Annotated in this window: 42 protein-coding genes and 2 tRNA genes; 29 read left to right on the top strand and 15 right to left on the bottom strand. The window is 32.2% G+C overall.

Going from position 1 to position 49323, the window contains the following annotated elements; translation table 11 throughout:
- From mrdA to mreC, 3 genes are all read right to left on the bottom strand, one after another.
- On the bottom strand, positions 1-1810 hold a 1810-nt coding region (gene mrdA, locus HAW63_03465; GenBank protein MBE8163026.1), incomplete at its 3' end, for a penicillin-binding protein 2.
- A gap of 2 nt (positions 1811-1812) precedes the next feature.
- A complete protein-coding gene (locus tag HAW63_03460) occupies positions 1813-2349 on the bottom strand; it encodes a hypothetical protein (protein ID MBE8163025.1) in 537 nt (178 codons plus the stop codon).
- A 1-nt stretch (position 2350) separates the two neighbouring features.
- Entirely contained in the window at positions 2351-3172 is an 822-nt protein-coding gene (gene mreC, locus HAW63_03455; GenBank protein ID MBE8163024.1) for a rod shape-determining protein MreC, read from the bottom strand.
- A gap of 114 nt (positions 3173-3286) precedes the next feature.
- On the opposite strand from mreC, the gene HAW63_03450 reads away from it, so the two are divergent.
- The 3 genes from HAW63_03450 (at position 3287) to dacB (ending at position 5802) form a co-directional block, all read left to right on the top strand.
- The gene (locus tag HAW63_03450; GenBank protein MBE8163023.1) at positions 3287-4294 is read left to right on the top strand and encodes a hypothetical protein; all 1008 of its coding nucleotides are present in this window, start codon (positions 3287-3289) and stop codon (positions 4292-4294) included.
- 3 nt (positions 4295-4297) lie between these two features.
- A tRNA-Leu gene (locus HAW63_03445) sits at positions 4298-4384 on the top strand.
- Positions 4336-5802 carry a D-alanyl-D-alanine carboxypeptidase/D-alanyl-D-alanine-endopeptidase gene (gene dacB / locus HAW63_03440; GenBank protein ID MBE8163022.1) on the top strand — a complete coding sequence of 489 codons (1467 nt, stop codon included), beginning with the start codon at positions 4336-4338 and terminating at the stop codon, positions 5800-5802. Before HAW63_03445 ends, dacB begins: the two co-directional genes overlap by 49 nt.
- Before the next feature lie 9 nt (positions 5803-5811).
- Here the strand turns inward: dacB and pyrE are convergent, their stop codons facing one another.
- Entirely contained in the window at positions 5812-6336 is a 525-nt protein-coding gene (gene pyrE / locus HAW63_03435; protein MBE8163021.1) for an orotate phosphoribosyltransferase, read from the bottom strand.
- A 3-nt stretch (positions 6337-6339) separates the two neighbouring features.
- The gene (locus tag HAW63_03430; GenBank protein ID MBE8163020.1) at positions 6340-8037 is read right to left on the bottom strand and encodes a polysaccharide deacetylase family protein; all 1698 of its coding nucleotides are present in this window, start codon (positions 8035-8037) and stop codon (positions 6340-6342) included.
- A 136-nt stretch (positions 8038-8173) separates the two neighbouring features.
- On the opposite strand from HAW63_03430, the gene HAW63_03425 reads away from it, so the two are divergent.
- The 5 genes from HAW63_03425 (at position 8174) to HAW63_03405 (ending at position 13234) form a co-directional block, all read left to right on the top strand.
- Positions 8174-8755: a TlpA family protein disulfide reductase gene (locus tag HAW63_03425; protein ID MBE8163019.1), complete on the top strand. Its 582-nt coding sequence runs from the start codon at positions 8174-8176 to the stop codon at positions 8753-8755.
- 45 nt (positions 8756-8800) lie between these two features.
- Positions 8801-9841 carry a phenylalanine--tRNA ligase subunit alpha gene (pheS, locus tag HAW63_03420; protein MBE8163018.1) on the top strand — a complete coding sequence of 347 codons (1041 nt, stop codon included), beginning with the start codon at positions 8801-8803 and terminating at the stop codon, positions 9839-9841.
- Between the two features lie 33 nt (positions 9842-9874).
- Positions 9875-12301, top strand: coding sequence for a phenylalanine--tRNA ligase subunit beta (locus tag HAW63_03415; protein ID MBE8163017.1), 2427 nt, complete (start codon positions 9875-9877; stop codon positions 12299-12301).
- A gap of 112 nt (positions 12302-12413) precedes the next feature.
- Complete coding sequence (locus HAW63_03410) at positions 12414-12716, top strand: integration host factor subunit alpha (GenBank protein ID MBE8163016.1); 303 nt, start codon at positions 12414-12416, stop codon at positions 12714-12716.
- Between the two features lie 26 nt (positions 12717-12742).
- Complete coding sequence (locus HAW63_03405) at positions 12743-13234, top strand: MerR family transcriptional regulator (GenBank protein MBE8163015.1); 492 nt, start codon at positions 12743-12745, stop codon at positions 13232-13234.
- Positions 13235-13289: 55 nt separating this feature from the next.
- Here the strand turns inward: HAW63_03405 and ahpF are convergent, their stop codons facing one another.
- Positions 13290-14834 (bottom strand): alkyl hydroperoxide reductase subunit F, encoded by a 1545-nt coding sequence (gene ahpF, locus HAW63_03400; GenBank protein MBE8163014.1) that lies wholly within the window; start codon positions 14832-14834, stop codon positions 13290-13292.
- A gap of 296 nt (positions 14835-15130) precedes the next feature.
- Between ahpF and HAW63_03395 the strand changes: the two genes are divergently transcribed.
- Positions 15131-16303, top strand: a complete 1173-nt coding sequence (locus tag HAW63_03395) for a leucine-rich repeat domain-containing protein (protein MBE8163013.1) — start codon at positions 15131-15133, stop codon at positions 16301-16303.
- A 112-nt stretch (positions 16304-16415) separates the two neighbouring features.
- On the opposite strand, the gene HAW63_03390 is transcribed toward HAW63_03395, so the two are convergent.
- Positions 16416-16491 (bottom strand) — tRNA-His (locus HAW63_03390).
- A 158-nt stretch (positions 16492-16649) separates the two neighbouring features.
- Here HAW63_03390 and HAW63_03385 point away from each other — a divergent pair.
- The 12 genes from HAW63_03385 (at position 16650) to HAW63_03330 (ending at position 28652) form a co-directional block, all read left to right on the top strand.
- Positions 16650-17273 (top strand): hypothetical protein, encoded by a 624-nt coding sequence (locus HAW63_03385; GenBank protein MBE8163012.1) that lies wholly within the window; start codon positions 16650-16652, stop codon positions 17271-17273.
- Between the two features lie 144 nt (positions 17274-17417).
- Positions 17418-18116 carry a MotA/TolQ/ExbB proton channel family protein gene (locus HAW63_03380; GenBank protein MBE8163011.1) on the top strand — a complete coding sequence of 233 codons (699 nt, stop codon included), beginning with the start codon at positions 17418-17420 and terminating at the stop codon, positions 18114-18116.
- Positions 18117-18164: 48 nt separating this feature from the next.
- Positions 18165-18629 (top strand): hypothetical protein, encoded by a 465-nt coding sequence (locus HAW63_03375; GenBank protein ID MBE8163010.1) that lies wholly within the window; start codon positions 18165-18167, stop codon positions 18627-18629.
- Positions 18630-18654: 25 nt separating this feature from the next.
- The gene (locus HAW63_03370; protein MBE8163009.1) at positions 18655-19140 is read left to right on the top strand and encodes a hypothetical protein; all 486 of its coding nucleotides are present in this window, start codon (positions 18655-18657) and stop codon (positions 19138-19140) included.
- 5 nt (positions 19141-19145) lie between these two features.
- A complete protein-coding gene (locus HAW63_03365) occupies positions 19146-22154 on the top strand; it encodes a tetratricopeptide repeat protein (GenBank protein ID MBE8163008.1) in 3009 nt (1002 codons plus the stop codon).
- A gap of 1 nt (position 22155) precedes the next feature.
- Entirely contained in the window at positions 22156-22419 is a 264-nt protein-coding gene (locus HAW63_03360) for a hypothetical protein (GenBank protein MBE8163007.1), read from the top strand.
- A 17-nt stretch (positions 22420-22436) separates the two neighbouring features.
- On the top strand, positions 22437-23540 hold the full coding sequence (locus HAW63_03355) for an AgmX/PglI C-terminal domain-containing protein (GenBank protein ID MBE8163006.1): 1104 nt from the start codon (positions 22437-22439) through the stop codon (positions 23538-23540).
- A gap of 17 nt (positions 23541-23557) precedes the next feature.
- On the top strand, positions 23558-24493 hold the full coding sequence (locus HAW63_03350) for a hypothetical protein (protein MBE8163005.1): 936 nt from the start codon (positions 23558-23560) through the stop codon (positions 24491-24493).
- The gene (locus HAW63_03345; protein MBE8163004.1) at positions 24493-25230 is read left to right on the top strand and encodes a hypothetical protein; all 738 of its coding nucleotides are present in this window, start codon (positions 24493-24495) and stop codon (positions 25228-25230) included. The genes HAW63_03350 and HAW63_03345 overlap by 1 nt, the downstream gene beginning before the upstream one ends.
- A gap of 12 nt (positions 25231-25242) precedes the next feature.
- Complete coding sequence (locus HAW63_03340) at positions 25243-26865, top strand: hypothetical protein (GenBank protein ID MBE8163003.1); 1623 nt, start codon at positions 25243-25245, stop codon at positions 26863-26865.
- Positions 26866-26878: 13 nt separating this feature from the next.
- Positions 26879-27835: a hypothetical protein gene (locus tag HAW63_03335; GenBank protein ID MBE8163002.1), complete on the top strand. Its 957-nt coding sequence runs from the start codon at positions 26879-26881 to the stop codon at positions 27833-27835.
- Positions 27825-28652, top strand: a complete 828-nt coding sequence (locus HAW63_03330; protein MBE8163001.1) for an N-formylglutamate amidohydrolase — start codon at positions 27825-27827, stop codon at positions 28650-28652. Before HAW63_03335 ends, HAW63_03330 begins: the two co-directional genes overlap by 11 nt.
- A 5-nt stretch (positions 28653-28657) precedes the next feature.
- Here HAW63_03330 and sppA read toward each other — a convergent pair whose 3' ends face one another.
- The 3 genes from sppA to lnt all read right to left on the bottom strand — a co-directional run bounded on the left by sppA (position 28658) and on the right by lnt (position 34297).
- A complete protein-coding gene (gene sppA / locus HAW63_03325; GenBank protein ID MBE8163000.1) occupies positions 28658-30544 on the bottom strand; it encodes a signal peptide peptidase SppA in 1887 nt (628 codons plus the stop codon).
- Between the two features lie 111 nt (positions 30545-30655).
- Positions 30656-32665, bottom strand: a complete 2010-nt coding sequence (locus HAW63_03320; protein ID MBE8162999.1) for a hypothetical protein — start codon at positions 32663-32665, stop codon at positions 30656-30658.
- 54 nt (positions 32666-32719) lie between these two features.
- Entirely contained in the window at positions 32720-34297 is a 1578-nt protein-coding gene (gene lnt / locus HAW63_03315; GenBank protein MBE8162998.1) for an apolipoprotein N-acyltransferase, read from the bottom strand.
- Positions 34298-34326: 29 nt separating this feature from the next.
- Between lnt and HAW63_03310 the strand changes: the two genes are divergently transcribed.
- From HAW63_03310 to HAW63_03300, 3 genes are all read left to right on the top strand, one after another.
- Positions 34327-34683 (top strand): CrcB family protein, encoded by a 357-nt coding sequence (locus tag HAW63_03310; GenBank protein MBE8162997.1) that lies wholly within the window; start codon positions 34327-34329, stop codon positions 34681-34683.
- Between the two features lie 111 nt (positions 34684-34794).
- Positions 34795-35232: a hypothetical protein gene (locus HAW63_03305; GenBank protein MBE8162996.1), complete on the top strand. Its 438-nt coding sequence runs from the start codon at positions 34795-34797 to the stop codon at positions 35230-35232.
- Between the two features lie 5 nt (positions 35233-35237).
- Positions 35238-36716 (top strand): leucyl aminopeptidase family protein, encoded by a 1479-nt coding sequence (locus tag HAW63_03300; GenBank protein ID MBE8162995.1) that lies wholly within the window; start codon positions 35238-35240, stop codon positions 36714-36716.
- Between the two features lie 9 nt (positions 36717-36725).
- Here HAW63_03300 and HAW63_03295 read toward each other — a convergent pair whose 3' ends face one another.
- Positions 36726-38099: a hypothetical protein gene (locus tag HAW63_03295; protein MBE8162994.1), complete on the bottom strand. Its 1374-nt coding sequence runs from the start codon at positions 38097-38099 to the stop codon at positions 36726-36728.
- Between the two features lie 19 nt (positions 38100-38118).
- Positions 38119-39810, bottom strand: coding sequence for an AMP-binding protein (locus HAW63_03290; GenBank protein MBE8162993.1), 1692 nt, complete (start codon positions 39808-39810; stop codon positions 38119-38121).
- Between the two features lie 59 nt (positions 39811-39869).
- On the opposite strand from HAW63_03290, the gene HAW63_03285 reads away from it, so the two are divergent.
- A complete protein-coding gene (locus HAW63_03285; protein ID MBE8162992.1) occupies positions 39870-40685 on the top strand; it encodes a hypothetical protein in 816 nt (271 codons plus the stop codon).
- Here the strand turns inward: HAW63_03285 and htpX are convergent.
- A complete protein-coding gene (htpX, locus tag HAW63_03280) occupies positions 40664-41554 on the bottom strand; it encodes a protease HtpX (GenBank protein MBE8162991.1) in 891 nt (296 codons plus the stop codon). The two genes, HAW63_03285 and htpX, sit on opposite strands and share 22 nt — an antisense overlap.
- A gap of 121 nt (positions 41555-41675) precedes the next feature.
- Between htpX and HAW63_03275 the strand changes: the two genes are divergently transcribed.
- The 3 genes from HAW63_03275 to dnaK all read left to right on the top strand — a co-directional run bounded on the left by HAW63_03275 (position 41676) and on the right by dnaK (position 45558).
- Positions 41676-42353, top strand: coding sequence for a hypothetical protein (locus HAW63_03275; GenBank protein MBE8162990.1), 678 nt, complete (start codon positions 41676-41678; stop codon positions 42351-42353).
- A gap of 96 nt (positions 42354-42449) precedes the next feature.
- Complete coding sequence (gene dnaJ / locus HAW63_03270) at positions 42450-43544, top strand: molecular chaperone DnaJ (GenBank protein MBE8162989.1); 1095 nt, start codon at positions 42450-42452, stop codon at positions 43542-43544.
- Between the two features lie 88 nt (positions 43545-43632).
- Positions 43633-45558 carry a molecular chaperone DnaK gene (gene dnaK, locus HAW63_03265; protein MBE8162988.1) on the top strand — a complete coding sequence of 642 codons (1926 nt, stop codon included), beginning with the start codon at positions 43633-43635 and terminating at the stop codon, positions 45556-45558.
- A gap of 1 nt (position 45559) precedes the next feature.
- Here dnaK and HAW63_03260 read toward each other — a convergent pair whose 3' ends face one another.
- Both HAW63_03260 and HAW63_03255 read right to left on the bottom strand, forming a co-directional pair.
- Positions 45560-46864: a S8 family serine peptidase gene (locus HAW63_03260; GenBank protein MBE8162987.1), complete on the bottom strand. Its 1305-nt coding sequence runs from the start codon at positions 46862-46864 to the stop codon at positions 45560-45562.
- Positions 46865-46920: 56 nt separating this feature from the next.
- Positions 46921-48051 carry a bifunctional methionine sulfoxide reductase B/A protein gene (locus tag HAW63_03255; protein ID MBE8162986.1) on the bottom strand — a complete coding sequence of 377 codons (1131 nt, stop codon included), beginning with the start codon at positions 48049-48051 and terminating at the stop codon, positions 46921-46923.
- 95 nt (positions 48052-48146) lie between these two features.
- Here HAW63_03255 and HAW63_03250 point away from each other — a divergent pair.
- Positions 48147-49323 (top strand): DUF2779 domain-containing protein (locus HAW63_03250; GenBank protein MBE8162985.1); only part of this gene is annotated, 1177 nt, incomplete at its 3' end.

The following is a 49323-nucleotide window of genomic DNA, read 5'->3' as shown; positions in this document are numbered from 1 at the left end:
CTTGCATTACATCTCGAGCTAGGGGAGCGCTTCCTGTTGACCCATGGCAGGAGTGTTCTGTTAATACAGCCACAGTAATTACAGGGTTTTCTGCGGGGGCAAAACCTATGAACCAGCCATGATGCCTTTGGTTTAAAGGCAGCTTTGGACAATTGGTATAAATATTTTTTTTAGAAAAAGAACGAAGTTGAACAGTTCCTGTTTTTCCAGAAAATTTATACTTTTTTAATTTCCACCAATGTGCCGTTCCTCTTTTGTTGTTAGTCACTTGAAATAAACCTTGCTTAATTATTTTAAAATTTTCTTTTTTAAAACCTTCTTCTATAAGATTTTTTTTTGTTGTGGGTGAAAATTGTTTAATTACTTTTCCTTGATTATTGATAATACTTTTTACTAAAAATGGTTTTACTACAAGCCCTTCGGTTGCAATAGTATTATAACTAATTAGCATTTGTAAGGGAGTGGTTAAAGTGTAGCCTTGCCCAATAGCATGCACTAAATCTTCTCCTTTTTGCCAAGGTTCATTAATTTTTTTAATTTTCCATTTTGGATCAGGAATTAGTCCTGTTTTTTCATAAGGAAGAGCAATATTGGTTTTTGCTCCTAAGCCTAATTTTCTGGCATAATAGGCAATATTATCTATTCCTAAATCAATACCCAGTTTGTAAAAAAATATATTATTAGAAGTTTCTAGGGCAGTTGCAAGATTAATTTTTCCTTGATTAATTTTAGAGTGATTATGAAAAAGGCGATTGCCAAACTTTAAGGTAGAGGGAGCATCTAATAAGGTGTCTTTGGTGATAATTCCTTTTTCTAATGCGGCCAAGGCAACAATGGGTTTAAATGTAGACCCAGGAGAGTAGTGGTTTTGCACGACTTTATTAATTAAAGGTTTTCCTGGATTTTCAGACAATGCTTTCCATAAATCATTTTTAATTTTTTTAGAAAATAGATTATTGTCATAAGAAGGGGAGCTAACCCAAGCAATAATTTCTCCATTAGTTTTCATAGCAATTAAAGCTCCAGACCTTGGCCCAATGGCGTCTTTTCTGTTAAAGCTTTTAAAAGCAACCTCTTGTACATCTTTATCTAAGGTTAATACGATATTATCGCCAGGTATAACCGTCTCTTTTTTAAGATCAAAAGAACTAAATTTCGATCGCACTTGCCTACCTTTAGAATCCACCTCTACCATATTATATCCTTTTTTTCCAAAAAGTATGGTATTCCAAATTTTTTCTAAACCACTTTGGCCAACTTGATCATTAGATAAATGTTTTTTATTAGAACTTTTTCGTACTAATCCAAATAATTGCGAAGCACTGTCTTGTATTAGTGAGTGTCTATAAGGGTGCTGGTTTAATATAATATTAGGATAGCTAAGTGCTAATTTTTGAATATTATAAATTTCTGTTAAATTCAGATGATCTTTTATGGGTATGTTTTGATATCTAGATTGATTTTTTTTATAAGAGATAATTGCTTTTTTAATTTTTTGTACAGGAATGTTTATAATTGCACTAAGTGCTTTTAAACTTTCTTTATTATTATTTTTATTAAAAGAGCTAAGCTCGACTTGATAAGCCGATAAATTTTTAACCAGTATTTTTCGATTTCTATCTAGTAGCAAGCCTCTTGTTGGAGCAATACTTTGAACTTTAATATAATTAGAGTCAGAAAAAAATTTAAAGTCAGAGCCTTTTATAATTTGTAAATAAAAAAGCCTTGCAGTTAAAAGTAGTAAACCTATTTTTAAATAAAGAGAAAAATTTTTATATTTATAAATCCAATCCTTTATATTAGCAGTCATTTTTATACCCAACCTATATGTTTACTAGAGGGGGTGGAGGGGTTAGAAATTTTTGAAAATATTTTTTTTTTGCGAAAGAAATAAAAAAACAACAAGCTAATAACAGCAGTAAGTAAACTGCTATAGATATTAAACACCGTAAAGCTTTTTTGAATGCTAGCGCTAAAGCTTTTTCCCGTGTAAGTAGAGTAAAGCATTTGTATGGCAATAAAGCTTAACAAAGAAAATACAAAAAATGTTTTTATACTAGAGGTAAAAAGAGTTTCTTTAATATAAAAAATAATATATCCACAACTGCACAGGCTAAAAAAAAGAGGAAAGCCTTTAAAAAGAGTATAAGAGGATAATAAAAGGCTAGCAAACAAAGACACAATAGTTACCGTGGTTTTGTTAGTATAAAGTGCTGCGTATACTATAAAACTAATCCATATTTGAGGGGAGGGGGCAAAGGGAAAAAGATAAAACCATAAAGTCACTTGCAAGCTAAGGCATGCGTATAAAACAAGGCCAATAGAAAGGTAGGCTTTTAAGTAATACATATTAAGGTTTTTTTACAATAAATACTTCTTCTAAAGTATTAAAAGAGACAGCGGGTTTTATAAGTACTTGGAGTTGTTTATTTAACGGGGCTTTTGTAATTTTAAAAATTCTTCCAATAGGCAAGCCTTCAGGAAAGTTTTTTTGCAAGCCCGAACTAATAAATAAATCTCCTTCTTGAATTTCTTTAGAAGATAATAGGTTTTCTTGAGGGTCAATAAATGTATAAAAACCGTTTTTATATCCTGTAATTAAAGTGCGCACTCTAGATCTTTGATTAATACTATCTATAGATATTTGATTAGACAGTAATAAAATAATTTGTGAGGTGTGTTTGTAAACATTTCTTACCATTCCCACAACCCCTTCGGGGCTTAAGGCTCCTTGCAGTTTTTCTACGCCGTCTGCCGACCCTTTGCTGACAGTAATGGATAAAAAGTGATCAAAAATATCAACACTAATTACTTTGGCCACTATTAATTTAGATTCTTTTATAATTTTTAAATTTAACAAAGCTTTTAAGCGTTGATTTTCTTTTTGTAGCTCTAATTTATTTTGTAATCGAATAACTAATTTTTGATTTTCTATAATTAGTTTTTTATTATTTTCTTTGATAGATAATAGCAAAGTGTATTTTTTAATGGCCTCATATATTCCTATTGGGGCTTGGTATAAGATACTAGGCAAAATAGCAGAAGCGTTGCTAAAATGATATGTCGTGTTGTTTAGTAGGGATTGAAAGTGTTTTTGGTAATTATACAGGCTAAGCCCTACGATTAAGACTAAGCTAAATAGGGTGATTTTACTTTTAACAATAGAAGGCATAGATTTCTTTAAATATATATGAGTTTTACTTTGAAAGTTCTTGCATTATAAAGCGCTTATTGTTTAAAATACCAAAGGTTAGTAAAAATTCAAGTAATCCTTGAGGGTGCCTTTATGAAAAAAATTATTTTTATGCTTATTTCTGGTATTATTGTTTTAGCCTTTGCCTTTTTTGGCTTAACGCCTTCCTTTTTTGGAGGAGATCGTGGGCGAGGAGTGGCTTTGTCGGTTAATAATGAAGTGATCAGTACGCTTAGTTTTGATAAGATGGTTCGTTCAGCTAGTAGAAGACAGTCAGCGCCTAGAGGCAAAACGGCTAAGGAACGGAGATTATTAGAGGCACGCCTAAAACAACAGCTATTAAATGAGTTGTTACAGCTAAATGTGATTTATGTCTCTTTAGCAAATTCGAGGTTTTATATTGCTTCTGAGGCCATTATTGACCAAGTGGTTTCTACACCGGCTTTTTCAGAGAATGGTCAGTTTAGGCGTACGCGTTATGAGTCTTTGCTAAAGTCGATTGGGCAAACTCCAGACAGCTTTGAGTCACAAATAGAAAAATCCATTGTTTATCAAGACTTTGTTGGATGGATAGAGCAAGCTACTCAAATGGTAGACCTAGAGGAAAAATTAAAAAATTCTGTATTAAATGCCGAAGTTCACTTAGATTTTTTTGAACTAAAAAAGCCTAGTAAAAACAAAAAAGCTTTAAAAAAAGCTTTTGATAAAAAAATTAAAAAAATAAAACAATTATTAACTACAACCAAGGTTGCTAGTATTAATAGCTGGAAAAAAAAGAATAAACTAAAGCCTGTGAAATCTGCCAAGGTTTCTTTGCAAAGCTCTTATTTACCTATATTGGGGCAAAATAAAATGGTTTATACAAATATTTTAAAAACAAAACCGGGACAATTTGTAAATACACTAGCTTTTCACAAAGGAGCGTATTATTTAATTTATGTAAAAGCGGTAAAAAAAGCCAAAGCAAAAAACAAAGCTTCTTTTGGTATTATAAGTCAGTGGTTTGCTCGTCAAAGGCAACAGGTGGCTATGCAATCTTGGTTTCAAAACTATAGTAAAAATTTAAACATTTATACTAATAAAAATTTAATAAAATTATAATGTGCGGATATGGCGGAATTGGTAGACGTAGTGGATTCAAAATCCACCGGTGGCAACACCATGGGAGTTCAAGTCTCCCTATCCGTACCACTTTAATTTTATTTTTTTTATTCAGCACTATTATAGCTCGCGCAGAATTTATTAATTTACCAAATCCTGGTTTTTATTGGAGTAAAAACAGTTTAAATCAAAAAATTAAAAAATTTATAAAGAAAAATAAAATTAATCCTGCTCAGTTATCTTTTTCTATCAAGGCACACAACCCCATTAAAGGCTTTAAGTTAAGTCATAACGGAAATACTTATTTTGTTCCAGCCTCTTTAAATAAAATAGTTATTGCTTTGGCTGCAGTGGAGGAGTGGGGAATTAAAAAAAAATTTACCAGTTCTTTGTTGGTAAAAAAGCAAAGTAAAATTAAAAACAAGCAACTAAACGGAAGTCTTTATTTTAATGGGGGAGGAGACCCTGTTTTTGTTTCTGAATCCATGTGGAATTTAGTTAGAGTTTTTTCTCACTCTAATATTTCTGTAATTAAGGGCGACCTTGTTATCTTTAAAAAATCATTTAAATCGAAAATTCAAAATGCCAATAAACCTCCTAAGGGAGATAGAGCTTATGAGGCATTAATTGCACCAAGTTCTTTTAATTGGAATAGTGTTACTGTTAAGGTAAGGGCATCGACCATTGGAAAAAAAGCGAACATTATTATTGACCCCTATAAGTCTCCATTTTTAGAAATCCGAAATAATGTGCAAAGTGTAGCTGGTAGCAAAGCTAATATTCAAATTAAAAGACTTGTTGAAAAGAAAAAAAATATACTAATTATTAAGGGGAAAATTGGTATTAAGGCTAAAGCTTTTGTAGCTTATAAAAGCATAATTAACCCCGAGCGTTGGTTGGGTAGTTATTTGCGTGTTTTTTTAAAAAAGCGAGGAATTGTTGTTAAAGGCAAGGTTAAAATTAAAAATTTTAATACCATAGACTTATGGGAGTATAAAAAACTAGCAGAAATAAAAAGTAAGCCTCTTCCTTTAATAATTGCAGATATGTTAAAGTTTTCTAATAATTATATTGCAGATATGTTAAGTTCACAATTTTATAATTATAATCTTAGAATAAAAGATATTTTTCAAAAAATAGGAAAGCCTAAACAAAGTGCTTATTTTTTTAACCCTTCGGGTTTATCTAGAAAAAATCAATTAAAGGCTAATACTATTTTAAGCTTATTAAAATATATAAAAAATCACACTTACGCCCCCGAGCTATTAAGTGCTTTTTCTATAGCGGGCATAGATGGAACTTTAAAAAGCTATAATTTTAGCCAGTCTAATCAAGTTATTAGAGGAAAAACGGGTTTGTTAAATTCTGTTGTTACTTTTGCGGGTTTTGTTCAAGCGGGAAAAAAAGAACAATTATTAGTAGTTTGGATGTTTAATGGCAAAGCTAAAGATACTTTAAAAGCATTAAATTGGAGAAGAAAGTTTCTTCAATTATTAGTTACTAAATAATTTTAAAAATTATGCCAAAGCATCAAAATCTTTTTTTTCAAAAAGATTTTTTATCTGCAAGTTTTTATCGATAAATTTTTGTATACTAAAGGGGCTTCGATTAATTACACAAACAACAGTGTTGACTGTTGCGCCTGCGTTTCGCAGATCGTCTAAACTGAGTAAAACCTGGCCTCCTGTGGTGATGATATCTTCAATAATGCAAACATTTTTACCTTTTACCTCTATGCCTTCTACGACTTTGTTAGTGCCATATTTTTTACTGTGTTTGCGCACAAATACGCAAGGTAAATTTAACTCTATGGCAAGGGCGGTGGCAATAGGGATGGCGCCCATTTCTAATCCTGCTAAAATTTTTGTTTCTGGGGGAATTAAATGTTTTAATTCCTTAGCTATAGCTTGTAAAAGCGTTGGATTAGATTCAAAACGATACTTGTCAAAATATTCTGAAGAGTATTGCCCTGAGCGAAGCAAAAACTTTCCGGTTAAGTGAGAAGTTTTATAAATATTTTTTTTTAAATCTTCTTTAGTCATTTTTTATTTAAGGGGATTGTTGTTATGAAATCGCTGTTTCAGGCTAGGTGTGTTGATCCATAATTTTTTATTATTTATTTTTTGGCTAGCAATGCTGCGTTTAAATGCATTAAATTTAGTTAATAGATATTCAGGTAACAGGTTAGGTTTATGGTTTCGGTTTTCTCTTTTGTAATATTTGCTTAACTGTAGTCCAAACCAATAAAACCTATTATCTTTTCTTGCAAAGGTGCAATTAATTCGCTCTCTTCTAGATCGATTATATATTTTATCAATAGCTATTTTGAAAGAAATTTTATCATCAAAAATTTTTCTAGATAAAGGGGGAAGTTCTTTGTCTTTTATAAGAAAGGCTTTGTTCCAAACATAACAAGCATTTAGGTAAGAATATTTAATAATATTTCTAACTATAGAAAATTGTATTTCTTTAAGAGCCGTTTCTTCCGATTTTTGTAAAAATATATTATCTTCTTGTAAATTATTAAATTTAACATCTATGATGGGCATACCTAAACTAGACACTTTATCTACAAAAGAATTCATAGCTCCATACTTTTCATTTAAAGCAAAACGCGGTAAATTATATAAATCAGAAGAGCTAGATTTTAAAAAAGAAGGTTTTATATTAGCAGATTTTGGAATAAACGATGCAGGAGAGGAGTGTTGTCCAAAAGCCGCATCTACTTTAAAGTCATTAAAAAAATCTGCAGAATGTTTTTGAAGGGTTTTGTTTACAAAAGTTTTAATGCTGTTGTATTTATCACTCATGATTTCAATATCTTCTACAGAAAAAGTGGAAAGCATTGTTCTTAAAGCCACTGTGCTTTCGCCATAAGGGTAAGAAAATGTACGAGGGCTTACTCCCAATTCTTCTTTGATTCTAGTCATACATTTAAGGACAGTTAAAAAATTTTTCTCTATAGAGTGCTCAATCATGTGGGCATGGTCGGCAGTGTGGCAGCCAATAGTGGTGCCTTTGTATTCGGTAATTGTTCGTAACTCATTCCATGTTAAAATTCCTAATTTTTTTTCGGCAACAGGCTTATGATTATTTGTATCGATAATGTCGGTATTAATAAAAAAAGTAAAAGGAAGGTTTCTTTTTTTTAAATGGGGAAAGCCATAAGTATAAAAAGAACGGTAGGGGTCATCTACAGTAATAACAACAGAATTGGAGTTAAAATTTTCTTTATTCACAAGGTGAGAAATAGCTTTTTCCATAGGAATAACAGAAAATGCAAAATTAGGTTTTTTATACAATTTTGTATCTTGTTTTATTACGCAGCTTTTCCAAGCAGTACCTGGTTTTTTATTTTGTTTTTGCTTTTTGGCTAAATAGGCCGTGCGCTTTTTTTCTCGGTAATGAATATTTTTTACTTTTTCTTCTTGTGTATTTTTTTCATTACTATATTTAGATTCTATACTATTGCAGTAAGTGTCTCGCTTAAAAGTATTAACGCTAAGGTTTTTTCCATCCATATAGTTTAAATGATTTAAAAATTGAAATTCTTGTATATTAGTCCACACTCGTCCTGTGGATTTTTTGCGAATATGTTCTTCTCCCACTCTGTGATATTGTAAAAAAACTACACTATGGGGAGCAATGCTTTTTGCCTGACTTTGGGAGGGTATTAAAAACATATTTATAAGGCTAGTGCTTAGTACATAAGTTAGTACATTAAAAACAAGAATGCTTTTCATGGGTTTATCCTTTTTTCGTTATTTGGGCTTTGTTACTGAGTATTTTGATTACTTTTATTGTGGGTGAAAGACTTTGGTTTGTAAGCTGTAGTAGTAATTTATTGACCTTTTCTTGATTAAAGTAGAGGTTCTTTTTATGTTTAAAATTATAGTATTATTTTTATTTGTGCTTATTGGAATATTGGGTTTAGACTCCGCAGGAGTACTAGCTTTAAAATGGGTAGTTCCTAACTCCAGTAAGGTAAGACCTTTATCTAGAGATAAGCTTTATAAACAGCAGTTATTTTCTAATTTAAACACTTTGCGTTTTACTTCTTTAAAAGGAAAGTCTTTTAAAGTAACCGATTTTAAAGGCAAAGTGATTATAATTAACTTTTGGGCTTCTTGGTGCGATCCTTGTAAAGAAGAGTTTCCTGCCATCTTAAAATTAGTGAATAGATTTAAAGGAAAAGTGGTGCTCATAGCCATTTCTAATGATTTTAATAAGGCTAGGGCCATTTCTTTTTTAAAAGGCTTTCAAAAAAACTACCCCAAAAGCTTTCCTTTTGTTTATGGCGTTTGGGATAAGAACTCTAAAATCACACAGGGAATATTTAAAATCATTAAATTGCCAGAAACTTTAATTTTAGATAAAAATTTAAAAATAGTAACAAAGATTATAGGTAGTAAAAAATGGCTAAATGGAAAAGCGCAGAATTTAATAAAAAGCGCATTATAAAATTATGTAGTTGATTCTAAAGCTATGGAGAGTTACTCTTAGAGTATGAAATTTTCTGATTTATCACAACAAATAGAAGCTATTCATGAAGAATCTTTAAAGGCCTTTAAGGGCGCTTCTTCTAGTAAAGATTTATATGATTTAAAGGTAGAGGTTTTAGGAAAAAAAGGAAAGCTATCTTTGTTGATGGGGTGCATGGCTAAGTTATCTAATGAGGATAAGCCTAAATTTGGTAATTTAATTAATATAAAAAAAAAATCTTTAGAAGAGGTCTATTTACAACATAAAAAACAATTAGATTTAATCGATTTAAATAAAAAGTTAGAGCAAGATTATTTAGACATGAGTCTGCCGGGTAAAGAGGTAGAAAGTGGGGCCTTGCACCCTATACAGAAAGTGAGCGAAGCTATTGTCGATATATTTTCTAAGATGGGCTTTTCGGTTCGTACTGGAAAATTAATTGAAGAAGATTATTATAATTTTGAAGCTTTAAATATTCCTAAAGATCACCCCTCCCGTGATATGCAAGATACTTTTTATATTGATAAACAGCATGTTTTGCGAACACACACTAGCCCCATACAAGTTCACACCTTAGAGACCGAGGCAGCGCCTTTAAGGGTGATTGGTTTGGGAGCGGTATTTCGTTCGGATAGTGACATTTCGCATTCGCCTAATTTTTATCAAATTGAAGGCTTGTTTGTGGATAAAAAAGTATCCATGGCCCATTTAAAAGGCACGGTTTCTTTTTTTGTAAAAGCCTTTTTTAATAAAGAGTTAAAAACGCGATTTCGACCTAGCTTTTTTCCTTTTACAGAACCTTCCGTAGAAGTGGATTGCCAGTGTTCTTCTTGCATGGGCAAAGGCTGTTCTTTATGTGGGCAGACGGGTTGGATTGAAATTGGAGGCTGTGGTTTAGTAAACCCTAAAGTATTAAAATTATCTAATGTGAATCAAGGCAAAGGGGATTGGCAAGCTTATGCTTTTGGTTTTGGGCTAGAAAGAATGGCTATTTTAAAATATGGAATTAAAAGCATTCGCTATTTTAGTCAAAATGACATTCGTTTTTTATCTCAATTTAAATAAAGGAAAATACAAAAAATAAAACTTAGGTAGATAATGAAAATTTCTTTTAATTGGTTAACCGAATATATTGATATTACTTCTTTTCAATCTCAACCAGAAGAGTTGGGAAAAAAGCTAACCAATGTAGGTTTAGAAGTAGAAGGTATTCAGGATCAAAAAAAAATATGGGACCATGTGGTTATTGCTAAAATTATAAAAAAGCAAGCTCACCCTAATGCCGACCGACTGAGTCTTTGCCAAGTTAAGGTTGGCAAAGACACTGTGCCCATTGTTTGTGGAGCAAAAAACCATAAAGAAGGGGATTGGGTTGTGGCGGCTTTGCCAGGTGCTAATTTACCTGGAGATTTTCTTATTAAAAAAAGCAAATTAAGAGGAGAATTAAGTTGTGGTATGTTATGTTCCGAAGAAGAATTGGGATTAAGCAAAACTATGGAAGGCATTTTGCTTTTACCAAGCGAAGGTTTGCAAGAGGGGCAATGTTGGAGTGAATACAAAAACTTAAATGACACTATATTTGATATTAATATTACGCCCAACCGTACCGACTGTTTAAGTCATTTTGGTATTGCTAGAGAATTATCTTGTGTGTTAGACAAACCTTTAAAAAAAACTTTTCCTGTTAAAACTCTTAAGTCGACCTTTTCTGCTTTTTCCATTCAAGTAGAAAAACAAAATACCAATATAGGCTATTCGGGTTGCATTATTAAAAATGTTAAAGTTGCAGAAAGCCCTAAATGGCTTAAGCAACGCCTGGCTTCTGTGGGAGTTAACTCTATTAACAACATTGTTGATATTACTAATTTTATTATGTGGGAGCTAGGACAACCTTTACATGCTTTTAATTTGCAAAAAGTAAATCAAGGAATAAATATTCGTCTAGCTAAAAAAGAGGAAAAGCTAGTTAGCTTAGACAACAAAACTCTTGTGTTTGAGGGGGGGGAATTAGTTATTGCTAACGAGTCTGCTCCAGTAGCTTTGGCTGGTATTATTGGAGGTTTAGATTCGGGAGTTACTTTTGATACACAAGATATTTTTATTGAATCGGCGTATTTTGAACCCTCGGCAATTAGAAAAACAGCCAAAACTTTTGGAATACAAACAGACTCTTCGGATCGCTTTTCTAAAGGGGCCGATTCGTCTATTTTGCTACAAGCTCTTAATAGAGCTTGCGAGTTGGTTGAAGATTTAGCACAGGGAGAAGTGCAGCAGAAAATATTTTATCACGCACCTCCAGCAGTTACAGAAGAAAAAATAAAAATCACACAAGAGTTTTTAGAAGATAAATTGGGCTATGAAGTTAGTATGAAAGATTTTGATAAATGGATTACAGCTTTAGGTTGCCAGCTAAATGTTTCTGATTCAAAAAGTCGCGAAGTAACACCTCCTTGTTTTAGAAAAGATTTAAGTCAGCCTGTGGATTTATTAGAAGAATATGCTCGCTTAAATGGTTATGATAAAATTCCAGAACAATTGCCTTCTTTTTCTGGCGAATCTAGCCCGCATACTAAGCAGTATTTAAAAAATAAACATTTAATGGATTTATGTAAAAATGCTGGCTTGTTACAAGCGATTAACCACCACTTTATTCATTCCACTTTTCAAAAAGATTTTTTAGGAGAAGAAAAAGATTTAAAAAAATATAGCACTTATATGGGAAGGCAAGCCATTCCTGTGTTAAATCCCTTAAGTGCCGATTGGGATGTTATGCGATTAAGTTTATTACCAGGCTTATTTCAAAATTTAATATATAATTATAATCATAACCAAAAATGGGGAAATTTATTTGAATTAGGAACTGTTTTTAACAAAGAAGAAGAGGCTTATAATGAGCAATTTTTTCTTAGCTTTGTATCTTGGGGAAATAAAGAAACTTTATGGGATAAGTCTAAAACGCCATTAGTATTTGCATTAAAAGGAAGGGTAGAGGCTGTATTAAAATCTTTAAACATTCCTTTTAAGTGGAGGGTAATAAAAGAGCCTAATTTTTGTCCGGATTTTTTACATCCAAAGCGATCCATAGCCTTGCAGGTAAAAGGTAAGTTGGTGGGTTACTTAGGCGAGCTACATCCTTTACTTTTACAAAAACACAAACTGCGTTTAAATGTGGCCTTGGCCGAATTTAATACCGAGTGGTTTAATTCTACTTTAAGTTTGTGTAACTCCACAGCCTTAGCAGGAAAATACCCAGCAGTAACTAGAGATTTATCTGTACTGTGCCCTAAAACTTTATTGTCCGAAGAGGTTCTTCAGTTAATAAAAAAAGTAGCGGGAAAAGATTGCGTTTCTTGCAGTGTTTTGGATATTTACGAACCTAAAGATAAAGAAGAAATCTCTATTACTTTTCGACTAGTTGTGCAAAATGCAGAAAAAACTTACTCAGAGGCAGATTTACAATTGCTTCAAAGCAATATTTTTAAAAATTTATCAGAAAAATTAGGTGTCACAGTTCCTTCTAGTTAGTTTTTTACCTTATAAGGCTTATGTGGGAGGCCTTACCTAAGGCCAGACTTTTTAAAAATATTGAATATATTCAAGCCTTTGTTAAGATTAATGTATAACAAAGGTGTTTATAATGAATTCTTCTGAAGAGCTTACTATTACAAAAGCCGACATTGTAGAACAGGTTTATAATAAAATTGGATTTTCTAAAAAAGATGCTACCGATTTTGTAGAGTTATTTTTTTCTTTAATGAAAACATCGTTATGTGATGGCGAGGATGTTAAAATTTCTGGTTTTGGAAACTTTGTGGTAAATCAAAAAAAAGAAAGAATGGGAAGAAATCCTCAAACAGGAGAAAAAATAGCCATTAAAGCCAGAAGGGTTATTGGTTTTAAACCTAGCCAAGTTTTTAAAGGCAATTTAAACAACAAGTAAGTTACAAAGCAACAAGGAGTGTGACCATGTCTTATCTAGACAAACATAAGCAAAATAATACAAGCAATTTATCTTCAAAAACACATGTAAAAAACATACCAGATGCCATAGAGGTTACTTCTGCTTTTAATTATTTAGACCCTCAGTTAAAAAAAGAATTAAATAACATACCAGATAGAATTTACTTTAAAATTGGTGAGGTAGCTAATTTACTAGAAGTAAAATCTTCGGTTTTGCGATATTGGGAAACCGAATTTCCTTCTTTTTCGCCAAATAAATCGGGTAAAAATCAAAGAATGTATAAGAAAAAAGATGTGGAGCAATTATTTTTAATAAAAAAATTATTGTATAGAGATAGATTTTCTATCGAAGGGGCTAGGGGGGTTTTAGCTCAAGCGAAAAAAGAATTTAAAGGTTTTTTTCAAGAAAAACAAATACGAATGAAAATGAAAAACAGTTTATCATTGGCACAACTTTTATTAATAGATATTCAAAACTGTAAAAAACTTTTTGTATAAAAAGTTTTTTGATAAATAGTATTTTTATAAATTTACAATTAACATTACAGTAACATTACAGTAACATTTGATCTTCAAAGGCGGTTAAAGCTGCTTTTGCTCCCTCTCCCATAGCAATAATGATTTGTTTAAAAGGGACGGTAGTAACATCTCCTGCGGCATAAATACCATTAACATTAGTGCGACCTTTGTTATCGACTATAATTTCTCCAAAAGAATTGGTTTTTACAATGTCTTTAATAAATTGACTATTAGGCATCAATCCAATTTGAACAAACACTCCATTAAGGGGAAGTTGTTGGGTGGTTTTTGTTTGTCTGTCTGTGTATTTTAGGTGAGTCACTTTGCTACCATCACCTATGATGCCTGTGGTTTGCACATTAGTTAGTATTTTTGCGTTGTCTAGAGATTTCAGTTTGTCTATCAAAACTTTGTCGGCTTTTAGCTCGGAAGCAAATTCAAAAAGGGTCACCGATTTTACAATGCCCGAAAGATCAATGGCCGCTTCCACGCCCGAGTTACCTCCACCAATAACGGCCACATCTTGTCCTTTGTAATAAGGGCCGTCGCAGTGAGGGCAGTAACCCACTCCTTGGCCGGTGTATTGTTTTTCTCCTTCAATGCCCAGTGTTCGCCACTGTGCACCTGTGGCTACGATAAGTGCTTTGGTATTTAAAAACTCTCCGCTATCTAGGTGTAAATTTTTTAGCGTTTTATTTTCTATGGATTTAATGCGTCTGTGTTCAAAAATTTTTATATCATATTCGGCCATGTGTTTAACTAGTTGATTGGCTAAGGCGGGGCCTTCTGTGTAAGTAACAGAAATTAAATTTTCAATACCTTTTGTGTCTTGCACTTGTCCGCCCATTTTTTCTGCAATTAAAGCCGTTTTTAAACCTTTGCGAGCCGAGTAAATGGCAGAGGCTGCTCCCGCGGGGCCTCCTCCTGCAATGACCACATCGTATTGTCCTAAATTTTGATTTTGTTGCGTGGTTTTTTCCGCACCATATTGTTTTTCTAATGTAGTTAGTAGGGTGGCTAGGTTGGATTTTCCCGAACTAATTAATTTCCCTTTCGCTATAACGCTAGGGACACCTTGTATTTTTAATGCTTTTATATCGTCTTGAGCCATTTCACCATCAATCATTTGGTGGGTGAAGTTAGAATGAACAGCGGCCATTAAGTTAAGGGATTGCACCACTTCGGGGCAAGTTTCGCAAGATAATGCAATGTAAGTTTTTAATTCTATGGGTCCTTTAAGTTGTTTGATTCTATTTATAATGCCGGGGTCAGGTAACTTCCCTTGGTTGTCGGAGTGCAAAATGGCTAAAACTAAGGAGGTAAATTCATGCCCACTGGGAATTCCTACAAAACTAATTCCATTTTTTCTTCCATTATAATTAATAAAAAAAGAAGGTGCACTAGTTTGCTCTTTAGAAGAGCTAATTTTTATATTTAAAGAGGTGCTTTCTAGTTGTGTAAGCAAGTTTAGTAATTCGTTTTGTTTTGGGTGAGTAGATAGGGAGTAAACTAGCTCTACCGTGTTAGTTAGTTTTTCAAAAACCGATTGTAATTGTGTTAGCATTTGTGCATCAATCATTGGCTACCTCTTTTTTAAGTTTAGTAAAAGTATAGAGAGTCTTTAGTAAGATTTAAACTATTATATTTCTATTAAGTGATAGTTTAAAGCTATTGTAATATATAATAGAGTATGCTCGTCCAAATACAGTTTTTTTAGATTAAGAGGTATTTAAGTGCAAATAGCGTAATTTTAAATTTGTAAAAAATTCCAAGCTAAATAATTTTGATTGATTATTTGCAAGGGAGGTAGAAGTTTATTTAATTAAAGAAATTATTAGCAAAGCTTGTAATAAAGCCATTACAAAGAGGTCATGAATGAACAAAACACTTGTTAAATATATATTATTACCGATCAGTTTATTTATATGCACTAATGTATTAGCAAATACAAACACGACTCGATCAGAATGTTTTGAAAAAAAATCAACAATAATTACGAACTATACTTGTGATCTAGAATCTGTTGTTATTCCAAAAGGTGTAACTGGGTTATGGGAGTACTCGTTTTATGACAAGGGTATAACATCTGTTGTTATTCCTAGTAGCGTGACATATATTGATCACCTAGCATTTAAAAATAACAATCTAACATCTGTTACTATTCCAAACAGTGTTACAGTGATTGGTAACTCTGCATTTGCAGATAATGACTTAACATCTGTTGTTATTTCAAACAGTATCACACAGATTAATGTCTGGGCCTTTGCAAATAACAATCTGACATCTGTTGTTATTCCAAATAGTGTCAGAATAATTGGGGACTTTGCATTTGAGAATAACAATCTGACATCTGTTGTTATTCCAAACAGTGTCATAGTAATTGGGGGTTTTGCATTTAAAAAGAACAACCTGACATCTGTTACTATTCCAAACAGTGTTACAAGGATTGGCAACGGAGCATTTGAATACAATAAATTAACATCTGTTACTATTCCAAATAGTGTTACAAGGATTGGCAGCGAAGCATTTGAATACAATAAATTAACATCTGTTACTATTCCAAATAGTGTTACAAGGATTGGCTCCAATGCCTTTGAAAATAATAAATTAACATCTGTTGTTATTTCAAACAGCCTCGAAACGATTGGTCACAGTGCATTTCACACTAACAATCTGACATCTGTTACTATTCCAAACAGTGTCACAAAGATTTTTGGCAGTGCCTTTGCAAATAACAATCTGACATCTGTTGTTATTCCAAACAGTGTCACAGAGATTGGTAATCATGCATTTTACAATAACAATCTGACATCTGTTACTATTCCAAACAGTGTCACAAAGATAGACTATAGTGTATTTGAAAATAACAACCTAACATCTGTTACTATTCCGAATAGTGTAACTAAAATTTTGGAAGGTGCGTTTGAAAATAATAATATTAAGTATGTTAAATTACCAGAGTCAACAAAATTTGCCAGTGGTGCCTTTGATAAAGATGTGATTATTGATGGGGGCATTCCAGCAAATTGCCAGTGGTGCCTTCGATAAAGATGTGATTATTGACAGGGGCATTCCAGAATAAAAAAAATAATTAGTGTCCGTACGATGTAAGAGTTTATGGAAGTTTTTTAACTGTTGAAAAAATTTGAAGCGAAAAAATTGGGGCGATTGACGGGGATTGAACCCGCGACAACCGGAATCACAATCCGGCGCTCTACCAACTGAGCTACAACCGCCATAAACATAAACAACAACCTCAAAGCAAAAAAACATCGATAGCTATTTACCACAGACAATTTACTTTAATGAATTCATCGTAAGTTCATCTACGAAAACATACTAAAAACAGTATAAGTAGCTTGTCAAAGCATTTTATTCCCGCCACTATTATAATATGAAAAATTTATTTTTATTAATATTAGTTACTATTTTTTTTCAAGCTCCTCCAGCAAAAGCCTATTACACTTTATTAACTACGGGCGATCTTCTTCAGCCACACACCTATAAAGTTACCGGTTTTATACAGTTTATTACCGATGGACCAGTGGGCACTACTTTTAATGGGCAATTAGAGTCTTACTTGCGTGACGATGCTAGTTTATTATTTTCCGCAGGTGTTGGAACACACCAAATGGTTTCGGCGGCTATTAAGTGGGTGCCTATTCCAGACTTAGCCCGTCAACCTGCAGTGGGAGGGGTGTTAGGTATTCAACTGGGTCAGTTTAAGACTCAATTAACCTCCCAAGATAAAGCAAAACAACAGCAAGATTTTAGCATTTTTGCTAAAACTTTTTTAAGTAAGCAATTTTTGGTAGAGGCTGGCGAAATAAACAGTTTTGCCTCTTTACATTTGAGCCTACAAAAATTTAAAGAAAAAACCAAAGTGCCTTTATTACTTGGAGTAGGAACGGAGTTAAAATTATTTGCGCAACCTAAGTTTAACTTCATTGCCGAGCTAGGCTTTAATTTAAATCAAGCCTTTAGCTATATCAGCGTTGGCCTTGTTTTTCTCCGTTAGTATTTCCTTAGTCTTTTTAATAAGCTATAAAAAAACGCCATAACGCAGTCCACTATGCAGACCTTCGTCTTGTGCTTTAGTTGGTAAATTACTACTATAATAAATATTACAAGGTAGGCCCTTGTGTATTAACAGGAGAAAAATATGTCATTTTTTATAACAATAATAGAAGCTTTTCAAAATGGTGGTTTTTGGATGTGGGTAATCCTAGCTTTACAGTTAGTGTCTATTGCCATTATAGCAGAAAGAGTTTTTACCTTATATTTTAAAGAAAAAATGCAAGCCATGATTACGGCTTATGGGTTTGAAAAAGCTATTAAGAAAGGGGAGTTAAGCACTTTAATTAAAGATATTGATGAAGTACAAACTCCATCAGTAATTGGCCACTTAACTAAAGAAGCAGCCATTACCGCTTTAGATCTTGGGGGCAAAGAGGAAATTCAATCCAAAATGGATGAAACTTTATTACAAGAAAACAACCTTTTAGAGCGTCGTATAGGATTTTTACCAATGCTTGCCAATGTAGGTACATTAACGGGTTTATTAGGAACTATTGTGGGAATGATTAAATCTTTCACAGCAGTAAGCCAGGCCAACCCTGCTGAAAAAGCGGCACTGTTATCCTCTGGGATATCAGAGGCTATGAACACCACGGCTTACGGTTTAATTATGGCCATTCCTGCTTTAATTGCTTTTGCTATATTAAATAATCGTTCTAGCCATTTAATAGAAGATTTAAACCAAGCCGCTTTAAAAGTGTTTAACTGGTTTAGCTATTCTTATGAAGTATTACCAGAAAAAGTCGCTTTAGAATCTTCTAAAACAGAAGTGAAAAGAGTTTAGTAATTAATTAGCTGATTGGCATTTAAATATTACTGGTAAGGTTCGTCTATGATGAAAACAAAAAAAAAGAGTTTAGATAACGAAATTAATTTAATTTCTTTTATTTCTTTACTTTCGGTTTTAATTTGTACGCTATTGCTAAGCACAGTTTGGGTAAAAGTTGCTACTTTTGACATTACTCAAGCGATTGGAGGGGCTAAAGTTAAATCGGCCAAAACAAATAAAAAAAACCCTCGATTATGGGTACAAATGAACAAAAAGTTTATTTACTTAAAAGTAAAAAACAGCAAAAAACTAAAATACTCATTAAGGATTAAAAAGTTTTTTATTAAACGGGGAAAGTGGAAAGAGGCGGCCTTAACGGCTCATGTGCAAAAATTGGTTAAAGCATTACCAAAATTGCAGCAAGCTTTTGTTAAGCCCAATTCTAATTCCGTTTATGAAGATGTAATTAAATTAATGGATTCTTTAAAAATAGCAGGTGTTTCGCAGTTAGGGATAGTGCCTTTATAAAAACAGCAATACTAGGTAAGTAGTTATGAACAGCATTTTAAAACATACAGAAGTAAATAGTGTTATCGATCAAACCTCTTTGCTTAATAGCCAAGGTAAGTCTAGAAATAAAAAAAAATTAGACAGTGCTGTGTTATTAACTTCTTTAATTGATGCATTTTCTATTTTAGTCATTTACTTGTTAGTAAATTTTAATGATGGCGAGGCTTTACTCATTGACCCTAGTATACAGTTGCCCAATGCCGTTCAAGCCAGCTTGCCCACAAGGCACACAGTAATTAAATTGATAAAAGGAGAGGTGTTTTTAGAAAATACTAAAATAAAGCCAGGGCAGTTAACTTCTTTTTTGGTAAAGGTACAAAAAAAAATAAATGGCTCGGATAAAAACTCTGAGCATTCTATTATTATTCAATCAGACAAGGCCGAGTTATATAAAAATATTAACAGCATTGTTTTAGCTAGTAATCATGCAGGATTTAGCAATATTAAATTTGCAGTTATTCAACACTAATTATTATGTTTATAAAAATTTTTACTATTTTATTAATTACATTTACCAGTCTTTTGACCTCTTTTGCTTATGATGGATTTAAGGCCAATAAGTTATTAATTACTAAGCTAAGTGATGTAAAAGACACTGTAGCCAAAAACGACCCCACATGGGCGGGGATTAGCTTACGGATGGCCGATTTGCTCTCCGAACAAAGCAGGCTTTGTATTAGCAAGAAATGCTCCTCTTCTCAAATTTTAAAATTTCGCAATCAAGCTATTAAGTTATATAAATCGGTATTACCTCGCCTGCACTCTAGTGCGCAATTAGCGGTTTACTCGCAATTGGCCCATTTATTACAACTATCCAATAAAAATACTGCTGCAATTGGGTTTTATAAAAAAGCATTAACATTGCCTGGCAGCACTAAAGCTATATTGGCAATTCAAATGGCTTTGGCGCAAGTTTATTTTAAATTAGGAAGTTATAAAACAGCCATCAGCTATTATAACCAAGTGCTAAAACAACCTAGCTTTGAAAAGTACAATTTAGCTGTTCAAAAAAAATCGTGGGCTTTATTTAGATTAAATAAAATAAACCAAGCCACTAGTAATTTAGAAAGTTTAATTGCTAAAAGCTATAAAGAAAAAACATCGGGTTTAGTTAAAGTAAATGCTTACTTTTATTCTGAATTACTAAATGATTTAGTGTTATTTTACTCTTACAAAAGCAATGCTCCTATAAAAAAAGCAAAACAATTACTAGTTTGGACTCCAAAAAAAGAGCAGGTTAAATTCTTAATGTTTTATGCAAAAGAATTAGAACGGCTAGGGCATTTGACTGCATCTATTAAGTTATGGAATTTTAATCTAGAGTACTTAAATAGCCCTAAAGATCGTATTTCCGCTTATCAACATATTACTCAAGTTTATTATAAAAGCTTTTTGTTTAAACAAGCCACAGCCAGCTTTTCTGCATTGACAGCAGAGTGTAAGAAAAATTTTTCTGAGTGCAAAGATTACGAGGTAAGTTTAAAAAATTTATTAATTGACTGGTTTAGCGCAAAAAAGCGTAGAGATTTACTTTTTAAAAGTTGTACTTTATTTGCTAACCTATTTCCTAACAACGGAGACATTTTAGTTTTAGCTGCTCAAATTGGTGTTACACAAAAAAAATGGAACAAGGCTTTACAGTTTTATAAAAAAATAGAAATGGGTTTAAAAGAAAAAACCATAGTATTTAAAGATAAAAAGCTGTTAAAGTTGTCTGGCGAGCATTTTTTATGGACACAAATCGAGGTTGCCGAATTATCTAAAAATCGCAACCTATTACAACAAACTTACAAATATTTTATTGAAAACTCGAAAGATAAAAATAAAGTGTTTAAAATTCAATACCAAAAGTTTGTATCTTTATATGAAAACAAACAACGAGAAAGTGTAGCCAAAGATTTTCCTCTTATTATTACACAGTACATAAAAACCAAATCTTTTAATTCAAAAAAAATATATCCTGTTGTTGCACAGGCGGTTAATTTGGTTTTACAATCTTTAGTAAAATTAAAAAAAGACCAAGCCATCGAAAAGTGGATAGAACAGTATCAAGCTTATCCTTTTTCTAAATCGGCTAATTGGAAGGCTTATAAAAAGCAAGCCGTTTTAAATCAAACAGCACAGTTAAGCAAACAAGGGTCTAATGAATTAGCGTACAATAAGTTACTTAGCCTTCCTTTCAACAGTTTAAATTTAAAAGAAAAAATAAATTATTATTATAACCAAATTTCCTTATTAGGAAAAATGCAAAAAAAAGAAGAAGAAGCAGTAGTTATTGCTAAACTATTAAATTTAAAAAAGCATTTAACACCAAGTAAGTATAATACCTTAGTGTTACGACAGGTTTGGTTAGCAGAATTAAAATTAGACTTTAATTCTGCTTTTAAGCATTTATTAAAATTAGTTAATAAAAATACCTCGGCAAATAGATATTTGCGTTTAATTTTATTTGCAAAGCTTTCTAAAAAGCCTTTAGCAATTAACCATAAGTATTATAAGCAGTTTTTTAAAAAAGAAAAAAGTATAACTAAAAAACAAGCATTAGCTTTTGATTTAATAAAAGAAAGCAACTTTAATTTAAAAATTTTTAACAAATATACAAAATACTTATCTAAAAAACAATACCAAGCTAATTCTTTAAAAGTGCTAAATCAATTATCTGCAAATTTAGGAAAACTCGACAAAAAGTTTTTGCATAAAATTTTATCTTCTAAAAAATATAGCAAAAATGCAGAGACTATGTTTGTGTCTCGTTTTGCACATTTAGAGAAAAAGTATAAGCCATGGCTAAGCCGTATTACTAAACATAAAATTAAAACTATTAGTCAGTATCAAATTTCTAAAGGTTTAAAACGCCGCTTATATTTGCTGGGAAAAGGGGAAAGATTATTAAAACTAGTAATTAAAGAAAACGACTCTGTGTTACAAATGTTTTATTCTAAAGCTTTAATATTAGAGTCTTTAAAATTGCATGACGAAATTTTAAATTTTCCATTGCCTAAAGGCTTAAACAAGGAAGAGACGCAGCTGTACTCTAGCGCTATAGCAGAAAAGGCGGCAGTATATAAAACTAAGCAAAAATATTATAACCAGTACTATACTCAATTTTGGAAAAATTCTGACTTATTAAGTGTTTTAAAAAAACAATCGCAGTTAAATTTAAACAATTCCTTTTTATTAAACCTCTTTGTTAGTGAGTTAAAATTAGTAGCACCAGAAGATATATTAACCAATATGGTGGTTTTAGAAAACACATTAAAAGAAAAGTTAAATGTTAGAGGTATTAGCAATGTATCTAAAAAACCAGCATTAGCCATTGCGGATTCGGAATTAAAACAAAAAGTTAAGCAATTTCCAGAAAATATAGATTATATAAAAGCCTTTATAAAAGAGATGGATCAGAAAGGTAATTACTCTATGTCTGCGTATTTAAACTCACGGTTGGCATCTTTAAATAATAAAGTAAACAAGGTTAAGGAATAGCATGAAAATACCATTTATCACTATGTTTTTTGTTATTATTTTATCTTCTTTTAATTTAAGTGCAAAGGTTAGCAAGCATACAGTTGCAAAAAGCACCTCTAATTTAAAAACAAATATTTCTTTTGAAGATGCATTGGTAAATGCAAAACACCACGGTGTTGGCGAGGCAGTTATTACTGTTGGGGCAGACAAAGTATTAGACGCTTTATTGGGCGTAAAAAAAGATTTTAAAAAAAGAATTAAAAAAAGTTTTTATAAATTTTAATAATTGGAGAATTTAAATTGAAAGAAGGTATTGTTTTAAAAAAAGAATCTGGTGAAATTATCCGAATATATGATTGGCCGGATAATATTGCCTATGTATCTTTTAATAAAAAAACTGGCCGTTTGGGCTTACATAAAGAACAGCAAAGTTCTTTAAATTTTGTTCATTTAGGAACTTTAGATAAAAATAGCTTAAAATCAGAACCTAAAGTTTTTTTAAATATTCATTTTTCTTTGCTAGGTTCTACTAGTACCGAAAAGGTAAATTTAGAAAGACCATTAGTGTATGCGGATAAAAAAATAAGTCGTACTTTTAAAAGAAGTGCTATGCTTTTTTTCTTTTGTTTATTTTTTATTGCTTATTTTAGTTTAACTCGTCAAGAAGTGCCAGAAGAGGTAAAAGAAAAAACAGAAGTTGTAAAAATAGAAAAAAAAGAAGTAATTAAGCCAAGATATTCTGTGTTAATTGTTCCCAATTCTGTATCTGTCCCTGTGGTTAAAAGACGCAGTGTGCGCCGTTTAGGAGCGTTGGCTGTTTTAGGTGCACTGAAAACAGGAAAACAAAAAGGCGGTTTAAATTTAAACTTCTCTAAAACCTCTAGCGGTGTTGGGCTAGGTGGAAGCCAAGGTAGTGGCGGAGCACAAACTTCTTTGTATGCTAAAGGTTTATCCAAAGTGGCCTTGGGTGTTGGTGGTAAAATTACTGGCGCTGGCGGTTATGGAAAAGCGGGAGCTGGTGGCGGAAAAGCAGGAGTGGGTCGCCTTAGTTTAATTGGTTCTAGGGGAGTTAGTTCTTTAGAAGTGGGAAGAGAGTCTATTACTTCGGGAGGCTTAGATAAATCGGCCATTGCAGCGGTTATTCAAGCGCATTTATCAGAGGTACGATTTTGTTATGAAAAAGCTTTACAGGGGCAGCCCGATTTAAAAGGAAGAGTAGTAGTAAATTTTGCTATCGAGGCTAATGGTTTAGTTAAGTTGGCTAATATTAAAGCTAGCAGTTTAAATTTTCCTTCTGTAGAATTTTGTATTGTTAATCATTTAAAATCATGGAAATTTCCATATCCAAGTGGAGGGGTAGTAGTAAAAGTTTCCTACCCCTTTGTATTGCAAAGAAGTAATTAATTAACTGGAGAAAATGTATGTATAAAAAAATAATTTTAAGTTTTATTAGTATTAGTTTATTTTTAAGCTCTTGTTCTTTTGAGCAAGATCCCTTAGCTTCTTTTCCTAAAGAAATTAGAAACGGAAAATTACCTGGGGATAATCGAGTTTTAAAACCTATTCCAAGAGGGGTTATTGAAGTAAGCAGCTTTCCAGAATCTCCTTTGGTATTTCATGATGAACCTTCACAAATAGGCATCGATGTTCGCCTTTTACAAAGTTTTCAAGCTCCTTACACAGTAGAGGTATTAAATTTAGATACTTTGCCTGGTAAATCTAGTTTTGATAATAAAAAAAATCAAATCCATTGGGTGCCTAACTTATCAGGGTTATCCAGCTTATTTGAATATATCCCCATACGCATTCGTGTTAATTTTGCAGACCCTCGGCCTTTATATGTAGAGCATACTATTTATGTTAGGGCTTACCGTACATTATTAGGTTTAAAGTTAGAAAATCTTATTATGTCTAATTTTGTAGCTGGTAGTAAAAAAGTAGCTAAAGTAATTATGACGGTTAAGGATTTAGATGTGAATGTAAATATCGGAGGAAAAAAAGCAGCAATTCCTAGACTTATGATAACTCAAGGGGCGCTGTCTAATGTGGATTATTTACTGCCTTATTTAAAAGCTCTTCCAAGGCCGTATTTACGAAATTGGAAAGATTCTTCTACATGGGTTATTGAAGCCCATTTTGACTTATCAAAGCTTAAGCTAAACAAAGATGCAAAATTTTATATAGGTTATGAAGTTTTTTCTTCTTTTGGAAAAAGTTTTGGATTAAAAAATTTAAAAATTCCTATCGAAAAAAATATCGCGGGTCCTAGCCCAGTGCTTCCTCCAGTTCCTGCACCTTCAGACAAAACCAAGACTTCTAAAAAGAAAACATCTAAAAATAAAAAAGAGGTAAAGTAATGAAAATAATTAAATTATACTTTTTCCCTTTATTTGCAGGACTACTTTTATTATTTACTAATTCATTAGTGTTGGCGGCAGAAGCAAAGCCATCGTTATTAGAGGATTTACACAATTTAGGGGAAAATACATTTTTAGTTCCTTACATTCAAAAAACTAGCACGGATTCGGAGGTATCGGTTATACAAAATCGGTTTTTCTCTCGTGGAAAAAAGCAAGAAATGCTTACGGGTCTTGCTTACTCAACATCAGGCCCTGCATACTTTAAGACTACTGCAGTAACTATGCTTTATAAAGTGTATATAAACTCTAAATGGTCTGTGGGTTTAGACTATTCTTATTTTTCCAATAAGCTGTCTCCTGCAGGTGTGCAAGTTATTAAAGAGGGAGAAAGTAAATTAAAAAATGATCCCGACTATGCTTTTATTCCTGATTTAGATTTTCCTAAATTTTCTTATACCGCTACAGCTTCGTGGTACCCAAGTTACGGAAAATTTAATTTATTTAATAAAATTATGTATTTCGATTTATTTTTAACTTCTGGGATAGGCCAAATTGTTTTAAAGCATAAGCCATCAGCTTTATTTTCGTTTAGTGTGGGTTCTAGCTTTTGGCTAACAAAACAATGGACGGGTAGAATGGAATTGCAAAGTAAATTATACAAAGAAACTTGGTATAACAGTCAACATAACATTGTTAGCACACAAGTTATGCTATCTACAGGCTATATATTTTAAAAGGTTTTTTACATGAAAACAATAAGTTATATTTTATTATTTAATTTTATTTTTTACTCATCGGTTTATGCAAAAAAAAATAATAGTTTAATTTCTATTTTAGAAAATAAAACTTCTAAAGAAGTAGATTCTTTATTTTTAAGTAGTAAAAAACTATATGGGATAAAGATTACAACGGCTGAACAAAAACAATTTGTTAATTTTTTTCAAAAGGCTTTATATAAAAAAGCTTTGTATCAGTGGAAAGGGGCTTTTTCTAAAACGCAATTTGTTCACTCTACTAATGGAAAAGCTTTGTTTGCTTATTTATTATGGAAAAATAAATTATTTATTACTGGCGTTAAACATTTATTTTTAATTAAAAATCCAAAGAAAATTAATAAAAAATTACTAGAATTATGGAAGTCAGAACTACAAAACAATATGTCTTCTTGGGTAAAAGTTTCTAAATTAAATTGGAATAAACAATGGACTTCTGTTTTATCTGTTCAACTAAAGGCTCGTTATTTGGCTTATAATAGCTATGGATTAAAATCCAAGCAATTATACCGTTTAGTGAAGGTGGTTGATTTAAAGTCTAAAGAAGGCATTTACTTGCAGTGGCAATTGGCATTAGCTTTATATTTAGAGGGGCAATCAAAAAGTGCTGCTAAAGTTTTATCTTTTTTATCTAAAAGTAATCAAAAAATAATAAAAGAAGATTTAATTTTTTTAACTATGGCTAGAGTTTTATATGGCAATAACTTTTTAAATGTTGCAATAAAATATTATAAAAAAGTTAAAAAATCTTCTAAGTTTTGGTTTATCGCTCAAGAAGAAATAGCTTGGGCATACTTAAGATCAAGGCAGTTAGAAAAAAGTTTATCGATATTAACAACAACAACTAAATCTATGTTTTATTACACTTCGCTAAGTGAAAGTTTATTTTTAAAGTCTTTGGTAGAGTTAAAAACTTGTAATTATATAGCAGTATCTAATACGGTTACCTTATTTAAAAAAGTAATGAAAAAAAGAATTCCTGCTTTGGAGGAAATAAAACTAAGACCAAATACTCCTGCAATTAAAAATTGGCTAAATGCAGTTAACACACAAAATAGAAAAGACTTAATACGCTTAGCCCGTAAAACACCAGTTATTGCCCCTAACGATCAAAGGTTGCGGTTTCTTTTGCAACAAAAACACGCTTTTTTTAAAGAGTCGGTGTTAGCAAAAACCTTTTTTAAATCTTCTTTATCTAAGGGAAGTGGCTTAGGCTTTCAATCCTTTTTTAAATCTTTATCTAATAATTTACGAAAGCAATCTCAATCTTGGAAAGATTTAGTTTTTTTAGAAGTAAAAAAATTAGCCACAGAGGAGCTGGCTACTATTAAACAACAAATAGCACATATTAAAGTTGTCGAATTAGAAATGCTTCAGCAAGTAAATGTTTTAGTAAAGGCTATGCATAGTAATAAAAGCTTAGCCAATAAACAGTTAACTAATCAATTAAAAGTGTTAGAAAAAAATAAAACTTTAAAAGCTAAAAATACTAGTAAAAGAAAAAAAATGTATTTTAGTACTAACTCTGAAGTATGGTTAGATGAACTTAACCATTATAATGTAAAATTAAAAAATTTATGCAATGCTAGTATGTAAAAGGGGAGAAAATATGTGGAAAATTTATACACTGATGGTTATATTTTTTGTAAGCTCTTGTGGGCAAAATTTACCTCCTAATTTTAAGGCAGATATTGATCAAAACCAAAGGGTAAAATTAAATGTAGGGCAAGAGCTAGTTCCTAAGGTAGATATTTTATTTGTAATTGATAACTCGGGAAGTATGTCGGGGCATCAAGTTCATTTAAAAAACCAGATTCAATATTATGCCAATGAAATTTTAAAAATTCCATCTATAGATTTTCATATAGGAGTGTTAGGATCTGATTATTTGAATGGTTTTACTAGACCTTATTTAACCCGAAAAACTCCTAATGTTTTAGAAACTTTAAAGCTAAATTTATTATTAGGGTCTTCTGGTAAAAGTATTGAAAAATTTTTTGATCCTGTATATTTAGCTTTAAATCCATCCTTTAGAACAGGTAGAAGTAGTAGCTTTTTAAGAAAAAGAGCGACTTTAAATTTAATTTTTATTACAGACACCGACGATCAAAGTAAAGAAATATCTGCAACATCCTTTTATAATTTTTTACTGGGTCTAAAACAAGACAGTGCAAAAGTGATTACTTTTGCAGCTATAATAAAAAAGAGCAGTTGCAGTGGGGAGTATAGCAGTCACAATATTCGCCGTTTAAAACAATTTATACATACTAGTCGTGGTAAATCTGTTAACTTGTGTTCTAATTATGCTGTGGAGCTAATTGAATTAGCAAAAAAAGTAGTTAGAGAGGCTTTTACTTTTAAACTAAAGGAAGTGCCTATTTACGAAAGCATTGTTTTATCCTATGGTACCACCATTATTCCTAGAAGTATCACTGAGGGTTGGTCTTATAACCCTAAAACCGTTAGTATCCGTATTGCTGCTAAGTTTTTTAAAAAACTAGGAAATCAAAACATTATACAAAAATTGCAGTTAAGTTATAAAAGAGCAAGACCTGGTGACTTATAATTCTTTTTTAGCCCAGCAAGACTTTAATACCAAGCCCTTATTTGTTTCCATTCCTCATTCGGGCGAACAAATTCCACAAGAGGCCGTGTGGTTACTTAATAAAGAGCCACATATTTTATTATGCGATGTAGATCGTTTTGTGCATGAATTATATCTGCCCGTAATTGAAAAAAATAAAATCCCTTCTATTTATAGTTCTTGTCATCGCTATGCTTTAGATCTAAATCGCCTAGAAACAGATATTACTGAAGACACGGTAATGGGCTCTTCTACTAAAGCACAAACAAGCTCTGGTTTAGCCTCTGGTCTATATTGGACAAAAACAACTAAGGGAGATGTATTATTAGCTTCGCCTTTAGATAAGCTTACCCATAAAATTTTGTTAGATAAAGTTTACTATCCATTTCATGAAACTATTACTAGCTATCAAAAAATATTTTTAAAAAATTTTAAAGTTGCTTATCACTTAGACCTTCATAGTATGCCCTCTTATGGAACCTCTGTTCACAGAGATAATGGCAAACAACGACCCGAAGTGGTTATCAGTGATTTAAATGGAAAAAGTGCGTCTAGTTTTTTTGTTAACTTAGTAAAAAAAGCATTTAGTAATTATTTTGAAATTTCTTATAACTGGCCTTATATAGGAGGGGGAGTGACTCGCAAGCATGCCTCTCCAAAAACCAATTGTCATACTGTACAAATAGAATTAAGAAGAGATTTGTATATGGATGAAAACAGTAAAGAACTATTACCTAAATATACAGACATACAAATGCAATTACAGAAATGCATTACAGAAATTTATTCCAGTTTATAAAAACATTATTTATAAGTAATTTTTTCGGGCATTAATGTTAGTATTCCTCTTCGGTCTAACTTAAGAAGATTAGATAAATAGGCTGGTGGTGTTGTTAAAACAGAAGAATTGGTTAAGTTAGAAAACACTAAGTTCCATGGTTTTAATAAAGTGTTTTTTAAAAAATTTTGCAAAGATAAAGCAAAATTTAAATTTAAATAAGAGTCTTTTGGATAATTAGTAGTAGAATATAATTTTATTTTAGCTAAATTAGCCGCTTTATTTATTGCTTCTTTTAAACTTCCTATTTTATCTACTAAACCCAATTTTATAGCTTCTTCCCCAAGCCAATATCTACCTGTTGCTAATTGTGCCACTTGTTCTTCTGGTAAGTTACGACCTTTTTTTATAATATATTTAAACTTATTATAGGTTTTTTGTAGTATCTTTTGTACTCTGTTGTTTTCTAATAAAGACAAAGGCTTACTAAAATTAAATAGTTCTGTATTATTATGTGTAGAAATAATTTGGCTATGTATGCCAAGGCTTTTTGTTAATTTTTCTGTGTAGGGGCGTACAAAAAAAACTCCAATAGAACCTATAATACTACTAGGTTCGGCAAAAATAAAATTAGACCCAGCGGATAAATAATAACCACCACTAGCAGCTACATCAGCAATCGAAACAACTACAGGAATGTGTTTTTTTATCATTTCCACCTCACTCCATATTATGTCCGAGGCCAAAGCGCTTCCTCCAGGGCTGTTAACTCTAATAACAAGGGCTTTGATTTTTTTATTGGCCTTAATTTTTCTTAATACTTTAACAGTATTTAAAGAACCAATATTGTGCCTTCGTGCGTTTCCGTCTTGAATTTCACCACTTAAATAAAGTATAGCCACTTGGTTATTCACACAAAGATTTTTGTCTTTTTTCTTAAGTTTTTTACATTCTTCGGTTTTTGATTGTTGAGAAGGGGTGTTTATATTATTAATACTAGCTATAAAGCCTTTAAAACCATTAGTATCTTCATTATAAAAACGAGGCAAAGAAGATAGGTTTTTTACTTGTAATTTTTCATTAATCATAGCAAAGGCTTTCCATTCGGTGCCTATAGCATCTATTAAGTTATACTTTAAAGCTTCTTTTGAAGATAAATAAAAATAATTTTGTGCTAAATAATTTAATATTTTTTTATTTACATTAGGTCTAGAAATTCCATTAATTAAATAGGTCCACATTTTATCAATTACATTCTTTATTTGTAGTTTATTTTCTTCACTGATCGTTTTACTTATTAAAGGCTCTACAGCACTTTTAAATTTTCCTGTTCTAAAAACATAAAGTTCTATTTTTGCTTTATCTAAAAGCTCTTTAAAAGAAGTAAATTGTGCATGAAATCCATTCCATTCGATATGGCCTTCTGGATACAAAACAAGTTTAGTAGCAGTAGAGGCTAATAAATAATCTTTTTCTGATAAACCTTGAGCAAAAGCAATGATAAATTTTTCTGACTTTTTAAAATCTATTAATTGCTTTTGTAATTGCTTTAATACTGACCATGTTGCAGAAAAATTTTGTATTTTTAAATAGATCCCTTTTATTTTTTTATTCTTTTTAGCCATCTTTAGTAAATTGGTTAAACTCATTAAAGTATGCACTTTGTTTTTTTTCTCTAGTACATTTAAAAATTGCTTTTCTATTGACGAGCGTTCTTCAATATTTCCTGATAATTCGATTTTTAAAACATAAGGGCCATTTTTTTGATCAGGTTGTTTTAAAGTATGTTTAATTTTTTCGCCAGTAAAAAGTACTGTAGAAACAGCAAAAGAAATAATAAGAATAATGGATAAGCTAATAGCAAAAAAAGTGCCCAAGGCACTAGCTAAAACAGTAGTAAAAAATTTTTTCATAAAACCTTCTTTATATGATTTAAAGTGTTATTTTTTCTAAGTTTAATATAAACAAATTTCTTAAAATATCAAGGGCTATAAAAAGCACAGGCTTTTTATAATAAAAAAAGTTTAACTCTCTATTTTTTGTAAAGCAGTCCAGTGAACAGTAATACGCATAGACTGTGATAGTAGGGGAATTTCGCCTTTTTGATTAACTTGCCCTTGTATGACTCCGTATTGGTTTAGTCCAGAAATAAAAACTCTAGTTCCTGGTTTATAGTGTTTTTTAAAGTATTCTAAAGTTTTTTCTTTAGGTTGTAAATTTTCTTTAATAATTATGGGTAAATTTTTCTGCATTTTTTTTAATTCTTCATATTTAAAAATACTTTTTCGTGTTTTTTGTTCTGAAATAAAAGTTTGTATCTCTTCTTCGGCACCATCCATAACTTCTTGTAGTTTATTTTTCTTAAATTTTTTAAAATTTTCTTTTTCTTCCTTTAGTATTTGATTATTTTTTTCCCAAGTTTGTATTTCTGTTTTTAAAGTTTCTTGTGTTTCTAGTATTTTTTGTTTGTTTTCTTCTAATTCTTTTAAGGCTGTAAAATAATTTTTTTGTTCGGGGCTTAAAAAACTTAAAGCTTTTTTTAAAATTTCACTAGATACACCAACTTGTTTTGCTATATCAAAAGCAAAAGACTCTCCAGGGTGTCCGGCAGTAAATTTATAGTTAGGACCAGTTTTTTTAGAAAAGTTTAAAGACCCTTGAAAAATAGGAGAAGAACTTTTCCAAGAATATTTTAATTGATTAAGGTGAGAACTAATTAGTGCAAAAATATTTTGATCTAAATAATACTCAATAAAGGATTTAGAAAGAGCCACTGCCTCTTCAGGGTTAGTGGAAGCACAAATTTCATCAATAATTATTAAAGATTGAGGGCCTTGTAATTTACAAGCTTGGTTTAAATTAGAAACATGAGAACTAAAACTACTTAAACCTTCACTTAAGCTTTGTTCGTCATTTAAAATTAAATGAATATGTTTAAAAAAAATAATTTCACTGTTTTTATTAGCGCAAATGGGTAGGCCACAACTGGCCATATAAGCAGCCAGGGCAAAAGATTGCAAAAAGGTAGTTTTTCCTCCTGCATTGGGGCCAGAAAGCAAGAGTATGCGTTGTTTGTTATTAAAAGTAACATCATTACCCACAGGATCTAACTTTTTAATTAGTAGTAAAGGGTGCTTTAAATTAAATAATTGTACTTTTTTAGAAAATACAACCGAAACAGCATTTAGTTCATCAGCTAGTTTGGCTTTTGCAAAAAGAAAGTCACTTTCTAATAAAACCCAATGGGCTTGTTTTAGTTCGTGTTTAATTTGATACAAATCTGCACAAATTATGGATAAAATATTAATAATTTCTTTATCTATTTGTTTACCTAAGTTCATCAAAGTATTGTTGCTATTAACTAACTCTTGAGGCTCCATAAACACAGTTTTTTGTGTATTACTAGAGTCATGGATAAGGCCGTTAAAGTTGTGTTGCATACCACTTTTTATAGGTAAAACTAATCTGCCCTCTCGAGTAGTAACAAATTTATCTTGAAGTATATGTTCAATGTCATAATCTTTAACCATTTTATCTAACTGCTTTTGTATATTATGGCTTAAGTTTTGCTTTTCTTGATATAAGGTTAATAATTGTTTACTGGCAGTAGTTTTAATAATGCCTTTTTCATCTATGATTAATTGAATTTTTTTAATCATGTTTTGAGGCGAAAATAATTTTTTTGTATATTTTTTAGCCCAGTTTTCTTTTTGATTATTTAAAATTAATTTTAAATGTAAAACTTCATATAAAAAAAGCATAATAGTATGCAAGGTTTGGCTTTTTATATGACTAGATTTTTCAATTAATGAAAACCATTTATCAAAGTCATCTAAAGATTGCGCATGAATTTCTACTTTATTTTTTAAAATACTTCGTACATCTTCAATATCTTGAAAGCTTTGGTTAGCTTCGGTTTCTGTTTTAAAAGGAGTAATTTTTTTTGTTAATTGTTTTGCCAACTGGCTACTACAATATTGTTCCAAATGTTGACAAATATTATTCCAATTTAAAGTATTTAATTTTTCATTCATAATTATAATGCTTGTCTGTTGTTAATATAAATAAAGTAAAAACTTTATATGCATTTAATTGCAGTTATTTTTTTTATATTTTGTTATTAATAAGCTAAACAAAAAAATAAGCAATAAGTAGTTAAACCAATAAGGGTGTTTTGCATAAAAGCTAGGGGAGGGATTTTGTAAATATTTAATAGAGTATAAATGACTCCAAGAGGCTCCCTTTTTGTAGGGAGATAGCTTTAAGACATTGCCATTGGCTAGTATAGCTCCAGAAATTCCTGTAGTGGTAGCTCTAACCATGGGCAGTCTGTTTTCTATAGCTCTAGAAAAGCTAGTATATAGATGTTGCCTTGGTTGAAACCAAGAATCATACCAAGAGTCATTACTAACATTTATTAAAATTTGCGCTCCCTGTTGACTTAAATCGCGAGATAATTCTGGAAATAAGGATTCATAACAAATTTGTGAACCAAAGTTAATATTTTGAAAAGTTTTTATCAGTGGCTTTTTTTCTGCTAAAAAATTTCCAACAGAAGGTATTTGTGTATATATCCATTGAATAAATTTAGGAAAGTATTGCTGTAAAGGCAAAGTTTCTCCAAAAGGCACTAGTTTTACTTTCTTATAAGAAAGTGTAGATTTTGTATCCTTAGGGGAGTGAAAAAATAAAGAAATTTGAGGAGCTTGATGCTTTTGGTTAAAAAACCAAGATCCAAATATTATAGAAATATTATGAGTCTTAGAAAATGCATTTAAATTTTGGCTTAGAGGGTTATTTTGATTGGCATAATTTAATAGAGCTGATTCAGGCCACAGACTAATGCTGTTAGGCTTTATAGTTTTTAAAGTTTCTTTCTTATGAAGTTCAAGAATTTGTCTTCGAGGATTAAAATTCTTTTGTAGTTTAGAAGGCTTGTTAATAAAATATTTTTTATAATCTATTACACTTCCTATTCCTGTCTGTACTATTTGCATAGAAAGTGTTTTTTGATTTTTTACAGTAGAAGTTTTATAAGCTTGGCCATAAAAGTGCCCTAAGCTTACTAAAGTAAAAAAAAGAATAATAGTATTTAATGCCCAGTATTTTTTTTTATATAAATAGGCATAGCCTAAGCTAGCATTAAAAAGCAACAACACACTATTTAGCCCTGCAAAACCAATAAGGTCAGCAAAGTGATATAAAGGAATTTGGTACTGCAAAAAAGTAGTAGAGGCAAACCAAGGCAGGGGGGTTGGGGTAAATTGCTGTAATAAGCTAAATATAGTGGCTAAAACTAGTAAGCCATAAGCTTTATTGAGCTGAAAATGTTTTTTTATCAAAAAACTACAAACAGAAGATAAAGGTATAAATAGTTGTGCAATAAGAAAAAACAGCAAACTTAAAGGCAGTGCTAGTAGTACAGGTATTTGTCCAAACTCAAAAATAGCAATAAAAATCCAATACGAAGATATGGCAGCCAGTAAGGTTCCCGTAATTAAAGAGCCATAAAACACGGTTTTAAGGCTCTTGCTGCGTAAAATAAATATCCACAAAGGTATAAAACTAAATAAAGTCGCCCATGGATAAAAAGGTATATAGCTAAGGCTAATTAAAAGAGCGGATAAAAGAGGTAGTTTGTAAATCGAAAGACTCTTTGCTAGCATAGTAAAAGAATAAGATGTGGAGGGGATTAGTGCAAGGATTGAATATTGTTATTGGTATTTTTATACTAGGTGGTTTAGGGGCATTCTTTCGTTATATGGTTGGTGCATTTTTTATGCATAGTATGTATGGAGTGTTAGCAGTTAATGTCATAGCCAGTTTTTTTGCTGGAGTATTAAGTTTTAGCACGACGCTGTCCTCCCCTTATAAATTAGTTATTATATTTGGGCTCTTGGGCTCTTTTAGTACTTTTTCTAGCTATGCATTGCAAGTTCATCAATTATTGTTAGAGGGGCAGTGGTTACGGGCGGGGGTAGTTTTTATTGCTAATAACCTGTTAAGCATTTTGGCTTGTTACTTAGGTTATAAGTTGGCCTTAAATTTATAAAAATTTCATTATCTTTACAAAAATATTTGATTAAATTGCGATCTATTGTGTTTTTGGCAAAAATACGCTATAAGATTAACGTAAGTGTAAATAATAGCGAAAGGAGTCAGTGTGTCTGATTTATTAGCAAATGCGTCTGTAGATGGAAAAAACTCGGTTTCTAAGTCTTCTAAAATAGCAAAAGGGCCTAAATATGGCTTTGATATCGAAAATGTTCTAGATATGAAGGAAAAAGATTTTCCTGTATTTACGCTAGCCAAAAACAAAGCCCGTTTTTTTCGTATGTTTACTTGGTACAAAAATAAAAATGCATGGTTATCTGTGGCGCCTTTAAGTTCTGTAAAAAAGCTATTTAAAGAACAAACAAAGAGTTTAGAAGGAATCCGCGAAAATAAAATGGATTATGAAATGGATTTAGAGCAAGGAACTTTAACTCCTAGTCAGCGTTCTTATCGTTTAGACGAGCTAAATATGTGCAAAATTCATGAAAAAATGGCTGTATATTTAATTTCTAGTATGCAAAAGAAAATTAAAGTTAGTCAGCACTAGTTTGTATGAATGCTCGTATTTTATTTTGTAGTAAAGAAGAATTTAGCAAAAATAATTATAAAGTTTTAAATCCTTTTTTAAGCCCTAAAAATAAATCTATTTTTTTAAAAGCTTATAAAGAAAATAAAAGCACTTATTTTCTTTTAAAAGATTCTTTTTTTTTCTTATGCCTGCTTTCTGTACATAAACCATCAAACACTTCTACAGATGCTTTTTGTAGTTCCGACTTTTCAGAGGCTAAAAATAAAACGGGAGACAGTTTTTCGCACCTGTCTAAATTGTCTGTCAAAAAACTATCTATTTTTACAGAAAATTTAAATACTTTTCAGTCATTAGGTGTGGTGGTAGGGGCTTATGTAGCTTCGTATAAATATAAAAAAATAGCCTTTAATAAATTATTAAGTCATTCCATGGAGGAAGACTGTTTTAAACCAAATCTTAAATTTACTATTAAAGGAATTTCTTCTAGCTTAATAAAAAAAGGAAAAACTCAGGCGTATGCTATTAATATGGCAAGGCACTTGGTAAATTTACCGCCTAATATTTTAAACACAGATAATTATGCTAATTGGATTCAAGAAACTTGGAAGGGTTTTGCAAATACTAAAGTCAGTGTTTGGGATAATAAAAAATTAAAAAAAGAAAAAATGAACTTATTGTTAGCTGTGGGGGAGGCGAGTGCTTGTTCTTCTTACTTAGTTAAAATATCTTACCGTGGGGCTAAAAACAGTAAAACTAAAACACTTAATACTATTGATGTGGCTTTTGTAGGAAAGGGTATTGTTTTTGACTCGGGAGGTTTGGGTATTAAACCTGCGGGGGCTATGCGCTTAATGAAAAAAGATATGGGTGGTTCGGCCAGTGTGTTAGGTTTAGCTTACTGGGTAGCAAATAATCAACCGTCCATTAACTGTGATTTTTATATTCCCATTGCAGAAAATAGTATTTCTGGTAAAGCGTTTCGCCCAGGCGATGTTTACCAATCTCGCTCGGGAAAATTAGTAGAAATTCATCACACCGACGCAGAGGGTAGGTTAATTTTAGCAGATGCTTTATCTTTGGCGGTAGAATCTAAGCCTAAAAAAATTATTAATATTGCTACTTTAACAGGAGCGACTCGCGTGGCCTTAGGCTATGATGTAGGAGGTTTGTATTCTAATCATGTGGCTTTTACTAAAGAAATTGTAACTAGCGCACAGCAGTCGGGCGAAGCTTTATGGCCAATGCCTATGGTAAAAAAATATAAACAGCAATTATCTTCTAATACTGCAGATATTTCTCATGCCGCAGATGGAATGGCCGGTGGTATTAGAGCGGCTTTATTTTTAGAGGAATTTATTCAATCCTGCCCATGGGTGCATTTAGATATTTATGCTTGGCAAAACTCTCCACAAGGGGCTTTGTTAGAAAGTGGAGGAAGTGGGCAAGCGGTACAAAGTTTAATTTATTGGTTAGAAAACAAATTGGTTAACAATATAAACTAATCTACTTTGTTATTGAAACAGATTTTTTGCTTTAATTAATTTTACCACTTCTTCGGGAACGAACTGTGACCAAGAAGCGTCTGATGTTTTTAATAATTTTCTTACATCTTCGGATAAAATAGATATATCCACATCTTCGCAAACAGAAATATCTGTAATAAATTGTTGCTCTAATAAATATTTATATAAATAACAATACTTTTCTTTTGGTGAAAAACTTTTACTAGTTACACATAAATCTTTTCGTTTGTAAGGAAAAACTAATACTTTAGTATTTTCGTCAAATAATTTTCCCATGGCTTCTAGTAAAGAGCCTTCTAAATTTTTATAAGAGGATTCGTTAAATAGATTTTCTAAAAAACTAGCTCCAATAACAAAGGCTAATGGTTTAGCGCTTACATTACGAATGTAGGCTTTTAATTCGTGCATTACATTAAACTTCGATACTAATGTATAATTGTTTGTAGCAGCTAAAGTATCAATACGATTTAAAATATCAGCGTAATCCATTCCATCTTTTTGCCCTAAGTTCATTTCTAAAACAGGCACTACTTCTTCGTTTTTAACAGCAAAAATCGATTTAAAATGTTGTTTTGACTGATTTAAAATTTCTAAATTTGCTTTAGTAATTGGGCGGTAAGTACCTTGCATAATTAATAAAGATTTATCAAAAAAAACTTCTTCGGCAGGTAAAATACTTCCATCTGGAGTAAAAACAACACTTTTTGTCCAATGATTTTCAATAAGCTCTAAGTTGGCAGTGCGGTTATCTATATGAGAGAAGGCGGTTCCTGTAAAATCAATGTAGTCTATTTCTACTGTGCTATGTAAATTATCTTTTAAACTAGATATAAATTCAGATAAATTTTCTCGCTTATACAAACTATTATAAATTAAATTTACACCAAGTGTTCCAATTTCTGTTTGTTGAACTAGGCGCTGAGCATGGTGCAGTTTTAAATGTATAATTACCTTACTAGGTAAGCTGCCTTCTTTTTCTTGAAAACAAAACCCCATCCATCCATGACTGTTTTTATTAGAGCTATTAGTTGTAGTTACTGTATTAGCATAAGAAAAAAATTGCGTTTTATCGCCTCGAGTTTTTGATAAACGCGTTACTAATAAATCATATTCGTACTGAAGCATTTTTTTTACTCTATCTGCACAAACATAGCGAGGGCTTTCGCCATAAATTTCGTCACTTAAAGACATGTCGTAAGCGGACATGGTTTTGGCAATAGTGTGAGAAGATAAGCCTGCTTGAAAAAAATGCCGAGCGACTTCTTGGCCAGCACCAATTTCTGCAAAAGTACCGTAGGGCTTACTGTCTTTATTGATTTCTAAAGCTTTTTCTTTGGTTAATAAGTTGTGTAAATTTGTCATAATTAAAATAAAGGTTATGTTAAGTTATATTTTTTAGTTTGCGTCTTAAAATTTTTCCTATATTACTTTTTGGTAATTCTGTATGGTATTTAATAGTTCTAGGCACTTTGTAGTTTACTAAGTTTTTTTTTGCAAATTGAATAACCTCGTCATCGGTTAAGCTTTCCTCTTTTTTAACAATATGAGCTCTAACACTTTCTCCTGACTGTGAGTTGGGAACACCAACTACGGCTACTTCTGCAATTTTAGGGTGTGCACTTAGTACATCTTCTATTTCATTAGGAAACACATTAAACCCAGAGACTAAAATCATATCTTTTTTTCTATCAGCTATAAAGATAAAACCCTGTTCGTCTTGATAAGCTATATCACCAGTTTTTAGCCAAGTTTCCGAAGAGGTTTTATGAAAAACCGCCTGGCTTTCTGTTTCATTATTTAAGTATCCTTGCATTACTTGAGGGCCTTTTGCCCAAAGTTCTCCTGTTTTTCCTTGTTCTACCTCATTGTCATTTTCATCCATTAATTTAATGTCTGTGGAAGGCAAGGGTAACCCAATGCTTTTTTCTTTGGTATGATTTAAAAGATTGCAGCACAAAACAGGGGAAGCTTCGGTAAGTCCATAACCCTCTGCAAGGCTAACTCCTGTTTGTTTCTTCCATTGGCGAGCGGTGTCTGTTTGTAAAGCCGCTCCACCAGCAATACAAACTTTTACTTGTTTAAATTTTAAACTTTTAAAATCAGAGTGATTTAGCATAGATTGAAATAATGTGTTTACTCCTGTAAAAATAGACCAAGGGTATTTATTTAAAGTTTTAATAAATAAAGCGGTATTTCGAGGATCACTAATTAGTATATTTTGGTACCCATACTCTAAAAAGGTAAGTAAATTTACAGTAAATGCAAAAATATGATACAGGGGAAGGGCTGTGACAATAACTTCCTTTTCTGAAAGGTCATGTTTTACATAAGTTTGAATTTGTCTAATATTTGCCAAAATATTACCATGACTTAAAATAGCACCCTTAGATAACCCCGTGGTTCCACCAGTATATTGTAAAACTGCAGTGTCTTTTGATGTGGTAGGCACTGTTTTAAAAGGGTTGTTTTTATTTATATTTAAACTTTGTTGCCAAGAATATATAGGAGTATGGGGTATGTTGTAAGAAGGACAAAGTTTTTTTATTTTTTTAAAAATAAAATTAATAATTTGTTTTTTACAATAAGAAAAAGAATCTGCGGGGTCTGTGGTAATAATAGTTTTTAAGTTAGTCTGTGATAATAAAGTTTCTAATTTATAAGTAAAGGCAGAAAAAATAATAATTAATTTGGCTTGAGAATCTTTTAATTGATGCTCCATTTCTCGAGGGGTGTAAAGAGGATTAATGTTAGTAATAGTTAAGCCTGCATAAAAGCAAGCAAATACTGCAATGGGGTATTGAGGTAAATTAGGAATCTGCAAAGCCACAACATCCCCTTTTTTTAAACCAGCAGTGTTTTGTAAAAATTTTGCTAAGTGTAAAGCCTGTTTATTTACTTCTTTAAAGGATAAGTTAGACCCCATAAAAGAAAAGGCCGTTTTAGCGCCGTGTTTTTTAAAAGCGCTTTGTATGTATTCTAAAAGGGAGTCTTCTTCTTTAATAGCGGGTATGCTAGTCGGCATATAATCAGGATATTGTTTGTGCCAAATTTTTTTTTCCGCTAAAGTAGTCATATCGTTGAGTCTAGGCTAGGCTATAATAAAAGGCAAGATAAAATGAAATAGGAAAAGTAATGACGCAAAAGATGTTGGAAAAAGCAAGAACATTAGCTTTTAATTATAGCATTAGTTCTTCGTATAAAATAAATAATAAAATAAAAGCTTCGAATTTTATTATTCAACCCTCATGGATATTATTACAAAAAAGTATCCCTATTTCTGTAGAAGAAAAACTCTTTACAATAGCTAGTGCTACTTCTAAAAAATTAGATCATATATTGTTAAATGAAAAAAGCAGTTATAAGCAAACTGGGGCTATGTTTAATAAAGAGAATGTGTATATAGAAGACATTGCTAAAGTGTATTTTTATCAACTACAAAATGAGTTAAAGCAAATGGAAAAGGATAAAGATTTAGTTAAGCTATTTTCTGTTCAGGTACAAAGAGGTTTTGTAGATAAAGCGACTTACTTTTTTGATAATAAATGCATTATTAGTACGGCAGGTAGCTTTAGTGCTGTGCATAGACATTATAATAGTGATTTATCGGATGAACAAAATAAACAGCTATATAAAAAATGTTCTGTTGATCATGGGCATGAGTATGAAATAAGAATTTTTTTAAAAAAAACTCTTGCTAAAAATAATGATAATAAATTTTTCGAATTAAGTTTATTAAAAAGCATATTAGAAAAAAAAATATTAAAGCATTTTCATGGCAAATACTTAAACGATTTGGTAGGCAATACTTCTGGTGAAATTTTAGCAAAACACTGTTACAACCAGATTAAACCTGCATTGGGTAACACAGACTTAGCTGTGGAGTTAAATGAAACTAGAAAAAATTCTTTTTTTTACCCAGTGGATTTTTATAATTGCTCTAATTTTTGAATTCTAGCCTCTATAGAGGGGTGAGTAGAAAATAACTTAGTTAATAAGGTATTTTTCGAATTTTTGTTAGAAATTTTAAAAGCATTAAATGCAGGTTGCGAAGCCGAGCTTTGGCCAATACTCTTGCTGTTATTTAAGGCCCTAAGAGCGGCTATCATTTTTTCTTTGCTGCTTAGTTTTGCACTACCGTAATCGGCTTTAAACTCTCGATGGCGAGAAAAACTATTTACTAAAATGCTACCTAAAACTCCTAAAGCTATTTGTAAAACAATGATTATTCCAAAATACATAAAAGGCCCCATGTCTTCATCCACAAGACTAATTGCGTGAGCAATAATGCGGGCTAAGAGCATAACTAGAGTATTTATTACCCCTTGCAGTAAGGCCATGGTAATCATATCTCCATTGGCAATGTGAGCGATTTCATGAGCGATAACCCCTTCTAGCTCCTCTGTAGATAAAGTATTTAATAGGCCTGAAGAGACAGCAACTAAGGCATTGTTTTGGCTAGACCCTGTGGCAAAAGCATTAAGGTCTTCGCTTTGATAAATGCCAATTTCTGGAATGGCTTTTAATTTTGCTTTTTTAGATAAATCTTTTACAATTTGCGCTAACTGACTTTCTTTTTCGGTTTTATTTTGAAAAGGAAGGGTTTTTACCTTCATTAATTTTTTTGCCAAATATTTTGATAAAAATAAGGATATAAAAGAACCTCCCATACCAAAAACCATACAAAATATTAAAGTCAGCAAATAGCCTTCTGTGGGAAGGTTAAAAAAACTAGATAATATAGCCCAAAATATACTCAGCGTTGCAATAATAAAGATATTTAATAAACCATATAAAAATACGCGCTTTATTAAGTTCATACTAGCTCCTGTGGTTACTGTTCTTACAAAGAATAATAAAAATATTTATACTTTACAAGCAAAATAGCTTTATTATACAATACCTTTGTCTCTATAAACGAATATAAAATAGGAAGTTGTTTTGCTAAAAAATAAAATACAAATAGGTTATTTTTTAATAGCCATGATCTTATTTTTTGGCATTGTATATTTTAATAAAAATTATAGTATTCCTAAAAAAGCTAGTGAAACCGTGTTGTACCCTCCTAAGTACATGTCCTTATTTAGTTTTGGATATTCTGATTATTATGCAGACATTTTATGGTTGCGGTTAATTCAAGATATTGATTTTTGCGAAAAAGGAAAAAATAAATGCTCAGAAGGTTGGGCGTATAAAATGTTAGAAGCTATTGTTGAGCTGTCACCAAAGTTTCGCAACGCTTACTCTGCTGGAGCTTTAACTTTAAGCGTTTTGGTAAATGATAGAAAAGGTGCTAGTAAAATATTTTATAAAGCCATTAAAGAATTTCCTGATGATTGGGAAATTTTATACAAAGCAGCTTATCACTTTTTACTAGAGGATAAAAACAATGTGTTAGCCGCACAACTTTTGCAAAGGTCTGCCCAACATGGTGGGCCTTCTTGGTTGTATTCTTTAGCTGCACGATTGCACAAAAAAGAGGGAGCGTTGTTGTTGGGGATTATATCTTTAAAAAATTACTTAAAAACCTTAAAAAAACCAAAAAATATTAAGAAAGTAAAAAAACGCCTATATTTGTTAGAAAAACAATACAGAGCCGTGAAAAATCAGAAAAAATAAGTATTTCTGTCTTGACCTTTTCTAATAAATCATCATATTTCTTAGCAGGTTATTAAAGTGCCCAGCGGTAAAAAAGGGCTATAAAAATGTATTTTTATGTCTAAAGATTATTACAATATTTTAGGAGTTTCACGAACTGCTGATTCAGTGGAATTAAAAAAGGCTTATCGTAAATTAGCAATGAAGCATCACCCGGATAAAAATCCAGGAGACAAAGCTTCTGAAAATAAATTTAAAGAAGCCTCTGAAGCTTACGAAGTTTTAAGAGACGAAAAAAAGCGTCGCCAATACGATCAGTTTGGAACAGTTGGTGATGCTGGCGGTGCCGGTGGTTTTTCTAATGTTCACGATATTTTTGAAAATTTCGGAGACATTTTTGGCGATATTTTTGGAGGAAGTCGAGGTGGGGGCCGCTCAAGAAGCCGAGCGCGCAGAGGCCGCGATATTACTTACGAACTAGATATCACCTTAGAGGATGTATTAAATGGGGATAAGCAGGTATTAAGTTTTCAAAAAGAGGCCTCTTGTAAAGACTGTTCTGGAGAAGGGGCTGTTAAAAGCTCTGATAAAGAAATCTGTAAACAGTGTAATGGGCAGGGGCAAGTGGTTCAGCAACAAGGGTTTTTTCAATCCACGGTAGTGTGTCCAGTTTGTAGAGGTAAGGGAGAAAGGATTACTAATCCTTGTTCTTCTTGTCATGGAGAAGGTCGTCAATTAGAAAAACAAGAGGTAGAAGTTAGTATTCCTGCGGGAGTGGAAACAGGAATGCAGTTGCGTTTGTCTGGTAAGGGCGAAGATGGTTCTTTAGGGGGCCCTTCTGGGGATTTATATATTAGTCTTAATGTAATCCCTCATACAGATTTTAAAAGAGAGGATTCTAATTTAATTAAAGTGCTTTCTGTGTCTTATTTACAAGCCGCTTTGGGGGCAGAAATAGAAATTTCCTTGCTGGGAGGGGATAAAAAGATGTTAAAAATTCCTTCTGGTAGTCAGCCAGGTGCGCTTTTACGCTTAAAAGCCTGTGGCTTACCCGAGGTGAACTCCACAAGCAAAGGGCATTTATTATTACAGCTTAAGGTGTTATTGCCTAAAAAGTTAACGCGTATGGAAGAGGATGCCTTGCGTTCTATTGCCGAGAAGCAAAAAGTGTCTGTTTTAAGTACAACTAAGAAAAAATCTTTATTTGGCTAGCTTGACTTTTTTTAAAGGGTTTACATATTTTTTACATGCTGATAAGGCATTAAATTACAAAACAATAAATTTTAAATAGGAGAATATTATGAGCAAAATTATAGGAATTGATCTAGGTACAACAAATTCTTGTTTATCTGTAATGGAGGGGGGCGAGGCTAAGGTTATTGTTAATGCCGAAGGCGTTAGAACCACCCCATCTGTAGTGGGTTATACAGGAAAAGAAGAATTGGTGGGCCAATTAGCAAAAAGACAAGGTGTTACTAATCCTACTAATACGATTTATTCTTCAAAGCGTTTTATTGGTCGTCGTTTCTCTGAAGTAGGCGAAGAAAAAAAATTAGCTCCTTACAAAATTGTCGATAGATCGGGAGATGTGGGCTTTGATGTTCATGGAAAAGTAATTAGTCCAGAAGAAGTGGGCGGAAAAATTTTATCTAAATTAAAAAAAGATGCAGAAGCTTATTTGGGAGGGCCTGTAACCGAAGCTGTGATAACTGTGCCGGCTTATTTTAACGATGCCCAAAGACAAGCTACTAAAAACGCAGGTAAAATTGCAGGATTAAATGTAAAAAGAATTATTAACGAGCCCACAGCTGCTGCGTTAGCTTATGGAATGGACAAAAAGAAAGACCAAAAAATTGTTATTTATGATTTTGGTGGTGGTACTTTTGATGTATCTGTTTTAGAAATTGGTGATAATGTGGTAGAAGTTTTAGCCACTAATGGGGATACTCGCTTAGGTGGAGATAACTTTGATGTAGAAATTTTACATTGGATGATTAAAGAATTTAAAACTAGTGATGGAATTGATTTATCAAAAGATAAAATGGCTTTACAAAGATTAAGAGAAGCTGCAGAAAAAGCAAAAATTGAATTATCTTCTAGAGAAGAAACAGAAATCAATTTACCGTTTATTACAGCCGATCAAGCGGGGCCTAAGCATTTAAATTTACGATTATCTCGTAATAAGTTTGAACAAATGACTAAAAGTTTTTTAGATCGCTCTATTGAACCTTGTAGAAAAGCTTTAAAAGATGCTGGCGTATCGGTGTCTGATATTAACGAAGTCATTTTAGTGGGAGGTAGTACTCGTATTCCTTCCGTGCGTACTGCGGTAGAAAAGTTTTTTGCTAAAACAGCAAATTGCTCTGTAAACCCCGATGAAGTTGTAGCATTAGGCGCAGGTATTCAAGGTGGTATTTTACAAGGTGATGTAAAAGATGTTTTATTATTAGATGTTACTCCTTTATCTTTAGGTATTGAAACTTTAGGTGGAGTTATGACAACTTTAATTGAAAGAAACACAACAATCCCTACTAAAAAATCACAAGTTTTTTCTACAGCTCAAGACAACCAACCTAGTGTGGATGTTCATGTGCTACAAGGAGAAAGAAAATTGGCAACTGATAACCAAAGTTTAGCTCGTTTTGAATTATCAGGAATTGAACCAGCTCCTAGAGGTATGGCACAAATTGAGGTGAGCTTTGATATTGATGCCAATGGTATTATTAATGTTTTTGCCAAAGATAAAAAAACGGGTAAAGAACAAAAAATCGAAGTAAAAGCTCAGTCGGGGTTATCAGAAGAAGAAATTAAAAAAATGGTAGATGATGCTAAAGTTAATGAAGAAGAAGATCAGAAAAAAGCCCAAAGTATTCAAGCTAAAAATGAATTAGATGGCATGATTTATCAATTAGAAAAATTATCTACAGATAAAGAAAAAGAATTATCTGATGATCAAAAAGGAAAAATTAAAACTAGCGTTGAGGCTGCGAAAGTGATTTTGGCTAATGAAGCTTCTACGGCAGAAGAGATGAATAAAAGTAAAGAAGAGGTTGGAAAAGTTCATCAAGAAATTAGTGCAAGCTTATACGAAGACACTAAGTCTGCCTCTGCAGATGCTGCCAATAATGGGGACGAAGCTAAACCTGATGCTAAGCAAAAAACCGATAAGGTTTCGGATAAAGAAGACATCATTGATGCCGATTATACAGAAGTGCCTAAAAGCTAATTTATTTAGAAGGCTTTAAAAAATCGGTTAATTGATTAATCGTAAAAGGGATTCCCGACGAAAATGTTGAGGAATCCTTTTTTTTTGTACTTGAGTCAAACTGTTGTCGGTTATTTACTAAAAATGCACCATTGGCACTAACATTACTTCCCAATGTACTAAGGGCTCTGTAGGTGTTAAGCACTGTTCTGTTTTTTGTTTTATGATTTAATTTATGCAATTTTAAATCGCCAGTAGTGGTAAGCTGTTTTTTTATTTGTTGAGGAGAAAAGTCAGGATACTTGGCTTTAATTAACGCGGCCACTCCAGAAACAAAGGGAGTAGCTTGCGAGGTGCCTGTCATAAAACCGTATTGGTTATTAGGTAAAGTGGAATAAATATTTCCACCGGGTGCGGCAATATCCACACGGCTTTCATTAAAATTACTAGTGCTTAAAACATTATTGTTTTGGTTAATAGCGGTTACAGAAATAATATTAGGTAGGCCGTAGTCGGCAGGGTAATAAGAATTTACTTTGTCTGTTGGTTTTTTATTGCCGGCGGCCGCGACAAATAAAACGCCTTTATTAAATGCTTTTTTAATAGCTGCAAATTCTTTTGGATTAGATTCGGGCCCTCCTCCCGAATAATTAATAATATGTGCACCATTGTTGATGGCGTAATAAATAGCTTTTACGGTATTTTCTAAGTTTTGAGAATCATCTGAGGAGTTTGTGTTATAGTAGTTTAGTGGCATTAAAGAAACGCGTGGCGAAATTCCGCTAATACCAATACCGTTATTACCCACAGCTCCAATAATACCAGATACATGAGTTCCGTGACCGTGCTTGTCTGATTTAATAGGTTTGTTGTTTACAAAGTCCCAACCATGAACATCATCAACATATCCATTGTTGTCATCATCAATGCCGTTAAACGATTTAGAGTGACCATTTTTATCTAAACCTATTTCTCCAGGATTGCTCCATAAGTTATCTTTAAGGTCGACATGATTAGTATCAATGCCTGTATCAATTACGGCAACCACTACTTTGCGACTGCCTTTGGTAATTTTATTCCACGCGGCGGCGGAATGTGTTCCGTTAATACCCCAGTTATTATGGATAGATGGGTCGTTTTGTTTAATGTCTTTGTTAGATTTTAAATGGCCTTGGTTAAGGGGCTGTCCTAAAATTAAAAGTCGATTATTTTTCGATTTAGTAGAGGACAAAGAAACGCTGTAGGGTTGTCTTTTAAGACTGCTTATACCTACAAAAATCCCGCAACTAACAAAGCCAATAATGGCCCATATTCGTAAATAGCTCATGTCTTCTGTTCGGTATTCTAAGCAGGAAGCTTAAGGGATTTTTAATAAGCTTTATTTTACTTATCTCTTAAGGCGTGACAGACTCGCCCAGTATTTTTTGAAAAATAATCTTGATGGTATTTCTCGGCAGGATAAAAGGTTGAAGCCTTAACAATTTGTGTAACTGCTTTTTTCTTAAACACGCCCGATTTATCAAAGGCGGTTAAAGAGGCTTGGGCTAATTGTTCTTGCTTTTCTGAGTGATAAAAAATAGCAGAGCGATATTGTATGCCCACATCAGGCCCTTGTTTGTTTAACTCTGTGGGGTTATGTAGTCTCCAAAAATAGTCTAGAACTTGTGTGTAAGATACTTTTTGTGGGTCAAACACAATTTGTACTGCTTCTGCATGGGAGGTTAGCCCCGTACTAATAGTATTGTAGGTAGGGTTTTTTGTGGTACCACCAGTGTAACCCGCTTGCGAAGATATAACTCCAGGTAGTTTTTTTAAAAGGTGTTGCACCCCCCAAAAACACCCTCCCGCTAAGGTGGCGGTTTCTGTTTTTGTAACTGTTGCCGTTTCGTCTTTAGTATTTTTATTTTTAAATAACTTTAAATATTGTTCGTAACCTCTTTTTTTCATTTCACTTAATGAAATAAATTGTAAAGATGCCGAGTTTACACAAAAGCGCTTTCCGCCTTTTTCTTTAGGGCCATCATTAAAAACATGACCTAGGTGAGTTTTTGCAGACTTGCTATGAATTTCTACTCTTTCTACATTTAATTTGTTATCTATTTCTTTTTTAATTTCGTCAGCATCTAGGGGTTTTGTAAAACTGGGCCAACCAGACCCTGAGGTGTATTTGTCTTTTGAACTAAAAAGGGCTTTTCCTGAAACTTTATCCACATAAATGCCCTCTTCTTTGTTATCCCAATATTTGTTAGCAAAGGCAGCTTCGGTGCCTTTGTTTTGTGTAATTTCATACTCTTCGGGACTTAAATTTTTTAAATCGTATTTGGACTTAGTCACGGTAAGGGCCTTGTTTGTTTTTTTCTTTAAACTTGTTGTAACAGAAGAAAATAGTTTTGTAACACGAAAAGCAGAGTTAATTATCTTTTTCTTATAAAAATTATAGTTAGGAGTGTCTAGCAGCAGCACAGCAGCACCAGATAAGACTAGAAGAAGGCCGATTTTGTAAAAATGCTTCATTGTTTGTATTTTAGTCTATCTTTAGGGCATAAGCTAGAAAAAAATAAGTATTTTCTAATATTGAGACAGTATTGTTTTTAATGTAAGCTTCTTTTATGAAAACTCCTTCTTATTTAAGTAAAACAAAAATGATGGCAGGCATGCAGTGCCCAAAAAATTTGTTTTTACAAGTGTATAATAAAAAATTAGCCGCCCCAATTACTGCGGCCGAGCAGATGATTTTCGATCAAGGAAATTTAGTGGGCGAGTTGGCTCAAAAAGAATTTAAAAAAGACACTGCGTTGGTGAACACGGCGTATTGGGATTTTAAGGGAGCCTTAACTAAAACCGAAGAATTTATTCTGCAAGGTAAAAAAAATATTTTTGAAGCTTCGTTTTCTTATAAAGGAATTTTTGCTCGAGTGGATATTTTAGAAAAAGTACAAAGCAGTGACGGACAAGATGTATGGAATTTGGTGGAAGTAAAATCGGGAACAAAAGTTAAAGACGAAAATGTAAAAGATGTGGCTTTACAGTTATGGATTTTAGAAAACCTAGGTTATAAAGTGCAAAGCTGTTATTTAATGCATATTAATAACCAATGTGTTTTTCCCGACATGTCTAATTTTTTTCACAAACAAGATATTACAGCAAGGGCACAAGAGTTAAAAGACAGTGTGGCTAATTCTATAATAGAGTTAAAACAAATGGTGGACTCACAACAAGAACCCGAGGTAGACATTGGCCCTCACTGTAATGCACCTTATGAATGTAAATTTAAAGCCCATTGCGGAAAGCATTTACCCAAGGATAGTATTTTTTTATTACCCAGTATGGAAGAGTATGATTTTAAAGAAGAAGCATGGAAAAAAAAGCTATGGGGTTTTTATAAAAAAAATATCATAGAAATAAAAGATATACCTGAGGGCGAGCTAAATGCTAAACAACAAATCGCTAAAAAAGTGCATGTGCAAGATCAGTCTTACATCCATCGCCAAGGTATTGCTGCCGATTTAAAGCGATGGCAGTGGCCTTTACAGTATTTAAGTTTTAATAGCATTAACCCCGCTGTTCCGTTTTGGGAGGGGGTAAGACCGTATGAACAAATTCCTTTTCAATACACTGTGGGTTTGGGGCAAGGTTTGGGGCAGGATTTGGGGCAGGGTTTGAGTCAAGGTTTGGGGCAAGGCAAAGTGGTTTATAAAAATTATTTACATAATGATAGCAAAGATCCTCGTTTAGCTTTGGCAGAACAGTTGGTTGAAGATCTTAAAGGGGAGGGGAGCATTGCTT

This window comes from Pseudobdellovibrionaceae bacterium, from assembly GCA_015163855.1.
Classification (GTDB): domain Bacteria; phylum Bdellovibrionota; class Bdellovibrionia; order Bdellovibrionales; family UBA1609; genus JAAOIH01.
The sequence above is the reverse complement of the archived record's forward strand: the minus strand, read 5'-3'. Positions and strand labels throughout refer to the sequence as shown.

What these genes read in the sequence shown, in the direction of transcription:
- HAW63_03335 (MBE8163002.1), top strand. Translation starts at nt 26,879, where the DNA reads ATGTGGAAAATTTATACACTGATGGTTATATTTTTTGTAAGCTCTTGT.
- htpX (MBE8162991.1), bottom strand. Translation starts at nt 41,554, where the DNA reads ATGAACTTAATAAAGCGCGTATTTTTATATGGTTTATTAAATATCTTT.
- sppA (MBE8163000.1), bottom strand. Translation starts at nt 30,544, where the DNA reads ATGAAAAAATTTTTTACTACTGTTTTAGCTAGTGCCTTGGGCACTTTT.
- HAW63_03300 (MBE8162995.1), top strand. Translation starts at nt 35,238, where the DNA reads ATGAATGCTCGTATTTTATTTTGTAGTAAAGAAGAATTTAGCAAAAAT.
- ahpF (MBE8163014.1), bottom strand. Translation starts at nt 14,834, where the DNA reads ATGATTGATGCACAAATGCTAACACAATTACAATCGGTTTTTGAAAAA.
- HAW63_03360 (MBE8163007.1), top strand. Translation starts at nt 22,156, where the DNA reads ATGAAAATACCATTTATCACTATGTTTTTTGTTATTATTTTATCTTCT.
- HAW63_03410 (MBE8163016.1), top strand. Translation starts at nt 12,414, where the DNA reads ATGAATTCTTCTGAAGAGCTTACTATTACAAAAGCCGACATTGTAGAA.
- HAW63_03295 (MBE8162994.1), bottom strand. Translation starts at nt 38,099, where the DNA reads ATGACAAATTTACACAACTTATTAACCAAAGAAAAAGCTTTAGAAATC.
- HAW63_03340 (MBE8163003.1), top strand. Translation starts at nt 25,243, where the DNA reads ATGAAAACAATAAGTTATATTTTATTATTTAATTTTATTTTTTACTCA.
- HAW63_03450 (MBE8163023.1), top strand. Translation starts at nt 3,287, where the DNA reads ATGAAAAAAATTATTTTTATGCTTATTTCTGGTATTATTGTTTTAGCC.
- HAW63_03385 (MBE8163012.1), top strand. Translation starts at nt 16,650, where the DNA reads ATGAAAAATTTATTTTTATTAATATTAGTTACTATTTTTTTTCAAGCT.
- HAW63_03285 (MBE8162992.1), top strand. Translation starts at nt 39,870, where the DNA reads ATGACGCAAAAGATGTTGGAAAAAGCAAGAACATTAGCTTTTAATTAT.
- HAW63_03405 (MBE8163015.1), top strand. Translation starts at nt 12,743, where the DNA reads ATGTCTTATCTAGACAAACATAAGCAAAATAATACAAGCAATTTATCT.
- dnaJ (MBE8162989.1), top strand. Translation starts at nt 42,450, where the DNA reads ATGTCTAAAGATTATTACAATATTTTAGGAGTTTCACGAACTGCTGAT.
- HAW63_03320 (MBE8162999.1), bottom strand. Translation starts at nt 32,665, where the DNA reads ATGAATGAAAAATTAAATACTTTAAATTGGAATAATATTTGTCAACAT.
- HAW63_03255 (MBE8162986.1), bottom strand. Translation starts at nt 48,051, where the DNA reads ATGAAGCATTTTTACAAAATCGGCCTTCTTCTAGTCTTATCTGGTGCT.
- lnt (MBE8162998.1), bottom strand. Translation starts at nt 34,297, where the DNA reads ATGCTAGCAAAGAGTCTTTCGATTTACAAACTACCTCTTTTATCCGCT.
- HAW63_03350 (MBE8163005.1), top strand. Translation starts at nt 23,558, where the DNA reads ATGTATAAAAAAATAATTTTAAGTTTTATTAGTATTAGTTTATTTTTA.
- HAW63_03365 (MBE8163008.1), top strand. Translation starts at nt 19,146, where the DNA reads ATGTTTATAAAAATTTTTACTATTTTATTAATTACATTTACCAGTCTT.
- dnaK (MBE8162988.1), top strand. Translation starts at nt 43,633, where the DNA reads ATGAGCAAAATTATAGGAATTGATCTAGGTACAACAAATTCTTGTTTA.
- HAW63_03460 (MBE8163025.1), bottom strand. Translation starts at nt 2,349, where the DNA reads ATGTATTACTTAAAAGCCTACCTTTCTATTGGCCTTGTTTTATACGCA.
- HAW63_03430 (MBE8163020.1), bottom strand. Translation starts at nt 8,037, where the DNA reads ATGAAAAGCATTCTTGTTTTTAATGTACTAACTTATGTACTAAGCACT.
- HAW63_03395 (MBE8163013.1), top strand. Translation starts at nt 15,131, where the DNA reads ATGAACAAAACACTTGTTAAATATATATTATTACCGATCAGTTTATTT.
- HAW63_03260 (MBE8162987.1), bottom strand. Translation starts at nt 46,864, where the DNA reads ATGAGCTATTTACGAATATGGGCCATTATTGGCTTTGTTAGTTGCGGG.
- pyrE (MBE8163021.1), bottom strand. Translation starts at nt 6,336, where the DNA reads ATGACTAAAGAAGATTTAAAAAAAAATATTTATAAAACTTCTCACTTA.
- pheS (MBE8163018.1), top strand. Translation starts at nt 8,801, where the DNA reads ATGAAATTTTCTGATTTATCACAACAAATAGAAGCTATTCATGAAGAA.
- HAW63_03290 (MBE8162993.1), bottom strand. Translation starts at nt 39,810, where the DNA reads ATGACTACTTTAGCGGAAAAAAAAATTTGGCACAAACAATATCCTGAT.
- HAW63_03415 (MBE8163017.1), top strand. Translation starts at nt 9,875, where the DNA reads ATGAAAATTTCTTTTAATTGGTTAACCGAATATATTGATATTACTTCT.
- mreC (MBE8163024.1), bottom strand. Translation starts at nt 3,172, where the DNA reads ATGCCTTCTATTGTTAAAAGTAAAATCACCCTATTTAGCTTAGTCTTA.
- HAW63_03375 (MBE8163010.1), top strand. Translation starts at nt 18,165, where the DNA reads ATGATGAAAACAAAAAAAAAGAGTTTAGATAACGAAATTAATTTAATT.
- HAW63_03380 (MBE8163011.1), top strand. Translation starts at nt 17,418, where the DNA reads ATGTCATTTTTTATAACAATAATAGAAGCTTTTCAAAATGGTGGTTTT.
- HAW63_03345 (MBE8163004.1), top strand. Translation starts at nt 24,493, where the DNA reads ATGAAAATAATTAAATTATACTTTTTCCCTTTATTTGCAGGACTACTT.
- HAW63_03370 (MBE8163009.1), top strand. Translation starts at nt 18,655, where the DNA reads ATGAACAGCATTTTAAAACATACAGAAGTAAATAGTGTTATCGATCAA.
- HAW63_03425 (MBE8163019.1), top strand. Translation starts at nt 8,174, where the DNA reads ATGTTTAAAATTATAGTATTATTTTTATTTGTGCTTATTGGAATATTG.